The organism is Coprococcus sp. AM97-35 (assembly GCF_027697525.1).
Lineage (GTDB): Bacteria > Bacillota > Clostridia > Lachnospirales > Lachnospiraceae > Allocoprococcus > Allocoprococcus comes.
On record NZ_JAQESL010000003.1, the window covers coordinates 214,105 to 271,775 of the forward strand.

The 57,671-nt window shown below is 39.9% G+C and carries 51 protein-coding genes and 1 tRNA gene (2 of these 52 only partly in view); 4 read left to right on the top strand and 48 right to left on the bottom strand.

Annotated features, from left to right (window positions below):
- On the bottom strand, positions 1–1,250 hold the 5' portion of the coding sequence (locus tag PG840_RS04560) for a hypothetical protein (protein ID WP_270203897.1). Its footprint begins 1,012 nt before the window's first position; 1,250 of the gene's 2,262 nt are visible here — the first part of the coding sequence; the start codon lies at positions 1,248–1,250; the stop codon falls past the left edge of the window.
- A 197-nt stretch (positions 1,251–1,447) separates the two neighbouring features.
- On the opposite strand from PG840_RS04560, the gene PG840_RS04565 reads away from it, so the two are divergent.
- Complete coding sequence (locus tag PG840_RS04565) at positions 1,448–2,068, top strand: TetR/AcrR family transcriptional regulator (protein ID WP_118198916.1); 621 nt, start codon at positions 1,448–1,450, stop codon at positions 2,066–2,068.
- Positions 2,069–2,183: 115 nt separating this feature from the next.
- Here PG840_RS04565 and PG840_RS04570 read toward each other — a convergent pair whose 3' ends face one another.
- The 7 genes from PG840_RS04570 to PG840_RS04600 form a co-directional block, all read right to left on the bottom strand.
- Positions 2,184–2,657 (bottom strand): glycine/sarcosine/betaine reductase component B subunit, encoded by a 474-nt coding sequence (locus PG840_RS04570; protein WP_055158009.1) that lies wholly within the window; start codon positions 2,655–2,657, stop codon positions 2,184–2,186.
- Positions 2,658–2,668: 11 nt separating this feature from the next.
- Complete coding sequence (prdD, locus tag PG840_RS04575) at positions 2,669–3,433, bottom strand: proline reductase cluster protein PrdD (RefSeq protein WP_118198963.1); 765 nt, start codon at positions 3,431–3,433, stop codon at positions 2,669–2,671.
- Between the two features lie 177 nt (positions 3,434–3,610).
- A complete protein-coding gene (gene prdB / locus PG840_RS04580) occupies positions 3,611–4,336 on the bottom strand; it encodes a D-proline reductase (dithiol) protein PrdB (RefSeq protein ID WP_082421153.1) in 726 nt (241 codons plus the stop codon).
- 21 nt (positions 4,337–4,357) lie between these two features.
- Positions 4,358–4,639 carry a CBO2463/CBO2479 domain-containing protein gene (locus PG840_RS04585; RefSeq protein WP_022220196.1) on the bottom strand — a complete coding sequence of 94 codons (282 nt, stop codon included), beginning with the start codon at positions 4,637–4,639 and terminating at the stop codon, positions 4,358–4,360.
- Between the two features lie 11 nt (positions 4,640–4,650).
- Positions 4,651–6,522: a D-proline reductase (dithiol) proprotein PrdA gene (gene prdA / locus PG840_RS04590; RefSeq protein WP_008372497.1), complete on the bottom strand. Its 1,872-nt coding sequence runs from the start codon at positions 6,520–6,522 to the stop codon at positions 4,651–4,653.
- Between the two features lie 77 nt (positions 6,523–6,599).
- On the bottom strand, positions 6,600–7,928 hold the full coding sequence (prdC, locus tag PG840_RS04595) for a proline reductase-associated electron transfer protein PrdC (RefSeq protein ID WP_008372495.1): 1,329 nt from the start codon (positions 7,926–7,928) through the stop codon (positions 6,600–6,602).
- A 421-nt stretch (positions 7,929–8,349) separates the two neighbouring features.
- Positions 8,350–8,447: transfer RNA gene (locus PG840_RS04600), tRNA-Sec, on the bottom strand.
- A gap of 145 nt (positions 8,448–8,592) precedes the next feature.
- Between PG840_RS04600 and PG840_RS04605 the strand changes: the two genes are divergently transcribed.
- Positions 8,593–9,624 carry a proline racemase family protein gene (locus PG840_RS04605; RefSeq protein ID WP_117823717.1) on the top strand — a complete coding sequence of 344 codons (1,032 nt, stop codon included), beginning with the start codon at positions 8,593–8,595 and terminating at the stop codon, positions 9,622–9,624.
- A gap of 136 nt (positions 9,625–9,760) precedes the next feature.
- Complete coding sequence (locus PG840_RS04610; RefSeq protein ID WP_008372489.1) at positions 9,761–10,348, top strand: TetR/AcrR family transcriptional regulator; 588 nt, start codon at positions 9,761–9,763, stop codon at positions 10,346–10,348.
- 273 nt (positions 10,349–10,621) lie between these two features.
- Here PG840_RS04610 and PG840_RS04615 read toward each other — a convergent pair whose 3' ends face one another.
- The 14 genes from PG840_RS04615 to yedF all read right to left on the bottom strand — a co-directional run bounded on the left by PG840_RS04615 (position 10,622) and on the right by yedF (position 27,561).
- Positions 10,622–11,824, bottom strand: coding sequence for a Wadjet anti-phage system protein JetD domain-containing protein (locus tag PG840_RS04615; protein WP_195251608.1), 1,203 nt, complete (start codon positions 11,822–11,824; stop codon positions 10,622–10,624).
- Between the two features lie 6 nt (positions 11,825–11,830).
- Entirely contained in the window at positions 11,831–15,199 is a 3,369-nt protein-coding gene (locus PG840_RS04620; RefSeq protein ID WP_330674090.1) for an SbcC/MukB-like Walker B domain-containing protein, read from the bottom strand.
- On the bottom strand, positions 15,183–15,809 hold the full coding sequence (locus PG840_RS04625; RefSeq protein WP_173687094.1) for a DUF4194 domain-containing protein: 627 nt from the start codon (positions 15,807–15,809) through the stop codon (positions 15,183–15,185). The genes PG840_RS04620 and PG840_RS04625 overlap by 17 nt, the downstream gene beginning before the upstream one ends.
- 27 nt (positions 15,810–15,836) lie before the next feature.
- On the bottom strand, positions 15,837–17,195 hold the full coding sequence (locus PG840_RS04630) for a Wadjet anti-phage system protein JetA family protein (protein ID WP_270613382.1): 1,359 nt from the start codon (positions 17,193–17,195) through the stop codon (positions 15,837–15,839).
- A gap of 171 nt (positions 17,196–17,366) precedes the next feature.
- The gene (locus PG840_RS04635) at positions 17,367–17,603 is read right to left on the bottom strand and encodes a DUF3343 domain-containing protein (protein ID WP_008372464.1); all 237 of its coding nucleotides are present in this window, start codon (positions 17,601–17,603) and stop codon (positions 17,367–17,369) included.
- Entirely contained in the window at positions 17,603–17,806 is a 204-nt protein-coding gene (locus tag PG840_RS04640; protein WP_022220208.1) for a sulfurtransferase TusA family protein, read from the bottom strand. Before PG840_RS04640 ends, PG840_RS04635 begins: the two co-directional genes overlap by 1 nt.
- Positions 17,807–17,875: 69 nt before the next feature.
- Positions 17,876–18,973, bottom strand: coding sequence for a YedE family putative selenium transporter (gene yedE / locus PG840_RS04645; RefSeq protein WP_117823714.1), 1,098 nt, complete (start codon positions 18,971–18,973; stop codon positions 17,876–17,878).
- A gap of 181 nt (positions 18,974–19,154) precedes the next feature.
- Positions 19,155–20,294, bottom strand: a complete 1,140-nt coding sequence (locus tag PG840_RS04650; RefSeq protein ID WP_117834843.1) for an aminotransferase class V-fold PLP-dependent enzyme — start codon at positions 20,292–20,294, stop codon at positions 19,155–19,157.
- A 13-nt stretch (positions 20,295–20,307) separates the two neighbouring features.
- Positions 20,308–21,225, bottom strand: coding sequence for a selenium metabolism-associated LysR family transcriptional regulator (locus PG840_RS04655; protein WP_270205606.1), 918 nt, complete (start codon positions 21,223–21,225; stop codon positions 20,308–20,310).
- The gene (gene selB, locus PG840_RS04660; RefSeq protein WP_270205605.1) at positions 21,222–23,138 is read right to left on the bottom strand and encodes a selenocysteine-specific translation elongation factor; all 1,917 of its coding nucleotides are present in this window, start codon (positions 23,136–23,138) and stop codon (positions 21,222–21,224) included. The genes PG840_RS04655 and selB overlap by 4 nt, the downstream gene beginning before the upstream one ends.
- A complete protein-coding gene (gene selA, locus PG840_RS04665) occupies positions 23,135–24,529 on the bottom strand; it encodes an L-seryl-tRNA(Sec) selenium transferase (protein WP_270205604.1) in 1,395 nt (464 codons plus the stop codon). Before selA ends, selB begins: the two co-directional genes overlap by 4 nt.
- A 24-nt stretch (positions 24,530–24,553) precedes the next feature.
- Positions 24,554–25,597 (bottom strand): selenide, water dikinase SelD, encoded by a 1,044-nt coding sequence (gene selD / locus PG840_RS04670; RefSeq protein WP_117558478.1) that lies wholly within the window; start codon positions 25,595–25,597, stop codon positions 24,554–24,556.
- A gap of 86 nt (positions 25,598–25,683) precedes the next feature.
- Complete coding sequence (locus PG840_RS04675) at positions 25,684–26,604, bottom strand: selenium metabolism-associated LysR family transcriptional regulator (RefSeq protein ID WP_270205603.1); 921 nt, start codon at positions 26,602–26,604, stop codon at positions 25,684–25,686.
- A gap of 357 nt (positions 26,605–26,961) precedes the next feature.
- Entirely contained in the window at positions 26,962–27,561 is a 600-nt protein-coding gene (gene yedF / locus PG840_RS04680) for a sulfurtransferase-like selenium metabolism protein YedF (protein ID WP_117823709.1), read from the bottom strand.
- Between the two features lie 289 nt (positions 27,562–27,850).
- Here yedF and PG840_RS04685 point away from each other — a divergent pair, with 289 nt between their 5' ends.
- Positions 27,851–28,708 carry a class I SAM-dependent methyltransferase gene (locus PG840_RS04685; protein WP_270205602.1) on the top strand — a complete coding sequence of 286 codons (858 nt, stop codon included), beginning with the start codon at positions 27,851–27,853 and terminating at the stop codon, positions 28,706–28,708.
- 241 nt (positions 28,709–28,949) lie between these two features.
- On the opposite strand, the gene PG840_RS04690 is transcribed toward PG840_RS04685, so the two are convergent.
- The 26 genes from PG840_RS04690 to PG840_RS04815 all read right to left on the bottom strand — a co-directional run.
- On the bottom strand, positions 28,950–29,411 hold the full coding sequence (locus PG840_RS04690; RefSeq protein WP_270613383.1) for a low molecular weight protein-tyrosine-phosphatase: 462 nt from the start codon (positions 29,409–29,411) through the stop codon (positions 28,950–28,952).
- Positions 29,412–29,728: 317 nt separating this feature from the next.
- A complete protein-coding gene (locus PG840_RS04695; RefSeq protein WP_118262655.1) occupies positions 29,729–30,931 on the bottom strand; it encodes a site-specific integrase in 1,203 nt (400 codons plus the stop codon).
- Positions 30,932–31,013: 82 nt separating this feature from the next.
- Complete coding sequence (locus PG840_RS04700) at positions 31,014–31,220, bottom strand: excisionase (protein ID WP_111919586.1); 207 nt, start codon at positions 31,218–31,220, stop codon at positions 31,014–31,016.
- Positions 31,221–31,521: 301 nt separating this feature from the next.
- Positions 31,522–34,515 (bottom strand): DEAD/DEAH box helicase, encoded by a 2,994-nt coding sequence (locus PG840_RS04705; RefSeq protein WP_270613384.1) that lies wholly within the window; start codon positions 34,513–34,515, stop codon positions 31,522–31,524.
- Positions 34,515–35,489 (bottom strand): hypothetical protein, encoded by a 975-nt coding sequence (locus PG840_RS04710; RefSeq protein WP_151165068.1) that lies wholly within the window; start codon positions 35,487–35,489, stop codon positions 34,515–34,517. Before PG840_RS04710 ends, PG840_RS04705 begins: the two co-directional genes overlap by 1 nt.
- Positions 35,490–35,578: 89 nt before the next feature.
- Positions 35,579–37,045, bottom strand: a complete 1,467-nt coding sequence (locus tag PG840_RS04715; RefSeq protein ID WP_270613385.1) for a PcfJ domain-containing protein — start codon at positions 37,043–37,045, stop codon at positions 35,579–35,581.
- A 589-nt stretch (positions 37,046–37,634) separates the two neighbouring features.
- Complete coding sequence (locus PG840_RS04720) at positions 37,635–37,883, bottom strand: hypothetical protein (RefSeq protein ID WP_147344965.1); 249 nt, start codon at positions 37,881–37,883, stop codon at positions 37,635–37,637.
- Positions 37,884–37,972: 89 nt separating this feature from the next.
- The gene (locus PG840_RS04725; RefSeq protein WP_021740638.1) at positions 37,973–38,296 is read right to left on the bottom strand and encodes a hypothetical protein; all 324 of its coding nucleotides are present in this window, start codon (positions 38,294–38,296) and stop codon (positions 37,973–37,975) included.
- 28 nt (positions 38,297–38,324) lie between these two features.
- Positions 38,325–39,434, bottom strand: a complete 1,110-nt coding sequence (gene dnaN, locus PG840_RS04730) for a DNA polymerase III subunit beta (RefSeq protein ID WP_151165072.1) — start codon at positions 39,432–39,434, stop codon at positions 38,325–38,327.
- 284 nt (positions 39,435–39,718) lie between these two features.
- Entirely contained in the window at positions 39,719–40,432 is a 714-nt protein-coding gene (locus PG840_RS04735; RefSeq protein ID WP_117994567.1) for a hypothetical protein, read from the bottom strand.
- Positions 40,433–40,583: 151 nt separating this feature from the next.
- A complete protein-coding gene (locus PG840_RS04740; RefSeq protein WP_111919579.1) occupies positions 40,584–41,087 on the bottom strand; it encodes a hypothetical protein in 504 nt (167 codons plus the stop codon).
- Between the two features lie 15 nt (positions 41,088–41,102).
- Positions 41,103–43,142 (bottom strand): PcfJ domain-containing protein, encoded by a 2,040-nt coding sequence (locus PG840_RS04745; RefSeq protein ID WP_270613386.1) that lies wholly within the window; start codon positions 43,140–43,142, stop codon positions 41,103–41,105.
- 117 nt (positions 43,143–43,259) lie between these two features.
- Positions 43,260–43,799: a DUF7666 domain-containing protein gene (locus tag PG840_RS04750; RefSeq protein WP_118208516.1), complete on the bottom strand. Its 540-nt coding sequence runs from the start codon at positions 43,797–43,799 to the stop codon at positions 43,260–43,262.
- Positions 43,786–44,451, bottom strand: coding sequence for a Cas9 inhibitor AcrIIA9 family protein (locus tag PG840_RS04755; protein WP_118262640.1), 666 nt, complete (start codon positions 44,449–44,451; stop codon positions 43,786–43,788). Before PG840_RS04755 ends, PG840_RS04750 begins: the two co-directional genes overlap by 14 nt.
- A gap of 45 nt (positions 44,452–44,496) precedes the next feature.
- Positions 44,497–44,883, bottom strand: a complete 387-nt coding sequence (locus PG840_RS04760) for a hypothetical protein (RefSeq protein ID WP_044964833.1) — start codon at positions 44,881–44,883, stop codon at positions 44,497–44,499.
- An 18-nt stretch (positions 44,884–44,901) separates the two neighbouring features.
- Complete coding sequence (locus PG840_RS04765; protein WP_270613387.1) at positions 44,902–46,383, bottom strand: phosphoadenosine phosphosulfate reductase family protein; 1,482 nt, start codon at positions 46,381–46,383, stop codon at positions 44,902–44,904.
- 165 nt (positions 46,384–46,548) lie between these two features.
- Complete coding sequence (locus PG840_RS04770; RefSeq protein WP_118043784.1) at positions 46,549–46,914, bottom strand: hypothetical protein; 366 nt, start codon at positions 46,912–46,914, stop codon at positions 46,549–46,551.
- 4 nt (positions 46,915–46,918) lie between these two features.
- Positions 46,919–47,161 (bottom strand): hypothetical protein, encoded by a 243-nt coding sequence (locus PG840_RS04775; protein WP_021740626.1) that lies wholly within the window; start codon positions 47,159–47,161, stop codon positions 46,919–46,921.
- Positions 47,162–47,174: 13 nt separating this feature from the next.
- Complete coding sequence (locus PG840_RS04780; protein ID WP_151165596.1) at positions 47,175–48,221, bottom strand: DNA methyltransferase; 1,047 nt, start codon at positions 48,219–48,221, stop codon at positions 47,175–47,177.
- Between the two features lie 301 nt (positions 48,222–48,522).
- Entirely contained in the window at positions 48,523–49,125 is a 603-nt protein-coding gene (locus PG840_RS04785; RefSeq protein ID WP_173867476.1) for a hypothetical protein, read from the bottom strand.
- A 162-nt stretch (positions 49,126–49,287) separates the two neighbouring features.
- Positions 49,288–50,232 carry an Rpn family recombination-promoting nuclease/putative transposase gene (locus PG840_RS04790; protein ID WP_226972113.1) on the bottom strand — a complete coding sequence of 315 codons (945 nt, stop codon included), beginning with the start codon at positions 50,230–50,232 and terminating at the stop codon, positions 49,288–49,290.
- 85 nt (positions 50,233–50,317) lie between these two features.
- Positions 50,318–52,726, bottom strand: a complete 2,409-nt coding sequence (locus PG840_RS04795; RefSeq protein ID WP_173900199.1) for a hypothetical protein — start codon at positions 52,724–52,726, stop codon at positions 50,318–50,320.
- Positions 52,713–54,878, bottom strand: a complete 2,166-nt coding sequence (locus PG840_RS04800; RefSeq protein ID WP_151165570.1) for a hypothetical protein — start codon at positions 54,876–54,878, stop codon at positions 52,713–52,715. Before PG840_RS04800 ends, PG840_RS04795 begins: the two co-directional genes overlap by 14 nt.
- A 58-nt stretch (positions 54,879–54,936) precedes the next feature.
- Positions 54,937–56,190 carry a hypothetical protein gene (locus PG840_RS04805; protein WP_173867473.1) on the bottom strand — a complete coding sequence of 418 codons (1,254 nt, stop codon included), beginning with the start codon at positions 56,188–56,190 and terminating at the stop codon, positions 54,937–54,939.
- A gap of 12 nt (positions 56,191–56,202) precedes the next feature.
- Positions 56,203–56,619, bottom strand: coding sequence for a hypothetical protein (locus PG840_RS04810; RefSeq protein WP_021740616.1), 417 nt, complete (start codon positions 56,617–56,619; stop codon positions 56,203–56,205).
- 50 nt (positions 56,620–56,669) lie between these two features.
- A protein-coding gene (locus tag PG840_RS04815) for a VWA domain-containing protein (RefSeq protein WP_173867472.1) crosses the window boundary here: on the bottom strand, positions 56,670–57,671 show its end. It continues 1,083 nt past the right edge of the window; 1,002 of the gene's 2,085 nt are visible here — the last part of the coding sequence; the start codon falls outside the window, past its right edge; it ends in the stop codon at positions 56,670–56,672.

A 57,671-nucleotide genomic window follows, 5' to 3' on the forward strand; every position in this document is an offset into this window, starting at 1 on the left:
CCACCATTCAGTTGTTCTGCACCACTGCTCAAAGAATCCACACCTGCACCAACCTGGTTTTGCATTTGTGCAATTCCATTATTCAGATCTTTTGCTCCGCTTTCAAGTTTAGCTGCTCCCGCACTGGCATTTTGTGCTCCTGCCTCAACCTGTGCTGCCCCTGTTTTCAAACTTTCTGTACCATCTGCCAGTTGACTCGTTCCTTTTGCAAGACTCTTACTTCCATCGGCCAATGTGTTTGCCCCACTGACCAGACTTCCTGTTCCACTTGCCAGTTCCTTTCCGCCGCTTGCCAGCTGATCTACTCCGCTTACCAGTGTTCCTGATGAAGAAAGCAGTGTATCCAGTCCGTCTTTTAGTTCTCCGGAGCCGCTGACAAGTTTGTTCGATGCATCTTGAAGTTCTGTCATAGAATCCTTCAGTTCATCCAGGCTGTCAAATTTATCGGTACCTACTTCATTGAACACTTCGTTTGTTGCAACTGTAACGGCTTCTACTTTTTCGTAATCTGTCACATCTGCTTCTACTGTAAAGGAATCCGGGATATCCAGATCATCCACCTTGCTACTAACTGATGTAAGCTGTTCTTTCAACTGTGGAAGTCCCATTCCGATCACGATATCTCTGTCACCATCTGAGATTACTTTTCCATTATCAACGGTTACATTTGAAAACTTCTCTCCATCCATCAGAAGTCCGGTTGCCATCAAAAATGGTGTGTATTTCCCGCTGTCAGCACTTGTATTCTGATATTCATAATGAATCTTTAAGTGTCCACTCTTTCCTTCCAGATCATCTGCGCTGACTTTCTTTCCGTCAAGTTCATAAGTAACCTTCATTCCTACAGGAATCTTCTTTGTGGTTGTTCCCTGATAACAGATATCTTTCTTATCTCCCTGCCATACCAGTTTACCGTTATTTTCAGAAAAGGTTTCATCACCTTTTACATTCTTGATATCTTTCAGATCTGATACATCATCGATTGTTCCAAGACTCGAAATATTTTTCAGCTGATCCGATACCGTAACATCTTTCTGGTTTCCTGCGTCATCTACTTTTACATATACAGTCTCATCTTTTACAGGTGTTGCGCTGCTGCTTGTTTTTGTTTCGCTTGTTTTCTTTGTCTCTGTACTTTTATCTTTATTATCTGCCGCCTGTACATTTACAGATGTTCCTGCAATATTTCCAACTACAAGTGATGCCATAAGTGCAAGTGTAACTAATACTCTGTATTCCCTGTTCTTCATGTTTAAAAACCTCCTGTAAGCCTCTACTGACTTTCCTGTCGGTATGCCTTCTTCTTTTTTGACTACTGGTCATTTTCTAGCTCGCACTTACTATAACTCAAAAATGACCACAAGTCAATATTTTTCTACAAAAAAGTTGACGCTGAGTCATTTTGATTTTATAATAAAGATAATTCAAAGGAAAAGAGGAATGAATCATGGGAAAAGTAGATGAAAACAAGCATCAGAAAATGGATGCTCTCTTTCAAAGCGCATACGATTTATTTCTGAATCAGGGAATCGAGAAAACATCAATCAGCGATATAGCAAAAAAGGCCGGAGTTGCGAAAGGAACGTTCTATTTATATTTTGCAGACAAATACGAGATACGCGACCGGCTGATCGCACGGACAGCCAGCCGACTTTTCCATAGAGCACACAAAGCTCTGGAGACAGCCGACATCCCCGAATTCGAAGATAAGATTATTTTTATTGTAGATTACGTTTTAAATGCCATGCAGAAAAATAAACTGATTCTGAGATTTATCTCTAAGAATCTCAGCTGGGGCATTTTCAGACAGGCTATCACCAATAATACGCAGGATGATGAGGGTGAAATTCTTGCATATTTTAGTAATATCCTTCTGGATCATCCGACAATCAAACTTCGTGCGCCGGAAACTATGCTGTTTCTGATCATAGAACTTGCAAGTTCTACTTCATACAGCACGATCCTGGACAACGATCCGATGTCGTTTGAAGAATTGAAGCCATATCTTAACGAAAGTATCCGCGCGATCATCCGTAACCATATTATCGAAGATACCGCAGAAAATTAAACAACAAAAGTCCTGTCAGAATCCGAATATCGAATCCGGATTCTCAGCAGGACTTTTCTATATCTTCTTTCCCTGCCAGCTTTACTTTTGACAGTTTTCTTCAAATTTCAAAACCTTAACGCTTCTCATTTTTCCGCATTTTCAGCTTCAGCATTGCAGTAACCTTTTTCGCATCCAGCTCCGTCACATTATTTTCTCCGAGTACATCTGTCTCAATGCCCTCTTCACTTTTATTGATATCCAGAATTTCTCCCAGATGATCATTTTCTACCACAAACTGGCCAACTGTACCACTGAATTTCAGACCGGTTACCGGAATTCCTCTGATTTCCATCTGTTCAGCCGTATTTGCGAAATCTACGTCACTGTTTCCCCATCCATCGGACGACAGGATAACTCCGTCTGCCCGCATAGCTTCCGCCCATACTGCCGCACGGGTTCCAACAAGCAATTTATCTGTATTATCATCCGGCGTTCCAACAATTATGATTCCCATCAGATCCAGATCTTCATCCGATGATACCACATCAAGAAGAGGATCCCTGAAATGGTGTAGTGATGTTTCCTTTGTCGATGGTCCAATTCCCATAATCGCACCTCCTACTGCATAGAACGGATAATTCCGTCACGATATTCGTTTGGTGTAACGATCACCGGCATATTTCCCATATCAATGATCGAGCGACCGTTTTCAGTTCCCGAAGGCTCTTTTGCAAATAACGAAGTATCGTACATCGCACCCTGTCCGGCAACCTGTTTTACGATCAAAACACGTTTTTTCCCCGGGCGAACCACATCATGGTACTCATGTCTCTCTGTGCAGAGATCGCCCCTGAACTTCTTCATCTGTTCCCGGAAAATCTGGATAAACTCGTCACAGGCATGGTGGGCTGCAAGTACACCTTCTCTTTCCTGTCCCATTCCAGGTTTCAGAACAACATCAAATGACACAATATAATCATCATCCCCCGGAGTACCCGCACGGTTCAGATACAGCTTCTCTTTCAGATTACCTTCACTGGACCCAAATTCGTGTGCCTGTTTTCCGTTTTCATCTACACCGGTAAGGATTACATAAACGCCGGTGAGCGTATGCGTAATCCCGTCCCCAATCTTTCCAAGTACTTTGGTCGATATCGGAATGATATCCATCATCGTATTGGTATAACGGTCATGTTCTCCCGGTCTTATAATCTGTACATCTAATTTGGAAAGCTGTGGATATTTCGGTAAAATTTCATCCAGTATTTTCTTCTCGATCGTCATCTTTCCAGATGCTGTCACTTTATTTTCTCCGCCTTCTTCCACCTCAGTAATATGGAAAGCTTTGATCACAAGCCGGCGCAGATCTATTTCTTTCTCCATATAATCATCCTCAATTCTAAATTGAACCCAAATGCGCCCTGGCACATTTGAGGCACATAGCACCTTTTATCTAACAGGAAATTTTATCAAAATATCCAGTTAAATAAAAAGGACATCTCCGGCAAATCAGAGCTTTCGCCCCAATCCTGCCGGGGATGTCCCCTTTTTACTATTTGATTATACTTTCGCTACATATTCAAACGGCAGCGGAACAACTTTTCCTGGAGTATCCAGCTTCACGAGCTGTTCCAGAGTTGCTTTTACGATGCCTGTCTGCATCTCAACGTTGTGTGGTTCACCAGCGTTAGCTCCCATAGGAACACGCGGAGCAACCGCACGTGGGGTACCGGTCTGACGAACAACCGGCGGAAGCGCAGCAATAATAATTGTAGGAATTCCTGCGGCTTCAATCGCTCTCTGCACCAGAACTGCAGAGCGGTGGCAGGTACCTCAACCAGCGGTGAGGATAACTGCGTCTACGCCTTCCTCTACAAACATCTTTGCAATGGCAGGACCAGTTTCATGTTTGAATTTTTCCTGGTTTCCGCCACCACCCATGAATCCGGCATGTACCGGTGCACATGCTTTGATAAATCCTTCTTTAGCAAGCTCATGGATACGGTCAATCGGGAACATACAGTTGATGTCTTTGTTTACATCACTGTTGTCATATCCACCGTGAGATACCATTAATTCATCTGACGGCATTTTATCTGTTATTTTTCTCCAGGTAAAGTCACCGGCAAGGTTGAATCTCTTCTGATCCTTGTGGTGCACACCTGCTGCTGTGGCGAGGGCAATTGTCATATCCTTCAGTTCTTTTTTCACCGGAGCCCATACTGGCGGCGGAGTTACCGGAACAAAGATTTCTGACTGAAGTCCTTTAACAACGGTCAAACTCATGTCTATTTCCTCCTGATATAATTACACTTCATCATTCTTCTTATGAGACTTCATTTCTTCCTGACGTCTCTGATACGTCTGCAGGTTACTAACATATTTTTCATTGGCGTCCGGTCCAAGCTGTTCGACAAAACTCATATTCCATCCAACTTCCTGTCCTACCACTAATGGATAATCCGTAATCAGCATTCTCATCGGGATTTTCAGATAACCTAATCGTCCCTTCAAATCGATTCCAACACATCCATCATGGATCTCTACGATTACGCCTTCCATATAGATGATCTTATCGCCATATTTCATAGTCATTCACCTTAATCGTATTTTTCTTTTCTCTTCTGGCTCATCGGCAGTGACTGCTCGTTCTTAACCAATTCAATTGTTCTGTCCATAGTCTTTGAAATCAGTTCGATGTTATTTGCTTTTACATTCGGATTCCATTTTCTTTCTGCCTTCTTCACTTCTTCTCCAGCCATTCCAGCTTTCAGCATAGCAAGTGCACGGATTGCTTCTTCCTGGCAAAGTGTGTTGCAGGCAAGAACTTCGTTCTCGATTCCTGATTCAGATTTGTTGTTATCTACCATGTACTGCATGTATTTGTTTCCAACTACAAGTGCTCCCTGTACTGCGCAGAATGAAAGTCCAACAACCGGAATTCCTCTCATACCGATCTGTTCGATATGGCTTGCGAAATCGATGTGGTTGTTACCAAATCCTTCTGTTGTAACAAATGCGCCATCAACATCAAGAGCTTCTACCATCATACCAACACGTTTTGATACATAGAATTTCTCTGTATTGATCTGTGGGCTACCTACAAAGATAACACCGCAAAGGTCAACTTCTTCATCATGGAGAGTTTCAAGAACCAGTGGTTCTCTCCAGTAATGTCTTGACATTTCTTTTGATGCAGGTCCGATACAGGTAAGTGCATGGATACATCCGTCAAGTACTTCCAGTGGAGATGCCATAATCGGTACGTTTCCAAGGTCGACGTTTGGTCTTGCACCAAGTACTCCGACTGGTTCCATAGGAAGAATCAGGTTGTCATGCATAGCACCCTGTCCCATGATTTCTTTTACGATAACGACTTTCTTCTTACCAGGTCTTCTTACCTGATTGAATGTCTCTGTATCTACTACAAGGCTTTCGTCTTCTACTTTCTTCAGAGCTTCACGGATTTCCTGTGTGATCACATCTGTTGCAGAATGTGCAGCAAGCGGGCCAGGTCTTTCCATGTTGGTTCCTTCTTTGATGATAACTTCTGTCTTGATGAAGATTTCACCTTTATCAGGAGCTCCCGGACGTCCCCACATGATATTTTCATCCAGGTATCCTTCGGAAGAACCGAATTCACCAATCTGAACACCATTGTCGTCTGTTCCGGTAACCATCATGATAACGCCATCAAGTACTCTTGTTGTACCTGTACCGATTTCGTCTTCGCCCTCTTTTGTAGCGATCGGCTGTACGTCCATGATTGTATTAGAATAAGTATGGTACTGATCCGGTGTAATGATATCAATCTTTAACTGATGAACCAGTTCCTGTGAAGCAACTGCTTCTTCTTCAATTCCTTCTCGGATGTAAAGAGTTGTTCCTTCGATTTTTGTCTCCGGTCCACGCTTTACTTCTGTAATTTTATAATGCTTTCTGGTAACGCTTCTTACGACTTTCGGTTCCAGCTCTTTTGTCGGTGTTGCGCCTGAAACCACGCCTGCCGGTAATTCTACCTCTGCCGGTACTTCCGCTACTGCAACACCGTTATTAAAACCCATCGGCATTTCGATATCGATATCTTTGCCTTCTCCAATGTGGATTTTTAACACGCCGCCAACTTTCTGTACACTTGCTGTAGGATTTGCAGTAACTGCTGGTGCTTCTTCTTTCACTTCTTCTTTTGCTTCTTCAGCCGGTGCTTCCTCTGCTGCAGGTGCTTTTGCGCCTTCAACAAGATCAGCTGTAAGTGGTGTAAGAGAATCGCAGGTCTTAACAAGCTTTGCTCCAAGTACCTGTTCGATTGTAAGTGTTCCATCAAGTTTCAGAAGTCCTGAATCTACCAGATCATCAAAGATAGCCGGATCTTCAAGGTTTGCAGCCTGGATTGTAATGCCGCCTTCTGCTCTACAGCATAATACTGCAGGATCTTTTGCATGTTCTTTTGCGGTTTCCGCTGTAATTGACATAATAATTTCCTCCTTGTTAATTTAACAATAACTCAATTAACTATTTATACACTCACCGAAGTGAGGTATCAACTTATCTATTTACCTTCCGGTAACTGTTCTACCTGTTTTGAAACACGCAGATATCTGTAAAGTGGATGTCCGATTGTACGCATTACATGGTCTGTCTGGTGGAATACCTTAAGTCCCATCTTCGGTGCTGATCCCATTACTGTATTTGAACAGTCTGAGCAGTTACCAATAATAATGTACTCGCATCCATCCTTCTTGAACTGAATATTATTCTTAGCCTGTCCAGGACAGTTTCCAGGTCTTTCGCATTTAAGCGGAGCTCCCGGTTTGTTTTCAATTGCCTGTTTACATCTGGCTACTGATTTCACTACACCATTCATCTTCTGACAAATATCTCTCATACGTTCTTCGCTACCACCGCAGGCACATACCAAAAGACCTACACTTGCACCATGAAGATCCGGGAAATCAATTGTAACAATGATTCCACCAGTTGTCTTTGTGATCGGTGCATCCTCTGTAGTAGCATGTCCGGTAAATGGACCACCCATGATGATTTCCCCATATACACCATCAATACCACCGGCACGTTCGATCATTTCCCCAACGCTTGTGCCGACCGGTACATCCATAAATACATGTGGCTCATTACCTCCATTGATCTTACCGATAACAGTAAGGTTCTTAGAAAAGCATGGCTTTCTCTCTTCAATTGCTTCCGCAACTCTTGCAAGAGTTTCTACATTACAGACAATTGCATTCGCTGCTGACGGAAGCTGTGTTGTATTCAGTTCGATTCCAAGACATTCTCTTACAACCGCACGTTCTTCTCCCATCGGATAAATATCCGGAAGTAAGTGGATCGTGATCGCCTCTTCATCTTTTAATGCCTCGCGCAGTGCCTTTACTGCTTTTTCATTTTTCTTCTTAATTGCAAAAATAGCTTTTGATGCATTGGAAATCTCCATGCAGTGTTTTACTCCGCGGATAACTTTCGCACAGTCATCTTCCAGCTGCTGAATGTTATGACGAAGTCCAGGCTCACACTCCGCTGCATTTACAAGGATATATCCTCCCTGCAGATCTGTTCCGAGTTTTACACCTGTCGGGAATCCGGCGCCACCCATTCCGACAACACCTGCCGCTTTTACCATATCAAGCTTGCTGCCTTCCGGAATCTTTACATATTCATCCTTCTGTTCTTCATCCGGCTTGATGATGATACGGTCTTCCAGTACGTCTTCTACCACACCATATGCACTTGAAAAAATATTAGCTCCAAGGCCTGTCGGTGTTGCAATCAGAGTCCCTTTTTCTACTCTGTCTCCGGCTTTTACAACCGGTGCACAAGGAGCTCCTACATGCTGACGCAGCAAAATCTGTAAGTTTGCCATGTCTCTTCTCTTCCTTTCTCCTCTACGTCGAAATCTATATCTTATCTTGTCCTACGCGTATTTGACTATAGTTTAACAAATAGATATATTTTTTTCAATAGCATTTATAGATTTTCACTTTTCATGTTGGACTCAATACTAGAATCTAGTCTAGTGATTGATCTGTACTATAGTCTATATGATTTTACTTGAAAATTCAATATCTTTTTTATATATAATCTATTTATTTTTTTCATCGGTTCTGTCTGATTTTTACAGATTGTCTATTTTTTCTCATTTTACTTATCCGCATTATCTATAAGTATTCTGGTCAAGAGGATTTACGTCAAAAAAGAAAAGCCACCGTACTGTTTCCCCTAAAACAATACAGCAGCTTTTCTCTTTATCTTTTTAAGGCTTTTCGCCCAAAAACCTCTCTTTTTGGCGAGGGCATGTGGGAATCGAACCCACCCAGGACGCTCCTAACGCCCCACACTGGTTTTGAAGACCAGGAGACACACCAGTTATCCATCTACCCCCATATATTGATTATTCCAATCAAGCTTATTCATTATAGCAAATTACCATTGACTTTTCAAGTATTTTCGTACATAATATTTTTAAAGAAAACTGAACTGCATACTAGACTCTGGTCTGGTCTTTCAACTAAGGAGGAATATTAAAAATGGAAATCAATCCAAAACTGAATCTTGACGCATTTGAGGCATCTTTCCATGCGATTGACACACATACAGTTGGGGAATTTACAAGAATCATTACATCAGGTTTCCCGAAGCTTGAAGGGGATACCATGATCGAACGTAAGAACTTTCTTGCAAAGCATTACGACAAATACCGTCAGGCTCTGATGTTTGAGCCACGTGGACATCATGATATGTTTGGTGCGCTTCTGACAGATCCGATCCACCCGGAAGCTGATTTTGGTGTAATCTTCATGGACACTGGAGAATATCTGAATATGTGCGGTCACGGAACAATCGGTTCGGTTACAGCAATCATCGAAACAGGACTTGTTCCTGCCGTAGAACCTTATACAGAAGTTGTTCTGGATGCTCCTGCAGGAATTATCCGTACCAAAGCAGAAGTCAAAAATGGAAAGGTACTTAATGTAACACTTACTAATGTACCGGCTTTCCTTTACAAAGAAAACCTCACCACAGAAGTTGATGGCAGAGAAGTTCACTATGATATTTCTTTCGGCGGAAGCTTCTTCGCACTTGTTGATATCGAACAGTTCGGATGGCACGTAGATCCACAGTCAATCCCACAGCTTACCGATTTCGGTATGAAGCTGATTGAAAAGGTCAATGCTGAAGTAGAGATTCGGCATCCGGAACTTGATATCACAACTGTCGACCTTGCAGAGCTTTATTGCTCTACCGATACTCCTGGATGTGACAAACGTAATGTCGTTATCTTCGGAGATCATATGGCTGACCGTTCTCCTTGCGGAACCGGAACCAGCGCAAAGCTCGCCACCCTTTACAAAAAAGGTGAGATCAAAGTTGGACAGCCTTTCGTATATGAAAGCTTTATCGGCTCTCAGTTCAAAGGCGTAATCTTAGACACTACAAAGGTTGCCGACTATGATGCCGTTATTCCGCAGATTACCGGAAGTGCTTATCTGACAGGGGAATCTACTTATGTGATCGATCCAGATGATCCGTTAAAATATGGCTTCAAAGTAGGCCGTTAAGTCATAATCTTTCAGGAGACAGAGCTATGTATATGGCTTTGTCTTCTTTTTTTGTAAACAAATTACTTTCTTGTTATTTCATGTCCATTCTGCTATAATAAAAAAAGATTACTATTTTCAAAGGAGGGGAATTTTCATGCCAAAGAAAAGAAGTTCCACCAAAAGCCGTATCATAAAAGCCGCGTGGAATCTATTCTACAAGCATGGTTATGAACAGACCACTGTTGATGAGATCATCTCGGCTTCTAAGACCTCAAAAGGAACCTTTTACCACTATTTTAAGGGAAAAGAAGCTCTTCTCAACACACTTTCTTATCTGTTTGACGAAAAGTATGAAGAGCTTGCAGGAATCGTAGATCCGGATCTTTCCGCTTATGACAAGCTGTTATTTTTTAACCATGAACTATTTCATATGATTGAGACCAGTGTCGATGTCGGGCTTTTAGCCTCCCTCTACTCGTCCCAGCTGATCACCAAAGATAAGCGCTCCCTTCTTGAAAACGATCGTTACTATTTCGTGTGGCTCACTGAGACAATCAGCACTGCACTGAAAAATGGAGAATTCAACGGCACCAGTACTGCTGATGAACTTCTGAAGATTTATGCAATGTACGAACGTGCTGTTCTTTATGACTGGGCATTATGCAAAGGCAAGTATTCTCTCACCGCATACAGCGACAAGCTTCTTCCACATGTACTTGACCAGTTTGTAGAAGGATTTTAATTTTGTCATTTTTTCATTGACAGTATAGACACCCTTCTGCACATGGATCATCGCACTACAATCGAGTAGGCTGACTCCTACTCGATTCTTATACTTTGTACATCACCTCGCTTAACAGCTCGATGATGTACATTCGTCAAATGCAGATCCTTGTGCAAGCACAAATCTGCACTTGGCTCATCGTATACACAAAAAGACCAGAACCCGCCCCACTACCAGGGCATTCTGGTCTTTTTCTTTTCACTGCCGCACTTTTCCCTTATGCACTGTACTCTATTCTTCAATCAGGAAGCTTTCCTGTTCGATTCCCTTTCCGGTTTCAAGAAGCTTTTCTTTTAACTCCTCTAAAAGTGGAACATTTACCTTTTCCAGCTTTTCCATCGTCTCTTTCGAGATTGTTTTCGCATATTCTTCGTATTTCTCGTAGGTCTCCACATCCATCTGCAATGGCTTTATTCCCGGGAAAATATGCTTCTGGATATATTCAAAAATCCGGATTCCACCGTAATCCATATCTCCGCTGTGGAATACTTCCACGTCTTTCCCTTCGATCACTCTCTGCAGCTTCTTCAGAAATTCTCTTTCAAGTGGTGAAAAATATCCATGACTGTAGATATAAAGGATCTCCGGATCATATTCCATCGCAAGGTAATTCGTCTTATTCTCGATCGTCACGATTTTTTTCAGTGCCGGCTGCTCTACCTCAACCATTGCATGCTTGACTGTCTGGCTGTTCAGCACAACTCCATATGTAAAATCGGAAAGATCCACTCTTTTTGCTTCTGATCCTTTCCAGATCTTCAGTTTAAGCGGTCCTTTAACTGCCAGTTCCTGGGAATTTTCTTCGATCAGCAGCTGCTCCAGAACCGTCTGGATATCCATATCTGCCGTAATCTCCGGGCAATATCTCCTTGCAGCCGTCACCACATTTCGTTCCATCTCCCGCTCGAAGATCTTGCTGTCCTTCAGATAGCGTTTACTGAAAATCCGCTTCATCATCGGTTCTTCCAGAGAGTCCAGTCCCCGGTAACAGTCCAGATATTTTTCCAGCTTCTCTATATTTTTCGGCAGATCACCTTCTGTGATCCGCTCTTTCAGCTTTTCCAGATAATTCTCGATCCATTCTTTCTGAAAGCCTTCCGAAAGCTCCTGGTCAATCATACGTATATAATAATTTACCTTCGCCTGCTTCGGCCAGTATTCTTCTCCGCTTTCGCTGTCTGCAAGACGGTAAAAATCCGGAAGATGCTCCACCTGATATGCCACAAGCTCTACATCACTGTCCGGAACAACCCATTTTTTCACAGTCACAAGTCCTGCTCTTTCCAGGCGCTGCACCTCTTCGATCAGCTCTTCTTTCCCACAGGCATCATAATCCTCCTGTGTGATCCGAAGGGTCCTCCCTCCAGTCGCTCCTTCCCGCCAGTCACGGCTGCTGTTCTCACATCTTTCTATAATCCTGTCTACCAGATACATTTTCTATCACCCCTGTTCTTCCTCATCCGCAAGCTGTGCGAACTCGGTTTTTTCAAATTCCTGAATTGATATATGCCGTTTATTCGGGTTGGCATATACAAAGGTTTTATCAACATTTTCCAGATAATTCTGGATCTTATCATTTGTGGCACTGATGATCGCCTGGAAACCAAGTCCACGGATCAGCGCAATACAGCTTGCCACCTTCTCGGCATCCATTTTTGAAAATGCCTCATCCAGAACGACCAGTCTGAGTGTCGGATTCCTGTGGATTTTCGGGGAAAGATTGATCCTGTAAATCTGTGCAAAGCTTGCAAGAAGTGCAACATAAAGAGGATTTTGTCCTTCTCCTCCGGAATTCTTACGGATCATCTTGCCAAGACCGATTTTCATGTCTTCCTCACCCTGGACAATCTGCTGCATGTCGAAGGAAAGATAAGTACGGTAATCCGCGTACTTGTCCATATTTTTCTTCGCCTCTTCCAGTTCCTCATGGGTAGCATTTTCCGGTGGGATAAATATGCCGATCAGTTCATTCATCATATCACCGTAGTTTTCTTCATGCTCCATCGTGAACAGATTCATCTGGTTCTCAATAGAACCTGAAAGCTGTGCCGGATTGATCTGCAGGGTATCATCCATAAACATCTTATAGTACTTTCCGTCTGCACCCTTATTCTTCGTGATCACAAACTGGTACTTATCTTTTCCGAAATCCAGCCGACTGATGATCCGGTTCAGCTCATCTCTTCTCTGGTAGGCCTCGCGGATCGCACTGCGGATCTTGAAAACAAAGTCATCCTTGAAGTGCTCGACCGCTGCCTTTGCCTGTTCATTCGCTGCCTGCCGGTAGGTTTCCAGATTATCACACGACAGGCTTTCCAGAAGCTCCTGATAAACCTTATTATCTTCTTCTACCACTGAAAAATTACGCTGCGTATATTTTTTGGTATAAGCACTGCGGGCTGCCACCAACTCCTGATAGATCTCTTCTTTTTTCTTTCCAAGCTGCTGCAGCTGCCTTGCACTTGCCTCTTTTAAATAAATATAGTTTCTGCTTTTCTGTGCTTCCAGATACTCTTCAAACTGCTTTTCAAACCTTTCGTTTTCCTGAAATTCTTTCTGGATTCCAGAAAGTGCAAATTCCGACTCTGTAATACTGTTTCTGAATTTTTCGATTTCTTCCCCGTTTTTCCAGATTTCTTTCTCTGTCTTCGTGATCTCTTTCTGCTTTGCATCCCGTCTTTCCTGCACTTCTTTCATCTGTGCTTCCAGAGTATCGACTGATTCTGCACGCAGTTTCTGCAGCTTTTCAAGTAAATCTTTCTTACGGGTTTCTTTTCCCTTTATCGCCTTTGCATCCAGGATCTGGCTGATATAATCCTCTGTCGGAAGTGGCATTGCTTCCAGTTCCAGAAGTTTCTTTGCCTCTTCCACAAGTGCCGCAAGTGGAAGCCTCTTCTCCTGAAGCTCATCACAGTGCTTCTGAAGCTGCCGGATCCTCTGACGGAGACTAATCTCTCCGATATAAGCACGTCTCATATAATTTTCCGGATTAATATGCTGCAGACGATAGCTGTGATACAGCATACAGTCCGGTGTCACACCAATCCTGCACTCCCTGAGTTCCTCAATGTTCTCACATTTCATGACATTACCAAGAAAGAAATTGATGTAAGACTGCACGTATTTTTCTTTTGCTTTTACTTCTTCTGCAAGAGCGCCCTGCCGGACAATGTGCTCTTCTTCCATAACCTTTTCCGTATCCAGAATTGCAGCACGGAAGAATTTCTTCTTATCCATCTCCTGATAAATATCCATTGCCGCTTTTGCGTACTTCGGCTCTACGATCAGCAGAAGTTTATTATTTCCCATATAGCCTTCCACTGCATTGTGCCATCTTTCATCCCGGATTTCCAGAAGATCTGCGAGAATCTGCACGGAAACAAAATTTCCACAATTCTCCTGCAACCGGTTCTGCAATTCCAGCCTTGCTTCTTCCAGCTCTTTTGGATATGCTTTTCTTCCCTGTTTCAGCTCTTTTAGCTCTTCTTTAGCTTCCCGTTCTTCTTTCTTGATCTGACGAAGTGTACTGTCCGTATCCCGACGTTCTTCTTCGATCTCCGCACGCATCTGTGCGATATTTTCTTTCAGCCTTGTAAGTTCGCCCTCCGAAATCGTACCGGCTTCAAATTTATCAATATCCCAGATTGTCTGGTTGGACGTAATCTCCTGTTCTTTCCATGCTGCAAGTCTCTGTGCTGTCTTTGTGAGACTCGCCTTGCTTTTTCCCAGATGTTCCAGAGTCTCGTTAAGTCCTGCAAGTTCTGCTTCCAGTGCTTTATAACCACTGTTATTCAGACGAAGTAAAAGCTCCTCATGCTCCTTTTGCAGTTCTCCACTCTGGCGCATCAGCTCGGCTTTCGTATGCTCCTGTACCTTGATACCTTCTTCTCTGGTTTTAATCTTATCATGGAGTCCCTGGATGTCCGCCTGAAGCCGGAGCATTTCCAGACGGGTAAGACGGTAGTCACATTCCCTGCTTTTTTCTCGCTTATCATCAAAATCCTGATAGATTCCATCGATCTTCTTCAGTTCCTCAATCTCTTCCATCGTTGACTCAATTTTGCTGCGCATTCTGCCATACTGCATGATACTTTCTTTCAGATCCTCAATCTGGATATCCTGTTCCATACAGATATATTCTTTTACAAATTCTTCCAGCTTGATATTCATCCGAAACGGGATTGCCCGCTTAAAAAGACGTGGGAACTTTTCTTTATCCAATCCGCCCAGATACACATCATAAAGCTGACGGCGGAAACGCTCATTGCTCGGTCCACAGTAGAATGCCTCTTCACCAAAGGTACGCTGCAGATATTCTCTTATTTCCACAGTAGAAAGACATCTCTTTTCTCCCCGGTAAGCATTCGCAAGCAGACCGCTTCTGTGCCAGAAAAACAGGCGGTTGATCTCATTTGTTGCTGTCTCCACGTCAAATACAACGCCCACGCACTGTTTCTCATGGGTTCTCGTCTGTTCCAGCTCGATCACAATCGTACTGGAAAAATTCTTATTTCGCAGATACTGGGACTCATTATTTTCACTGATGTTTACCATTCCGCGCAAATACTCGATCAAGGTACGGTCGGAATCATCTGCTGCCGCTTTATTAAAAAATCCACGTCCGTCCGTGTTAGCATAGAGCACAATCTGAATTGCATCGATAACCGTTGATTTTCCACTTCCGGAATGCCCGGTGAAAAAATTGATCCCTTCACTCAAAGTCAGTATTTTTCTGTCTATATAATGCCAGTTGTTCAGGCAGATTTTTGAAATCGCCCAGAACGGCTGCCTGTTATCCAATGTCTCCAAGAGTCTCCTCCTCTTCTTCCCGGCTGCTTCCAAATGATTCCAGAACTTTTCTCACCGCATCTCCCTGCAATACTGCATGGATACACGGATAGATCAGAAGTCTTGTACTTTCATTTAACTCTTCCAGTACATCCAATGGCTCGATCAGCTGGTATTTTTTCAGCATGGCAATAGTTCTTTTCATCTCGGTCGGTGACGGGATACTGCGAAGCACGCGAAAATCTCCTGCTTTTCCGTTGAGTGCCCCCAAGGTTGTCACAATCTGGCTGCTCGACGAAACCGATGCCATCTGCTCATCATAGATCAGTTTCAGCAATAATATGTAAATAGTCGCAAGACGCGGAAGCTTTTCTCCCCAGACCATCTCATCCTGAATATAGATCAGACCCAGATGTACATTCTCGCATAACGTAATGCCGGCAATCTGGAAATACATTTTCAGAAAATCAATGTGCTTTTCGCAGATACGGTACTCTCTCTGATACTGGAGTCTGCCCGCACGCTTGTCAAACTTCCTCTCCAGAAGAAATGTCTGTCTATAGAGAAGCCTGATCACATCTGTCAGATCTTCCTGTTCTTCCTGTGTAAGCTGCTCAAAATATTCTATCATCCATTCTCTCCAATTTCCGTATACTTTTTATAAATGCCTTCTTACAAATTTCAGTGCTGGATAACGATATCCGTTCTTTTCAATCGTTTCCGCATCCTCTTCCAGCGCTTTGTATTTGCTGTTCTTACGGGTACTGAGGTCGTATGCAAGAATTAGCTTTTCAAAATCATCCTCTGATGTAAGGGAAAGCTTTTCCGTATCCAGCATATCTTTCTCCATATGCTCTTCGATAAATTCTTCAATCTGCTTTTTGCTGAATCTGAGCTTGATCCGGTTCAGGCGAAGCACATCTTCTCTGTCCAGATCGTCTACTTCCTCTTCTTGTGCCATCTTGCTGACAAAATCCTTCCGGCTTCTTCTTCGCTTATAAAGAGATTTTTCTGATAGGATTTCGACCAAAGACAGATTCATCTTCTCCCCCGTCTTTTGAATGACCTCTTCATAATCATCCTCTGACATCCGGTTCAGGAGCTGAATCACCAGTCCCTTCGTGTCACTCTCTCCGCTCAAAAGATAATTCAGCCTCGTCACCGTCGCACGCACATATTTGCTGTGCTCCTTATCCATATTGGAAATGCGGTGCTCGATATCATCAAAGCCTCTCTCGATCATATCCAGAAGTTCCAGCACATCTTCTCCCGTATCTCCGGTTGCACGGGCGCGCTCACGGATCTTCTCGATCCATTCCTCATCATCCCGCATCTGACGCAGACATTCTTTGATATCTGTCTTATAGATATAAAAATTATCCGAAGTCTTCAGTATATGGTATTTTTTCCGGACAATCTCTTCCACATATCCGTCCAGATGCTCCTTCAGAAGATCCCCGTAAAACTGCTGTTCCAGAAGCCTTGCAAAAAATTTATCCATGTTATGCAGCATATCCTGCAGTGCTTTGTTGAGCCGTCTGGTATTGATAAGTGCTGTCCGGAGCATATTCAGATTCACCCTCGGATCATTTTTAAACGAGAACAATGTCGCATAGACATTCTGGATATAGATCTCTGTCTCCTCCAGGTCCTCCGTAGAAAGCCGCTCAAAGGCATCCACAAATATTGCTGCATAATCCGGAATTACGATATTCGTCATCAATGTATTATAATCTTCAATTTTCTTCAGCCATCCTTTTCGGATCAGCCAGTTCAGAATCCTTGCCGACGGAGTCTCCAACATATCAAACTCAGTCTCATCTTCCTCCCGCTTAAGTTCGATCTGTTTCTTCATATACAGATCCCGAAGCACCTGAATACAGACTTCCCTGGTCAGGAAATAATTGCTGTATTGGTATTCTTCATTGATCGCCATCAAAGCCTCAATGTATGTCTCTCTGTTCACAGAACGAAACAGACTCCAGAAACTCTCCGGAATTTCAAAACGTAACTGCATGCCTTGCCTTTCTGTAAATTCATAAATTTTTCCATTATCTATAAGTATACCATATTCTAGTCTCTAAATGGAAAAAATTATTTTTCTTGTTCCACGAATATTCTCAGTAAACGGAAAAAGGAAACCGCAAAAATGATTCCTCATCTTGCGGTTTCCTCTTTTTACCTCTTCTTATACCATACACTCGTGAATCTCTTCTTCTTCAAGACCAATTCCCTGCATGACATTTTTCAGTTCTTCCCTGCATTCCAGCGGTGCGCACCAGGAAAGCCCGCATCCTGCTGAAATACTTCTCGGTACCGGGATCATACGTCCCTGTGCACCAACTTTTTTACATTCTTTTTCCATCGCCATCGCATCCGCTGTTGTGTGGAATGTGATGACCAGCTTTAACTCTTTTTTTCTCATTATTCAATCACAATTTCAAATTCAGAGCCCTTCTCGGTAGAAGTTGCCTTCTTTCCTTTGTCCTTCGCAAACTTCTCAATGTTCGTCTTCTGGTGAGGTTCGCTCACAAGAACCTTGATCGGTCCGTTTGCATTCTTCAGTGCCTCTGCGGTAAGCATCAGCGGTTCCGGACACGAAAGTCCTCTTGCATCTACTTCTTTCATATTTTTTACCTGCCTTCCTAGCATATCATATTCCTTATGGATTATCTATCCAAATTTTGTAACTTCTGATTATTTTGCCTGTTCTCTCTTGTTCGTAAATGCAATGATAAAGCATGCAATAATACAGATGATACAAGCAACTTTTCCATTCGGCGTTACGGCTCCTGCAACGAGTTCGCCTGTCTCTGCATTCATTGCGGTTCCGCTTGATGCAAGTCCGAAGTTATGGCAAAGTGCTGCTGCAAAGAACATGCCAAGTACAGTAACTGCTGAATCAGAAGAGCCCTGTCCTGCAAGGATCAGCTGGCGAAGCGGGCATCCGCCGGCAAGAACTGCCGCGAATCCTACTGCATACATGCCAAGGATATTCCACAGATGGTTGGAATGTGCAATGATTCCAGGTGTGTTAAATCCAAGTACGAATCTTCCTGTTGCCAGGTTGAAGATCAGCATTACTACAAAAAGACCTGCAATAATTGTAAGAAGATCAAAGTTCTTCATTAAGATCGCATCACGGATTCCGCCGGCGAAGCACATTCTTGATTTCTGAGCAAGTGCTCCGAAAATAAGTCCGCCGATCAGTGACATGATAATTGGTGCATGAAGACTTCCAGGACCTGCTTCACTTGCTTTGAGAAGTGTTGAGCAAGTTGCAAGAATCAGAATACCAAGCATCAATACCGGAAGCACTGCTCCACTTTCTTTATTCGTCTCATGCGCACGTCCAAGGCTGAATCCTTTTTTAAGGGCAAATGCTCCTGTTCCTACTCCAAGTACAAATCCAATCAGTGCTACCCATGCATTCAGGTCACCTGCTGACATACGGATTACCATACGGAGCGGGCATCCAAGAAAAATCAGGGAACCAATCATAATTACCATACCAAGGATAAAGCGGATCATCGGTGAAGATCCTGCTGTTGAACGGTACTCTTTTGTTGCCACTGAAATAATAAATGCTCCGATTACAAGACCGATGATCTCCGGTCTTGCATACTGTACAACTTCGGCCTGGTGAAATCCCAGTGCTCCTGCCGTATCACGGATAAAGCAGGCAATACAGAATGCCATGTTTGCCGGATTACCAAAGTAAGCCAGACATGCAGCTACAAGCCCACACAGAACCCCCGCAAGTGCAAGCTTCTTCTTTGAATCTGATAAATTCATTTTTCTTCCTCCTTCGTCTTTCTCTCATTCGTCATTTTGACTATTAAAGGCTTTTTTATTACCTTATAATTATACCTTTTGCACAACTTTTTGTCCAATTCATAATTAAAATAGACCGATATATATATTGATACTATCAATACTATACCGGTCTTCTATCAATCTCTGATCTTATAAAATTTTACTCTTCTTCTGCAAGCTCGCAGACTGCCCGGATTGCAGTATCCACTTCTTCCTCTGTGTTATAGTGGGAAAAACTGAATCTGACAGCCCCCTGCTCTACGGTTCCAAGCGCCTCATGCATCCGTGGTGCACAGTGTCCTCCTGAACGGGTAGAAATCCCATAATCTGTCAGAAGTGCATCGCTGACTTCTCCCGAATCATAATCTCTGATATTCAGGCTCACTACCGCACAGCGGTCCATGCTGCTGAAATCCCCATAAATTTTGACTCCCGGGATTTCCTTTACCCCTTCATAAAACCGTTTCATCAATGCCTGTTCCTTTGCACGGATCGTATCAATTCCTGTTTCTTCCAGATATCCGATCGCAGCATCCAGTCCGGCAATTCCGTGTCCGTTAAGTGTTCCTGCTTCCAGTGCTGTCGGCATCTCTTCCGGCTGTGTCTTACTATAGGTCTGCACACCGGTACCGCCTGAAAGAAGCGGCCGGACATGAACGCCTTTTCTCACGTACATTCCACCGGTCCCCTGCGGTCCCAGAAGTCCCTTATGGCCGGTAAAACACAGAATATCAATATGCATCTTCTGCACATCGATCGGAAATACACCGGCAGTCTGTGATGCATCTACCACAAACAACAGACCATGCTTCTGGGCAATCTCCCCGATCCGCTCCACATCCACTTTGTTTCCCGTCAGATTAGAACCATGGGTACAGACAATTGCTTTTGTATTCTCTTTGATTGCTTTTTCAAAATCTGCATAATCCAGAGTTCCTTTTTCATCACATCCAAGGAATGTCACTTCAACTCCCTTTTTCTCCATCTCATAAAGTGGTCGGAGAACAGAGTTATGTTCCAAAACCGTAGAGATCACATGGTCTCCCGGATTTAAGATCCCCTTGATCGCAATATTCAGACTCTCCGTTGAGTTCATGGTAAATACGATCTGTCTTGCATCTTCCGCCCCGAAAAAACCTGCAAGCTTCTCTCTTGTGTCATATACGGTTCTTGCTGCTCCGAGAGATGCCTCATTGACACCTCTTCCTGCATTCCCCATTGAGCACATTGCTGCGGTGATCGCATCAATTACTTCCTGTGGTTTGCGCATTGTGGTTGCTGCATTATCTAAATATATCATATTGATCCTCTTTTCATTTCCCCATATGTGCATCTGGATAAAAATCCTTTACAATCCGGATCAGATGCTCTGCTGCTGCAGGCAGCTGATAATTTTTATTGTATACAAGGTTCAGATAACGACTGCTTTCGTCCTTCTGTAACGAGAATTCCAGAACCTGTCCGGTCCGGATCTCCTCTTCTGCTGCAAGTTTTGATATGATCGTGATTCCAAGCCCACTCTTTACTGACCTTTTTATCGCTTCCGGATTCTCGATGCTTGCTACAATATTGAGAGTATCAGGCATAATTCCTGCTTTTCTCAATATTTTTTCTGTTTCCTTGCGGGTTCCCGATCCTTCTTCCCGCATAATGACCGGTTCATTCTTTATCCATGTTGCTGTCTTATAGCGCTTCTGTATTTCCTGATAAAACTCGGTATTCGGCATGATAACAACCAGTTCATCCTTATAAAAAGGCATATATCTGCAATACTTTTTTTCAAGTACCGTACCTGTGAATCCAATATCTACCATATGCCCTGCTACCTGTTCAACAACACCGCAGCTGTCATTTTCTGAAATCCGGAACTGCTCATCCGGATAAGTCTCTCTGAATTTCGCCAGAATCGCCGGAAGAACATACTGTGCCGGAATCGTAGAGGTCGCAATTGTAATACATTTTTCCTCTCGATGCGCATCCTTGGAAAATACCTGCTCGATTTCTTTTTCGAGTTCCACCATCTGGCGCGCATACTGATATAATTGCTTTCCTTCTTCCGACAATTTTACTTCCTTTGTATTTCTGACAAAAAGCCGTGAGTCCAGTTCTTTCTCCAGAGAAGAGATATGTGCACTGACCGTTGGCTGCGTCAGGAATAAAAGCTTTGCCGCTTTTGAAAAACTTCCCGACTCAGTTACCTTAACAAATGCCTCCAGCTGCTTTAAATTCATAAATATGCCACCCTCTCACTTTCTCCGCCTGTCTTCTTTGTCACCTTAATGCTGTCCATATATTCTAAAATCGGTTTCGCACTCTTTCTGCTTGTTGAGAACATATCTCTCACCTGTGCGATCGTGATCAGATTTTCTTCCTTCAGATGATTCTGAATTTTTTCCTTCGCTTCATCCATCAGGTGTTTCATTGTAAACATCTCTTCATTGATACGGATTACTTTTCCTTCGTCAATCATCATGAGAACCACATCTTCCGCTGTCTGGCGCGGAATTTTTCCAAAATCAATCTCTGAAAATCTCACAAAATCATATCCTGCTTTTTCAAATGTATCTTCGATCAGCTTCTCTGTCTGGAGATACATCGCGTCCTTCGGAACTTCATATCCCGGAAGCGAAAGATATTCTTCCCTTCTTCCATAGACGTTTTCTCCCGTCATTCTTTCGATATACGCATCAAATATGTTTGGTTTGATCTTTTTCAGGAATGTGTTGTGAATTTCGGCTTTCTTCATTCCATATCGGTATGGATGCTCACTGTGATATTTCTGCAATGTCTCCTCTATCTTCTGACGTACTGCAAATTCGCTGTCTCTGTGCCACAAATATGTGTCCTTCTTCATTGGGAATACAAAGATTGTGCCCGATTCTTCCAGTTCTTCAAGATACTCCTTCAGTTCATCTACGGAATGTGCCATCACCTTTGCAAGCTCAGCAAGTGTGATCATCGTGTCGCCGTGTTCTTTGATCTGAAGCTCCATAACATCGCCAAGTGAACCGGATTCTTTTTTCTTCAGTTCTTCGATTGTCTGTGCATCAAAACGTTTCTTACGCACCGGATTCGGTTCCAGAACGATCCCGCCTCCGATAGTCTCCATCGGCGAATAGAAACGTACTACAAAACGGTCGCCTCGTTTGACCGCAATCTCTTCTTCCAGTCTGAGCTGTACCAGTCCCTCTTCTCCCGGTCCGATCTGCTCCTTATCCAGCAGAACAGCACGGCAGAGGATCTCACTCGTACCCGTGTATAAATGCAATCTCTCATGATTTGTAAGGATACGCATGGAGTCTTCCAGAACTTTCAGCTTCACATCCAGAAGATCTGTATTTTTCATACTGTTCTTCGGCGCAAGCACACACCCTCTGCGAATCTCCTTTTTCTTCACATTTGACAGATTGATCGCCACTCTCTGTCCGGCATAGCATTTGTCCTGATTCTGCCCATGTACCTGAATATTACGAATCTTGCACTCTTTTCCGATCGGATACATTTCCAGAACGTCTTCCCTGGTGATCGTACCGGAGATAAGTGTCCCTGTGATAATTGTCCCAAAGCCTGACAGGGTAAATGCCCGGTCAATCGGAAGTCTTGGAATAGTCTGTGTATCCTTTGCAACCACCTCATCCGACATCAGTTGCTGTATCGTATCCGTCAGTTCATCAAGCCCCTGCCCGGTTGCAGCCGATACTTTAACAACCGGTGCACCTTCCAGAAAAGTACCTTCCAGTTCTTCCTGGATTTCTTCCTCAACGAGTTCCAGCCATTCTTCATCGACCAGATCACACTTGTTGATCACCAGAATGCTCTTCTTGATCCCAAGGAGTCCCAGAATGTCCATGTGTTCTCTTGTCTGCGGCATGATACCTTCATCCGCTGCCACAACCAAAAGTACCAGATCCATTCCGACAACTCCCGCAACCATGTTGTTGATAAATTTTTCATGTCCCGGAACATCAATGATCCCTACACGGTCTCCATTTTTCAGATCAAAATAAGTAAACCCGAGGTCAATGGTGATCCCTCTTCTCTGTTCTTCTTCCCACCGGTCCGTGTTACGTCCGGTAAGTGCTTTTATCAGTGTCGTTTTCCCATGGTCAATGTGACCTGCGGTTCCTACGATAATGTTTTTCATAATAATTCTCCCAGCATCTCTGCTATCTTCTTAAAGTAGCAGGATTCAATTGTCCGCACATCCAGATAAATCGTGTCGTTGGCTGTACGCGGAATGATTGGCATAGAAAGATGCCGCATCTCTTCTTCCAGCTTCGGTACACTGATATTCTCCGGCTTAATCGTAACTGCCATACTCGGAATGCGTTCAAGTGGAAGAGAGCCTCCACCGATCTGTGATTCACACGGTTCCATCCCGATCGTTGCAGCAAGCTGTGCATTCTGCAGAATCCGCTTCAGAGATCTTGCACGCTTTTCCACATCCGCTTTGGACTCTGTGATCATACGCAGTACCGGAAGATTCTGGATTGCCTTTTCTTCTGATAAATATTCCTGTAATACCAGTTCCAGTGCTGCTGCTGTAAATTTATCAATTCGCAGTGCACGTGTCAGCTGATTCTTCTTCATCTGGTCAATATATTTCTTCTTACCGATGATGATTCCAGCCTGCGGACCACCGAGCAGCTTGTCTCCGCTGAAGCATACAACGTCCGCTCCCTTGCGGATGGAATCCTGAACCGTCGGTTCATAGGTCAGTCCGTATTTACTCAGGTCGATCAGCACGCCACTTCCAAGATCTTCGATAATCGGGATATCGTGTTCCTGCGCAATCGGAATCAATTCATCGATCGTAACCGTCTCTGTAAATCCAACAATACGGTAATTGCTTGTATGAACTTTAAGGAGTGCTTTTGTCTCCTCTGTAATCGCTTCTTCATAATCAGAATAATGTGTCTTATTCGTCGTTCCGACTTCCACAAGTGAAGCTCCGCTCTGCTCCATTACATCCGGAATCCGGAATTTGCCACCGATCTCAACCAGCTCTCCGCGGGATACTACAACTTCCCCGCCTTTTGCCATTGAACTTAAGATCAGCATAACAGCCGCAGCATTGTTGTTAACCGCCATCGCAGCCTCTGCCCCGGTCAGTTTGCAAAGCAGTTTTTCAAAATGAGAGTATCTCTCTCCACGTGCTCCTGCTTCCAGATTATATTCCAGATTGGAGTAACCACTCACAATTCCTGCCAGTCTCTCAACATGCTCCTTACTGATCGGTGCACGGCCGAGATTGGTGTGGAGAACTGTTCCTGTTCCGTTGATCACCATTTTCATATTCGGCTCATGCAGCTTTCCGGCATGCCGTTTTATATTCTGCGTAAGCATCCCGATCTGCGCTTTCGCTTTCTCTTCTTCCTCGCACTTTCCGATAAATGTTCTGAGCGCATCCATCTCTTCACGGATCACATCCATCACAAATTCACGTCCATATACATCAATCAGATTCTGTATCTCCTGTTCTTCAAGCAGAATATCTACTTTCGGAATACTGCGAAATAATAAATTTTTATTCATTTTCTCCTCTACCTCTTTGGATTCCTAGTGCAGCCGAATCAGTTTATCGCTCTTTTCTGTTACGGTTCCGATCAGGGATACCTTGGTATCCAGCCTCTTCTTCTCGAATGCTTCCATCACGGCTTCCGCATACTGCGCTTCCACGCTGATGAGCAGTCCACCTGATGTCTGCGGATCATATAACAGATCGATAAAATGATCTTCTACATTTCTGAAATCTACTTTCTGATAAGAATATCCCTTGTTCTTGTAAGCCCCCGCCGGAACAAGGCCCATCTTTGCATAGCTGATTGCTTCATCAAGATATGCAATATCGTGAACATTCAGTTCAAATGTCACATTGCTTGCCTCTGCCATTTCAACACAGTGACCTAAAAGACCAAATCCTGTAATATCCGTACATGCATTTACAGGGAAATGATCCACAACTTCTTTTGCTTTTTTATTTAAAGAAGACATGACAATCTCAGCTTCCCTGATTGCGGCTGCAGATGCCATCTCTCCTTTGATTGCCGTATTAACAATTCCTGTTCCGACCTGTTTGGTAAGGATCAGCACATCCCCCGGTTTACATCCGTAATTCTTAAATATCTTCTTCGGATGTACAAATCCGGACACACAAAGTCCGTACTTCGGCTCATCATCCTGTACTGTGTGTCCACCAACCAGAACAGCTCCCGCCTCTTTTACCTTATCGGCTCCACCGGCAAGAATATCTCCTAAGATCTGTGGATCAAGACAGTTCGGAAATCCTACGATATTAAGTGCTACCTTCGGCTCTCCTCCCATTGCGTAAACATCACTGAGCGAGTTTGCTGCTGCAATCTGTCCAAACATATACGGATCATCCACGATCGGTGTAAAGAAATCTACCGTCTGAATCATCGCAATATCATCTGTAACCTTATAAATCGCAGCATCATCTGATGTCTCGATTCCGACGATCAAATTTTCATCTTCAAATTTTGGTAACTTACCCAGAACCTGGGCAAGGGTCTCCGGACCTACTTTAGCGGCTCATCCGGAAGTTTTTGCATACTGTGTCAGTCTTACTTTTTCTTTATTCATTGCTTATCCCCAACTTATACTTTGTATTTAACATGTTACCTACCGCAAAAAATGCGCACATAGACACATTCTATCATTGGTATTTTCTATTGTAAAGACTGCTTTTGCAATTCATACTTTTCTATGATCAATTCTCTCACATGTTCAGCCGCCGCCGGAAGTTTGTAGTTCTTATTGTATACAAGATTCAGGTTTCGACCGCTGCCAGCCTGTGAAAACGGGAATTCCAGAACTTCTCCTGACTGGATCTCATCTGCAGCCGCAAGTCTTGAAATGATCGTAATGCCAAGACCGCTTTTGACAGATCTCTTGACCGCTTCCGGATTCTCAATTGTCGCAACAATGTTCAAATCATCCAAAGAGATTCCCATCTTTTTTAATTGCTTTTCTGCTTCTTTTCTGGTACCGGATCCCTCCTCACGCATAATCAGAGGTTCTCCTTCCAGCCATTTTAAATCCTTCTGCTCTTTTACGATTTTCTGATATTCTTTCGTATTCGGCATAATAACAACCAGATCATCCTGGTAAAACGGTATGTATTTACAATTTGCTTTTTCGATTACTGTACCGGAAAATCCAATGTCAACCAGATGCGATGCTACCTGTTCAATGACAGTACTGCTGTCACTTTCTACGATTCTGAACTGTTCTTCCGGAAATCTCTCCCGGAATTTCACCAGAATATCCGGCAAAATATACTGCGCCGGCATCGTAGATGTTGCGATTGTAATACATCTTTCTTTCTGCTCTGCTGCTTTTGAAAACATTGACTGGATTTCCTGTTCCAGTTCGATCATCTGACGTGCATACTGATAAAGTGTCTTTCCATCCTCAGATAATTTGACAGTCTTGGTATTACGCACAAACAATCTCACTTTCAGTTCTTTTTCAAGTGTCTGTATATGTGCACTTACTGTTGGCTGTGTCAGATATAGTTCCTGTGCTGCTTTTGAAAAGCTCTTTGAATCGGATACTTTAATAAATGCTTCCAGCTGCTTTAAGTTCATAATTATTCCCTCTCTCTATTCGATCAAATTCGTATAAATACAACCTCTCTGGATTCCTTTATTTCCTTTGATCAAATCGCGCAGCCACATCCATCTTCTACTATCCGATATCAAATACCAGAGAGCAAAGTGCATCTGCCCGAACAGACAAATTCTTTCTGTCCAGGAGGTTACCATCTTCAGTTTTTAACAACTTGTCCAGAACCTGAACAAGGGTCCTTCGACCTGCTTTGATGCCTCAACATGATGTCCTTGTACACTGTGTCTCTCTGATATCTTTATTCATACTTAATTTCTCAACTTTTCTTAAATATTCTCTGTCCGTTATACGGACTTCTTTGTTATATAGTTCTCAAACTATGGTCTGATGATCTTTCCTGCTTCAGCCATAGATTCAACAATACTGTACATATTGGTTACACCACCAACAACAAGCTTGTCTTTTAAGTGATAGTAGTCAAGACATGTACCACATGTAAGAATCTCTACGCCCTGTGCCTCCAGAGACTTCAGATCTTCAATAGAATCTGATCCTTCTGTTGTAAGAGTAGCTCCTCCATTGTAGAAAAGCATCTTCTTCGGAAGTGTATCAAGCTGTGTAACTGCATAAATAAATCCCTTGATCAGGACTTTACCAAGTTCATCATTACCTGTTCCCATACGGTCAGAAGATACAACTACAATGAGGTCTCCCTTCTGATCCGGTGTACATACAACTTCTGCATCTGCTGCCGGTGCTCCCTGCATCTTGATCGTTACTTTGTATTCTTTTTCTCCAAGCTTTTCAGAGCTTACTTCTCCGCCCTGTTCTTTTGCCAGCTTTGTAACATTCTGTACAGCAATCTCATTATCTACTAGTACTTCAATTGTCTCCGGTCCTGTAAGAGCCTGCATTGCCTTTTTTGTTTTGATTACCGGAATCGGGCAGTTATCTCCCATTGCATTAACTGTTACCATAATATTCATTTCCACCTTTCTTTTACGTGAATCTTTTCACTTATAGATACATTCTATCACCCTTCTTCCCTTATGTAAACAGATAGTCCCGTTATTTTTACCAAAAACCAATTGTTATCGCGATAGCTTTTTGTATATTATTGCGATATTTTACATTCGCTTCTTGCAGTATCCTTTCTTCTATAATAAAATAGAAAAGTAAGACAGTATGTCTATAAATATGCATTGAACAAAACTATAGAAAACTGAGAATCTATCGAAAAACGCTTCAGAAAGGATTTAATAATATATGTGGTTAGCAGATGGTTGGAAAGATTATGAAGTAATTGACTCCTCAGACGGAGAAAAGTTGGAACGCTGGGGGCAGTACATCCTGGTTCGTCCAGATCCGCAGGTGATCTGGGATACACCTCGCACAGACAAACGCTGGAAGCATCCGAACGCACACTATCACCGCAGTAAAAAAGGCGGCGGTGAATGGGAATTCTTCGATCTCCCGGAACAGTGGCAAATCAGTTATAAGAATCTTACATTTAACTTAAAACCGTTTAATTTTAAACATACCGGACTTTTCCCGGAACAGGCAACCAACTGGGACTGGTTCTCTGAAAAGATCCGCAATGCCGGGCGCCCGGTAAAAGTACTAAACTTATTCGCCTATACCGGTGGCGCAACACTTGCAGCAGCTGCTGCCGGCGCACACGTAACTCATGTAGACGCTTCCAAGGGAATGGTTACATGGGCAAAAGAAAATGCTGTTTCTTCTGGACTCGGCGATGCACCGATCCGCTGGCTGGTTGATGACTGTGTCAAATTCGTAGAACGCGAAATCCGCCGTGGCAATCATTACGATGCGATCATCATGGATCCACCTTCCTACGGTCGTGGACCAAAGGGCGAGATCTGGAAGATTGAAGACGCAATTCATCCACTGGTAAAACTCTGTACGAAGATTTTATCCGATGATCCGCTGTTCTTCCTGATCAATTCTTATACGACAGGACTTGCCCCGGCAGTACTGACTTATATGATCGCGACTGAGCTTAAGAAATACGGTGGACATGTGGATTCACAGGAGATTGGACTTCCGGTATCTTCCAATGGACTGGTGCTTCCTTGTGGGGCAAGTGGAAGATGGGAGAAATAAGACTGGGAACCGAGTTGTTCATTCTTTCTTAGAATCGATTATTTTATGAATAGTATAAATTTGATTTATGCAATCATAAGAGTTCTAAAATAAAAGAGAAGTCATCTGATATGAAATGGATTTTCCTTGCCATAAAGCTTGTGCTTTAAAGTGAAATCCTTTTCTAAACTCAGATGACTTCTCTTTTTATTTTTCGTTTTCCTTTGGTTACATCTTTTCTTTGGATTACCCATCTGATGATTTATTGAGGATGCTCCATCAGATAGCCTAGAAATGCCTGGCATCCTTCCATCACATCATCGAATGTCTCATCAAAATTCCCCGTATACCATGGATCTGCAATGTCTCCCGGGCGATCCGTGTAGTCCAGAAGTCTCTGTACCTTGTGTTCCGGATCACTTCCGATAATTCTCATAATATTCTGTATATTGTATCGCTCCATACAGATAATGTAATCGAATGCGGCATATTCTTCTTTACGCATCTTGCGTGCACGGTGATTGCCACACGGGATGCCTTCCTCGCGGAGTTTCTTCTGCGTGCCGCGGTGGACCGGGTTTCCATGTTCTTCGTTGCTTGTACCGGCGGAATCGATGAAAAAATCGGATTCTATGCCGGATTGTTTAACTAAATGTTTCATAACGTATTCTGCCATGGTGGAGCGGCAGATATTGCCGTGGCAAACAAATAGTACTTTTATCATACTCTTCAAATCCCTTCATAACCCTGTAAAGCCCTATGTTTTCAAGACTTTACAGAGTTTATATTTTTGTTTGGTCCTTATACAAGTCTTTATAATCCTATGTAAATCTACATATTTTTTTCGCCAAATGATGTAAAATGTGATGTAAATCAATTTCTATTTTTGCATTTTACATCATCGCTTTTTGAACTTTTTTCTATACATATTTACTCAAATTTCTCATATTTATGGGCTTCTTGATAATTATACCATACATTTAATATTAATCCTCAAAAAATCTGATGCAAATTCAAATGATGTAAATTGTTCAAAATACATCAATTGAGCTTCGTAATTCTTTTTACTTCTGCTCTCGCATCCTCAAATTTTAAGTGAGTATATGTATTCAGAGTTACGGATATATCAGAATGTCCCATCAAATACTGTAACGTTTTTGGGTTCATTCCACTCTTAGCCATATTAGAGCAGTAAGTATGACGGCAAACATGCGGTGTAATAATAGGCATCTGTTCCTTATAAATGCGATTGTATTTTTCTCGGATATGTTGAAAATATTTCTCCCAGTGTAATGCAACCATCGGTTTATTATTTTTGTCTAAATATAAAAATCCAAGTTTACCATCTATAACGGGTTCTACCTTTACTTTTTTCCGCATTTCTACTATTTTTTTAAAGCATTCATATACATCGCCAGTCATAGGTATCGTTCTTTCACCCGCTGTAGTCTTTGTATTGATAACCTTATATACCATCTGGCTATTTCTTTGCAACTGATGATCTATAGTAATGGTTCTGTCTCTCAAGTTGATATCTGACAGCGTCAATCCTACAAATTCGCTGATTCTCATTCCTGTATGGAATAAAATATATATCCCTTCATAATAACGCGAAAAATGTTTATCATTCTTGATGAATTCTAAGAATTTTTTTTGCTGCTTTCTTGTTATGGCATCTCGGGTAACGCTATCATTAACTACTACCGTCGCCAACTGAAATTCAAAAGGGTTTTTTAATAAAATATCATCGTCTACTGCCATTTGAAAAGCAGGTCGAACAACTCCACGCACTGAATGTATCGTACTATATCCTCTTCCATCTACCTGCTGAAGCTTGATTAACCACGCTTTTGCATCTGACTTTTTTACCTCATTTATTTTCAGTTGTCCAAAAGGCTCCTTTTTTATGATATTTATTACAAAATTATAGTTATTTCTGGTATTATCTTTAACACCTGTTTTCTGTCCTATATATTTTTGTACTAGCTGTAGAACCGTCATATTCTGCCCTGTAATAATGAGCTCTTGTTCTAATTTTCGCTCAATTTCTTTTATTTTTTCTCTAAGTGAAACATCCTCTCTCTTTCCCGCTGGAACTTTATCTGTTGTTACCAATTTCCAGCTATAGATTACCTTTCTCTCCCCAAATGAATTCGTATACTGGTAAATGTATTGCCCATTTTTCTTTTGGCTTTCTCCTGTTTTCAGGATTCTTCCTTTATTATCTCTTCTCTTTTCGGACATATATTCTCCTTTCATAATCCAAAAAGAGCCTTGAAATGATATTCAAATATTATCATATCAAAGCCCCTTGTTTCAATGACTCTTATAAACTTTCTGCATGTTCTAAAAATTCTTCTAGCTTCTTACGTTTTATTAATCTTTTAGAACCTATCCAAAGAACATATTCACATCCATCTTCGTCTGTTAACTGCCTCAATTTGTTTATTCCTATATTAGTAAAAGCTGCCGCTTCTTCCAAAGTAAGGTTTGCTTTTTCCCAAATTGGAACATTTTGATGTTTCTGGTTCATACATCCTCCTTTCCTATAAATCTCTACTGACAAATCCTCAAAATACAAGAACCAGAAAAACAAGTATTTTTTATATCTGTCATTGCCACGCTAGGGAGACTTTGCGTACTATTGTGCTAAGTTCTACACTAAATATAAACAGACTTTTAAGCCTATTCTGTATTTTCTAATAAACTTTTCAATACTTTCTCAAAATATATATTGTTCTGCTATAAGCAGAGTAAAAGTATCGTAGTTTGAATTTCTTTGAGTAAAAATTCTGCCATAAATTATCATTACGTATGTTTCTTTTTCAAACACTCTAACTAATTTTTTGTTCGCCCCATTGAATCTGAAGTTTTCCTTCCTGATCCACACTGGTTGTCATCAAAAGGGAAAATATCTGGGGATTGATGCCGAATCTTTCATATAGTTCTCCGTTTTCTAGCAATTGATTTTTCATAAACAGGTTAAGTTTCTCCTTCGCCAGTATCATCTTTAGCAGGTTCACTTCAATGGAATTTTCATAAATTAAAAATACCACCTGCTTAAAATTTCTGGACGTATACCGGATAAACCGAAAATAATACTGTTCCATAGCCGCATGATTGTAATGAAGCTCTGGTAGGATAATTTTATCCACATCATCTATATTCATAGATTCTGACAAGCTTTGCTGCGTAGAAAGTAATATCCCATTTTCTGTCTTTCTTAGTTTTTCTACAATCCTCTGCCGCTGCTTGCATGGAACTTTATCCCCTGTGATATAAAAGATCTGCCTTTCTGGAAATGCCTGCTTTAAATATCGGTAATAGGAATCTGCCACTTCTATTCTGCGTACTCCAATCGCAACCTTCTCATACTTCCACATCTGCAAAAGACGGATTGCTTTTTTTACCTTCGTAGGTACTTCATTGCTATCGTATTCGTATGCAAGAGAAGGATCTGCACATATCTTCAGAAGGAGCAGCAGTTGCTGCAAAATCCGAAACATGGAATCCTTTCGTGCATTGCCGTAAGCTGCAAAATACTTCCTGCGGATTTTATCAAACTCTTTTACTGCTATTCGATACACTTCTTTTTCCCTTTCGCTAAAAGAACAGGTTCCCTGGTAAATCTTATAAATTTTCCTTCCTACCACTTCTTCAAAATTTTTTGTTATGACTGTTTTTTCTAATAATTCATCTAAAAATGATGCATTATAAATATCCTGATTTGCCTTCTCCAGACCAAACACTGTAATCTTCTTTGGTAAATAGGAATAAGAAAACAGTTCATACCCTCTTTTATAAGCTGGAAATGGCTGATTCAAAAAGAAGTTCCTATTTTTTCCCATCTGTCCGTTTTTGAATCGGTAGATCCATTCATTCTTTGCCAGATAATGAATAGAGTTGTTATAAAGCAGTTCTAATTGAGGTGCTGCTTCTACCACGTTATTTCTTGTCAGTGTTCCTGTTGCCAGCACTTTATATCTGCATTTTCGAAAAACAGAAAGCATTGCTTTTGTACGTTTTGAACTTCCGTTGGTAATTGCATCACTTTCATCAAAAATCAACATGACTTTCTGACAGCGGATACGTAACAGTTTTTTCATCTCCCTTTTTAATTCCGTAAGCAGATTGATAGTCAAGAGCACAATCTGTCCTCTCTGTACCCTTTTTATGTCCTCCCTCTTCCGAATACGGTAAAAATCAATCTGATAGTCTTCCAATATTTCTTCCCATGTATTATTGATTGCCAGGGCTGTGCCGACAATGAATATATTCCGGACAGGATTATATTTCATTCTGTACTGCGCCATTGCCAGTGTACAAAGGCTTTTTCCAGTTCCCATAGAAAACTGTAGGGCAACGTATCGTTTCTGCAGCAGTTTATTCACTTCTTTTTTCTGTACAGCATTCAGATATTTGACCTCCCCTGTCATTTGACTTGTTACATGCCAATTTTCCAGATATTCTGCAATTTTGTCATCCTGCTTCATTTTCTCAAAAGATGTTTCCTGCAATGCAAATTCTCGCCGTTTCTTCTTTAAGAACTGCTCAAATCCAGGAACTTCTCTTTTGGATAATACAAAAGAATTGATAGAACCCAAATTCATATCGGTCCCATTTTCCCGATAATCCTTTTCTTTAAATCCATAAGTTGTCTTTACAACCCGGATTTCATTCCTGTATGTCTTATTCGCAGAAGATAAAATCCCCTTTAATTTCCGTAAAACATCTTCCGGCTGTATTTTAATTTTTTCCCACTCCTGCCAGGAGAGTTCCTCCGGTTTCGTCTGCTTCAGGTATTTCTGCAAAATCGCTTCTGCCAGTCCAGCTTTATGAGCGATATTTCGATTTCTTTTGATATCAAACAAAAGTTTCACCGTTTTTTCCTGAAATACCTGTTTCTGCTTTGCCTCTAAATCTGTATTCTGACATTCAAAATAAATATTTGCAGCATTTTTTCTTCGTTCCTGAAGAACCGGTAACACATAAGTTTGATAAATTTCCTGTGGCCGCTTCAGAACTTCCAACTCTGTAGTGTATGGTCTTTCTGTTACATACTGACTCTTTTTCTGCAAAATCATTGCTTTTGTCCGAAAAGATGTCACACCATACTCTTTGAATGCATCTGCCGGCAAAGAAAATTGTACAATCAAATTAAACATGTGATTGATTTCTTCAATATCCCCTTTATTTGAAAAATCATCTGAAAGGAAACTTTCCGAGACCAGCAAAACCAAAAGACCCCCGTTTTTCAGTACCTGATATGCTTTTTTGCAGTAATACATCTGGGAAGATACCGGTGCTTCTTTTGTTCCCCATTCCAGATGAAAGGGCGGATTTCCAAACACAATATCCCCGCTTAAAACAGGGGAATACTGCCGGATATCGCCATATTGCAGGTTTGCCTTCGGGTAGAGGTACTGGGCAATCTTCACCGCTTTCATATCAATTTCTGTTCCATAGATATTACTTTCTGTAGGAAGATAATTAAAAAAATCTCCTTTACCATAAGTCAAATCATAAATTATATCCTTCGGTTCCGGTTTGACGCAGGCAACAAGAAATTCACATATTTCCGCTGGTGTAAAAAACTGTCCCTGCTCTATTTCTTTTTTCGCTTCTGTATAAGCATGAAAATTTTGAAAGTCTTTCCTGTCCAGTCCATGCAGCCCACCATTTCCCATATACACATTAAAAATATCCTCTGGTGTGATCCCATATAGTTCTGTTTCATGATTTTCCACTAGATACAAAATTTTCGCATTCAAGTTTTGTCTTTGCTCCATTGGTATTTGAAGTCCCTTATCTCTTTTGTATTTTCCCATTAGGCCGCCTCCTTATAGCCGAGATACTCTTTGGCAAAAGACAATGCATGTACACCACTGGCAAAAACAATATCCCATCTGCCATTTTTAAAATACTTAAATTTAACAACTTTCTTTCCAAGCGCAGGGTGTTCATCAAAAATCCCTTCTTTCTCCTTTTTCCCGCTATATGAAAAACTTACAAATCTTTCCAGCCAGCCATCATAAATAGAAACCTGTTCTTTACTGGAGTCAAAAAAAGTCAATGCCCGTAAAAGTGCTTTATATTTTTCACTATCCAGACAGATTTCGTATTCTCCCCAAAGATCTGTTTTGCTGCATAACAGGTTTTGAATGGACAGTTTTTTACTTTGCAATTTATATTTTGCATAGGTCACTCCTGCTTTTGCATCTGTTTTAATCTCCTGCTCCACTTTCTCCTGAAAACTAAAACCGCCCAGATAAGAAAAAATATCATCCAAAATCAACGGATACTCAATTCTGGCAAACAAAACTTCATGAAGATTTTCTTCTTTCTGTTTACAGCATTTCTTCCTTTCTTCCCGATAAATTTGCTTCTCTTCTTCTGTTAAAGAAGAAATCCGCTTATGTAATACGGGTTCTGCCAGAGTCTGCAGGGAAATATAGCGTTCATACGAATGTTTCTGTATGGCAAGACCATATTTCCGGTTAAAGAAGGAAATAATGGTTCTGATAAAATGATTATGTACCTTTTCCATCAGTTCTGTTTGTTTCTTTTTATCCATACAAATCAGGTTCTGTTGGTACACCCTGTCTGCATATTTCTGTACCTTTCCATAAAAGGTCAGTTCCTGCTGGTGCAGTGTTTCCATATCTACAAACATACTAAAAAAATGATTTCTGGTACTGTCATATAATTTTTGCTGTATCTGACAAAATTGCTGGTCTTCTTTGGACAGCCTGGTCTTATTTTGGATTTTGACACGTTGTAATTTTTCCAATACATCATTCATATCTCTGTTCCTTTCTCTTCATAAGAAAAGGCAGAAGAATGTTCTAATCCTTCTGCCTGTGTTTCTATTCTCTTAAAATTTTTATATTTCTATGCAGCCTTTTTTTCTTCTTCTCCTTTTAGAAGCCTTAATTTTTCTTCTGCATAATGAACAAATTCTACCATTTCCTGCGGATAACGAATCCGCCCTTTCCCCTGACATTGCACAATCTTCCCTCTTCTCCAGTCAACCGTAAAAAAAGGCTTATCTGGGTCGGTCTTTTTCCGGATAAAATACACATCACATTCCCGATTGGCAATATGAGGGATATAACTTCCTACACAATGTCCTAACGCCTGCCCTTCTTTTCGGATTTCCTGACAATTTCCAGGAACTTTTAAGATATAGTCCTGATTCTGAATTTGTTTCCCCAGTAGTTTTATATCTTTCTTCAAAAGTTGGTTCACAGTTCTTCTTTCTTTTGCCTGTTTTTTTCTTTCCATCTTATCTTGTTGTTTTTGATACTCCCGGAAAGTCTTGTCGTGAACATCTTTAAAATTTTTTGGAAACAGAACGTATCGGCTTTTCAGATCATATTCCAATTTTTCTGCCCACTCAATATAATCTTTCCAGCTTCTTATATACGTCTGATAACATTTCATTTCTGCATGACTGATACCAGATACATCACCGGACAACTTATATGCCTTTCCTTTTTCTTCTTTTTCAATCTGCTTTGCCAGATAACTCACAATTTTCCGAATAGATGCATACTGGTTTAATTCCAAGAAATCTCTATTACTCTCAAAAATTTTACAATATGCAAAAATTTCCTGTTCCGACAAATGGATTTTTAGTTTTTCCATTTTCTGTAAAACGCCCCATTCTCTTATCCCCATATTATACTTACTTAGGATAGAGCAATATCGTGAATTTATTCCTAAGAAATGTCTTGTATTCGTTTCCTTTGTTTCTTCCCATTCGTTTGGAAGCTGATATAGGCATTCCAAAGCGATATAAAACATATTCTGCTTCACGAACTGTTCAAGCAATGGGAATTTTAAATATGTCTTCAGATAATATACAACCGGCAGCTCTACAAAACGATTATTTTTGACAAAATAATCTAAGGAGCAATATTCAAATGGTGTTCCTTTAAAAACATTTTTCAAATTATATGGATACACCATTCCAGGCATTTGGGTTATCGTCTGATATGCTTTTATCGTATAATTCAAATGATATCTGTAGTGAAAATACGGATCTATATATTTCTCTTTCCATACATTCTTATGAGCCAAACAGCTATAAACCGGGTAATAAAAATGGAATTTTTCCTGAAATACAGCCCGATAGTCTTCATGATAAGATAATGTATATTCTCCCGTACCATGCGCAGCATAAGATTTTCTAACTTCAAAATGACGTAGTATGATTCTATCTGATGCTTTTTCAATTTTAACTGCTTCTGAATAATCAGAAAAATATCCTGATTTTCCTTTTGCTTTAAAAATTGATTTCCGCTTGCAAATGGGACACACATATTCTTTGTTATGCCTTGGTATAGATCTCTCCAATTGATATTCCGATTTACAATGACTACATGTGCAATCTATCATCTTTCTTCTGGAATACTGATAGAAAATATATTGACTTTCTTTTAACACCTCGTATTCCAGCCATTTTTCAAATCTCCCAGTCACTGGTTTCACACTGCGAAATAGAGACTCTATATCTTTTATCCTTCTTTTTTTTCTTTTTAACGACTTTTCTGCTTTTCTTTTCTGCTGTTCTATTTGTATCAGTTGTATACTGTCTACGGCATCATCTGTACAATGAAAAAACTGTTGAATACTCCTTTTTTCCTTATATGTTCGTATCGCAATCTGAGATATAAATTTCCCCTTTTCAGCTTCCAAGATATCCAAAGTTTTTATAGACCAACGGTTTTCTTTTATAAAATATGTAATAAAGTCTCTATTAGAAAAAAAGATGCGACAGAACGGCTGATATTGCTCCTTTATAATGTTTTCCGCGTCATAAAGATTTAGGATTAAAGTCCGTTTATGTGCTACCGTAGCCTTTTGTACCTTCATCAGATAGTTTTGTCTGCAAAGTTCCATATATTGTTTATCCCTAATACCGGCTTCCACAACAGGTATCTTTTTAAGTAGTGCTTTCTTCATTTTCCTTCTCTCCATTATTATGAAATATATCATCTTCCAAATCTTTTTTTACAGGAATTGCTTCTAAAAAACAGGCTGGTATCTTGAAATATTCTGCAATTTTCTGAAGTTCCCTTTTTAATTCTTCTTCTGCACAAGCCATCTGACATAAGTAAGCAGAAACTTCTGCATTTTTCCAGTATCTTTCAAACTCACAGGACTGAAAAATATCGATATCATCTAAGTTCAAAATTTCCTGTTCCGTCATGCTTTCCGGGCAAAACATCTCCGCATTACGTATATAAATGCTTTTTACCGTAATAATATAATTTTCTCTTTTCATCCTTTACTGTTCCTTCCTTTTTCTTCTACAAGTTCTGCTTTTTCTGCATCAAGAAACTTTTTCGCAGAATCGCGGATTGCCTCTTTTAGTGCCACATCATATTCCATATGATAATCCTCATAATATTTTTGGAATAAAGTGATGCTTCTTTCCTTGTAATCTTCATTTGCTTTCAATTTGCTATACATCTCTTTTGGAAGACAGTCTTCCATATTTTCCAGAACGCTTTCTTTTAAGTACAAATACTTCTGTTCTTCATACGCCTGAAATAATTCCCACTCTGTCAACAGAATTTTCTGCCCATTTCGAACAATTTCCATACCTTCTTATTCACCCTCTTCTCTCATTTTACGCTGCGGCACTAAGGTTGACCGGAAGAACCAGATATACATAACTGTCTTTTTCATCTCTTACAGTACATGGCGTTTTTGCACTCGTAAAATACATGAAGACTTCCTCATCATCAATCACCCGCAGCATCTCCAATAAGAATTTGGGATTAAACCCAATTCGTAATTTCTCTCCCTCTTTTACAACGAACATACTTTCATTCATAGAGCCCATGTTTGATACTGCTTCCAATGACAAAATATTTTCTTCAATATTTAGAATAATTGGCTTTTTTGCATCGTCCTTCAATAACAAACTTGCTCTGTCAATACATTCCTGTAATTCCTTTTTCTGAACTTTGATTTTTGTTCCATAATCTTTTGATAATAACTGCTCCACTTTTAAATATTCTCCCTCAATCAACCGGGAGATTGCCCTGGTATTTTCTATCTCAAACTGAATATGGTTCTCTGTAAAGTAAACTGCAATTTCCTTCTCCGGATCTCCGCCAATAATCTTGATGATTTCTGCCAGTGTTTTTCCTGGAACAATGACCTTTCGCGGTTCATATTCTTTTTTCAGTTTGATTTTTCTAAGTGAAATACGGTGTCCGTCCAACGCTACAATTTTCAGTTCTTTTCCATTAATTTCCCACAGTTCTCCTGTCATTGCCTTCTTTGAGGAAGTATCTGCTACTGAAAAAATCGTTTGCCGGATTGCCTCTTTTAAGTCAAACTCTGAAATCGTGACATGATTCTTCCGTTCCATATCGGGAATACAGGTGTACTCTTCTGCTGACTTTACAGAAAGATTATACTTCGTCTTCTTACAGCGTACAGTCGCCTGATCTTTTTCCCCTGTTTCCAGTACAACATCTCCCTCTGGAAGTTTTCTTACAATCTCCCCAAATACTTTTGCCTGGATTGCAATACTGCCTTCCTCTTCAATGTTTCCCGGCATTACTGTTTCAATCCCCAATTCCAGGTTATTCCCGGTAAGGGTAATCTCCTCTTTTTCTGCCCGGAGCAAAAGACACTCCAAAATAGAGGTGGTTGCTTTTGCAGGAACTGCCTTTGATACAGTCTGAACTGCCTTTGCTAAATCTGTCTTTTTACAAATAATTTTCATAAAATAGTTCTCCTTTCATACAACGATAATGTCTGCTTCTAAAAACTGAATTTGTCCTCCTTTCCATTTCTGCATACAAAAAAAGACACAAAAAACCATACGATTATTCATGTCTTTCTTTCTATTTCTCAGGATATTCCTTAAAATACTGCTTTTGGCTTCTGCCAAAATGAAATACTAACTACAAATTTTTCCATTTGTAAAAATATATTCAACAATATATTAACACAATATATAGTTTTTTGCAATCCATTTTTTCTATATATTGTATGCATAATATTCCCTTATAAAAACTCTTTTTGTCCCATGTTCCAAAGGAACTCTTTAATCGTATCCATCTCCTTTTCTTTACATAAAATGCTTTTATTCTGATATAGGTAAATCATCTGCCCAGTCACATCTATTATAAAATCCTGATTGACAAGATATTCTCCAGAAACGTTCAGAAAAGAGGTCTTTTTTCGTATTGTTTCCAATACTTTCTCTGTCAGTATATAACCCGATTTTTTCTCTCCTTTTTCTGTACAAATATCCCCGGTTTTTAAATCAATATAAACAACTTCGGATAAACACATAGCCCATGCAGAATCCATGCTTTGATCAAACAGGAAAATCGTTTTCTTTGGAAAATATTTTCTGAAAAAATGCTGGTAGATATTTAAACTTTCTACCTGTTCTTTTTCCGTCAAATAATGTGCTGCCTTATATTCATATCCATAAAAAGCCCGATTCGTAGACGTTCCGAAAAAGTAGAGAGAAGTTTTTTGTCCTGTTTCCCGGATATATTTGGCGGCTGTCAGTCCACAATTATCTATCGTATCTTCCAAAAACACGATATCCATAGGACTTTGTTCATTTGCTTTGCGCAAAGCCTCTATCGTAGAATATTCATAAATCGCATATATGTTATCTGGCTGACACGCTTCCTTTCGGATCTTCTTTCGTATATCATCCAAAAGCTTGCTTTCTTTCTGGTAAAATATCGCAATTTTCATCATTTGTATTCCCTCCCCTTTTTCTTTTAGAATAGCATGCTCCGGTAAAACCACAAGGTTCTTTGTTTAAATTGCCTTTTTTATTGCGTAATTGGCTGTTCATGGTATTTTTTAGGGGGCATGTCACCGACACACCCCCGCCATCATCAAATTTCTATGCTACAAATGTGAAAAATTTTTCTTCCACATTCACACGACAGACTCTGTCATTTTCCAGTTCACGATACAGTATGGAAAATACTTCCACTACTTCCTGAATGCTCAATCCTTGAATTTCTATGTTTCGAAAAAGCTCTCCCAAACATACATCGGAATCTCTATATGCTTGCCGTACAAGGTTACAGGCATCTTCTATCGTCTTCACTGTAATACAGATTTCTTCCACTATATGCTCACCCTTTCTTTTTACTGCCAGCTCTGTTTTAGGGCCTTTTAGTAAAATGCCCATTTTCAGCATATCCTGTTTCCAGTCCTGATAGAAAGGATATTCCTGTTTATTAACATATTTGCGAAACAGTCTGTATACCCCTCTTTCTGTATACATTCCTTCCAGGTTCTCCTCATAACAACCATACTGGTTTTTCTGCCGGATATGTTTTAATTTCTGCAAATTCTTATCCGGTATATTTTTTGTCACTATTTGATATTCTTTTTCCATATTTCTCCTTTTCTTCTAAGCAGCTGCTTCCTGTTCTGCTTTCAGCACATCTGACAGATACTGGCCCTGATATTTTCCACCTTTCATCACCACATGATCCTTATAAGCAGCAGAAAGCTCCGCAGTCCATAGTGTAACCTGCGTTTTTGTAGGATCTTTTTCCTGGTTCCTTATCTTTTTCAATACATTCTTTTTCCATTTCTTTAAAAATGGTTCTGCCTCTTCATACTCCTCTCCCGTTCTGTTATAGTCCTTACTTTTTTGTACAATGTTTCCATCTGGTTCAATTTCCATCGTATAAAATTCCTTTTCCAATTCTTCCTGTCTGCGTAAGAAAACAATATAAGAGGTTTTTCTGCTGATCCGGTCAAAATAGCATTCCTGAGTACCTACACAATGATGCAATGCTTTTCCTTCTTTTATAATATCTTCAATCTTTTGCGGAACCAGCACTGCATATTTTTCATCTTTCAGTGACTGATAGATGGGCGTGATTTCCCTACAAACCTTTTCCAGATTTGGAAATTTCTCCCGTAGTTCCTCTGCTCTCTGCTTTGTGTCTATTTCCTGCAGGGCTATTACCGCCTCATCATGCCTTCTTTCTAACTCCCGTGGTCTATAAACGATGAAGTCCTTTAGATTTTCTCCTATTTTTTTTGCCATGGACAGATAATCTCTCCATATCGTCAAAATCTTCTCTACGGGCAGCCCGCTTTCCTTTTCCATTCTTCTTAAATAATGGTAAATCTGCTGTGGCGACATTTGATTTTCAATAAAGGCAACATCTATTGTGGAAATATTATGTTTTTCAAAATAACGAAGTATATCCTCTGAAATCCACTTTTGTGTATTCTTCATCTTTTGCAGCCAGGATAAACCAGCTATTCCGCCGTCCATTTTCACCAACTGCTTTAGCAGGCAACTATTGATTCCCAAAATTTCTGTCAGTTTTCTGTGATTTGGAAGTCGGCTCTTTTTATGGATGCTTTGGATCACAAACTTTTTCAATCCCGCCTTTGCAGCTTTCTCAATAGCCGGACAATGATAACGGTATAATAAATACGTTTCCGGTTCTACCATTTTCATGTTCTTTTGAAGTTCGTATAACCCGGAAGTCTTCAAAATCCCCTGGTTCAAAGAAAATAAGGTTCTCTGATATAGCGTGCCTTTATTCCCTTCAAAATCATAATGGTACTCTGCATATAAAGACTCTCTCCACCGATAGGAGCCATCCTTATATTGTCCATAATAATATGCTGTCTGGGAAAAATCTTTTTCTACGATTACCCTTCTGGTTTCAAACCAGCTTATTTCCGGAACAAAGTCACGCTTTTGATGAAATTTTGCATAGACGTTAAACTTCCGAATCACCATTTGATTAGTTCCGAACTTCTGCAACAAATAGGTGCACTCTGCTTTGTGAATAATCCTTTTTTGCATTTTCTTGGATTTATATTGTATTCGCTGTCTACACTTCGGGCAGATACCATATTGATTATGTTTTGGTAAAATACCCTGCACTCTCGTGTTGCATCTGCTGCAATAGCCTTCTCCTTTTCTTTCCGGTTTGTAGAAAATATAGTGCTGCGTAATGGCCGATTTTCTGCACCACCTTTCCCAATCCTTTGGAAGTACCGGAATTTGGGACATTACCTGATCCCATTCATTGGTTTCTTGTCTGCGCCTTTCCTCTATCCTATCCCATAAAATATCCGTTTGAAACTCTTCTATAATACTTCTGATAGAACTAACTTTTAAAGGTGTCCATCTGCTACATTCTGTGTCAAAATATTTCCGGAATAATGCCCAATCTCTTTTGGTACAGTGATAAAAACTCCCATAAAAATAGCCCATAATCTTTATAATTGTGGCTGTTCTCCACTTTGCTTCTCTTGGAAGGTACGAAAGATAGGTACGCTCCTTTTTATTTAAGAATACAACTATCTCCGGCTGCACTTGTCCGGCAAGCATTTCTTTTATCCTGAAAAATGAAACTGCCAAAATCTCCCCTTTTTTACAAATCTTTACAGATACTTCATATTCAAACTTCCTCATTTTCATTTTCTTTTGTAATCTCTGTTTTCTGGATTTTTTTTCTTCCTTTTTGGAAAACTTTAACATCTTTTTTGTTGCCTCTAAACAGCCGATTTCCAATAATTCTGTTTTTCTCATTTATTCTTCTGCCTTTCTTCCATCAAAATCATAATAAACATTTGGAACATATTCTTTTCCGTCAATTATGATGACTGAAAAATTAACGATATTTCCCTTAATATCTTCCCTGATGAGAAGAAGGATTGTATCTTTCCTCCCTTTTCCGACGGGATGTTTCCCACGCACCACTGTAAATCCACCCATGGGACTTCCTTTTTCTATCTGTATGATTTTACTCAGCCTTCTGTGTGGATACTGGAGCATATATGCAACCCCTTCTATTAAAAGTTCCAATAACGTCAGTCTTCTGACAATCCGAAGCTGTGTGCAGGCAATTTTGCTGTCATCGCCCTCTTCCTGGCGTTCTCCGGCAACTTCAACCACACAATACTGCGCTAAATCCGGATTGCTATAGTAAATCAGACAGTCCAGCGGATTTTCTGCACAATGAAACCCCGTTTTCCTGCAGGCAGCCTTTTCTGTATAATTCCATTCTGTTTCTTTGTATTGAAACCCCAAACAACTCAAATTCTTCTGAAACGCTTTATACGCAATCATTTTTTTCCTCCGTTTTTTCTCTATCTTCCAGCATATCAAAAAGAGAAATCTGACTGTCTTTTTTGGTCTTGCTTTCCTTTACAGAAGTCTTCACGCCTTTTACAACAGTTTTTTCTTGTGCTTTTCTTTTTCTTTCCCGTTCTTCCTCTTTCTTTTTTCTTTCTTCCTCAGCATCATCTAACGCATAGTATTCTTCCAGCCAATGGTACACTTTTTGGGAACTGACTGCGACTCCTGCACCATTTTGCCCGTTTCGATTCTGTTGCAGGTAGTCTTTTGATTCTTCATATACTCTTTGCAGAATGAAATTAATTGCTTTTTCCAAAGATTTATGAGGTAGCAGAATCTGTTCCCCTAAGGTTTTCTCTTCACAGCGTTCCATAAGATACTGCCCTAAAGCCACTGCCAGCCCTGGTCCTTCAAACTGATACATTTCTTCCGCAATCTTTTCAGAAGCAGTAGAAAAATTTTTTTCTTCCAACGGCACTTCTGCCAGCCGCAGCCTTTTTCCCTGCAAAAAATCCTGCATATCCTTTTCCGGTATCAGCCATTCTTTACAAAGCTCCTGCAAACGTGAAATTTCGCCTCTTGCTCTTAAACGGTCTGCAACCATATTCAAATCTTTTGTATTTTCTATCATTTTTCCAAGCATTCCTATTTCCTCCTATAAAAGCAGGAAGGGGGATTCCCCTTCCCATCATGCCGCTTTTTCTAATTCTTCTCTTTTGGCTCTGATTTCCGTGTCTTCTTCCTCAATAATGCTGATCATTTGAATCAGGAACTGCTTGCACCACGCATTTCCTTCATATTTTTTGCCAATCTTACTGGCTTCTTCAATGATCTGTTCCCATTCGCTGTCCTCTCTCTGCCCTTTTCCTCTATGTTTCTTATAGAAATCATAAATCTCATGCATCGCCTTATGCATATCAATTTCTACCGTTGTTTCCAAATTAGAAATCAAGGTAATAATAAATTTATGGTTATGATATTTTTTTAGAAGTCCCTGGATTCCCAACATGGATTTTCCAAGATAAACCCCATAAAAATCGCCTACCATACTTGCAATCATTTTTTGATCTGTCACCCTGTTTCCTCCTTTCAATTAACGAATAAATTCTTCTAATATCATCTGATTTTTCCAACTGGATCTTTTCTTATTTCCGGCGCTTTCTACACCCTTATTTATTCTGGGAAGTTCTTTTATTTTTTGATAAACTTCCGCCAGCATTTTGTCCAGTTCGTCTTCCTTTGAAAAGATACGCATTCCAAGAATGTCTTTCCTCTTTACGCAAACCTCTAATTTCTGAATTTTTCCGACCAAAAGATCAACTTGAAGTTTTCTCCGGTCTGTTTCCCTGATTTGAGGGCGCTTCACAAGCACATATCGAAACTGCTGGCTCTGCTTATATTTCTTTACCAGCCTTTGAGCAGTTTCAAAAATTTCTACTTCTCCTGCCATATAATCATCTTTGACAGCCTGTGGAATTTTCTTTTTATACCTGTCACGAGCAGTTGTTCCAGAAAAATAATTCTCATAGACTTGCACCAGTTCCCTTCTGATTTGGTTTAATACTTCTCCGTCTGTGGTTAGGTTTTCTTCTGTTCCAAACTGGTATATCTTTTTCCAGTCATACAGTTTCTTTTGAAAAACATCTTCCCACTCTTTTGAAGGCTCTGGTTTCTTTTTCTCTATTTCTTTCACAATGTTTCCCAACTCCCTTTCGATGGATAATTCTATTTGTCCAGTAACCTGTATTTCTTTTGGGGGATTTCCATATAGCCACCACCTGTAAACATCTTCGGCATCTTTCCATGTAGCACTTCCATGTGTTCCTTCCTTATGGTAAGAAAGCATTCGGTCAAACGCCTTTAAATAAGCCTTTTTAAACACAGGATAGCGCGCCAGTTCTTTCTCCCGCTGCTTGGTGGAAGCCAGTGGACACCCAATACAGCCAATCCTTGTAAAGCCCTCATCATAAAGGCTGCAATAAGTTCGGATATGTGTATGGATAAACTGCCACACCTCATCATCTGTCCAATCCAAGATTGGATTTAACACCCGTTTTCCTTTTATCTGGCAATTTTCTATCTGCCTTCTTTTTTCGTCATTGTCGCTGTTTAAAATAACCTTTGGTTCAGACGGTCCTTGTATTTCTGCAAATCCTCTTTTTCTTCGTTTCCTGCTTTCTGCCCAACGCACACCAGTGACTACAAACCGTCCTTTTCCTCCTCTTTCTTTCAATTCAGAGCAGCAATAACGCATTCTTCGTGTGGGCGGATAATGCTTTTGGCTAATCAGTTCCCACATGGTTGTATCAGGCTGATTGATAATAACCGCAGGATACATTTTTCGGATAAAATAGACCAATTCCGGGGGATCTACGGTTGTAACATTATAATAAGCCTGAAACTTTACTTTTGCCTGTTTTGCCAGTTCATAAATTACCTGACTGTCTTTCCCACCGCTAAAACATAAATAGTATCCTTCCGGATGCATCTCTATGGCTTTTGCTTCAAACATTTTTAACAGGGTTATGGCGTTTTGGATTTTCTTTTCAATGCTAAAAAAACTTAACTGTTCCATTTTTTCTCCGTTCTTTACAAAAAGTTTGCTCTAAACGGAAAAGCCATGCTTGTAGGTGTGTCTTTTTACACTGCCTGACCTTCACTTTCGAAAAACAAGCCCGCAATGGCCGGTTTTCCTAAGCAGCAACCTGAATTTCTCAGGATAAGAAAAAGTGGAACACTTTTACGACCGGATATCCAGTATCCCATACGCAATTTTTTGAATTTCCAGAATTTGTACATTGGAAATTTTGCGGTAAGGTTTTCTGGCATTCTGTTCCGCAATCCAGTCCTTTAATAAAAGTTCTGCCTCAAAATCTACTTCGCTGTACTCTGCCAGGAAAGCATATTTTTTCGCCTGCCTGTAATTTCCCCTTACTGTCATATAAGAAAGAGAAATTTCATATAGTGGCAGCAGTATGTTCGACGAAAGCATCTGCATAGGATGCAGTCTTTTCAGCTTTTCACGATAATACTCTGTCTGGGGAAGGGTTCCTCCAACTGCCACCTCATGAAATGACAGAAGATCTGCCAGTTTATGAAGGTGCATATTCTCACGCTCCTTTCTTTTCTCTGTAAAAACATCCATTCTTTTCCAACTGATCCAGCCTTTCTAAAATTTCTTCCTCTGAAAGACATTCTCCTTGTTTTTGATGCTTTAATTTTCTATACATCATTCTTCTGCAGACTGGGTGAGCCGGTCCATAATCATAAAGATATCTTGCTTCTCTTGCATTCAGATTACAAAAGATTGCAATCAGCAGCTGATAATATCCTGCCATTGTTTCATCTTTCATACACACCTCTTTCCTATCGGTATTTTAGCCGAAACGTTCCTCTTGCTAAAGGCAGAAAACAATCGGCATGTTCATATAAAGTTGCCCGAATTCTCGCCTCATAATTTTTATTCTTTTTGGCTTTCGGGTGCTCTCTTAATTCCTGATATAGCTGCTTTAACGTTGCATGTCCATTTAACTGTTCCAGTGTCATCCGCAATAAATGAAACCACGTCAGTGCAATGGAGTCCTGTTCTTGTATCTGGAATATTCCTTCCCTTCTAATTGAAAATGGTACAAGAAGAATTTCTTCTTTTTGAAAAAGCACCAGTGTTTCCGTCACAATAGGAATAAAGGGTTTTCCGGAATACTGTGTCTTACTGGAAGTGCAGTGAAACTGCCCCTTAACAATCCAGGACTTCATATTTCCAATATGAAGCATATCTGCTGCAATAGAATGAAAGATGCCTTTCTGCCGGATATCTCCTACCAGAATTGCCAGATACCCATTCTGTCTTAGGCTGAAATACAGTTTTTTGATCACATAGTTCAGTTTTTCAATATAATCTTCATAATTTTCACATCTGCTCAAATCATCTTCATGCGGCCTGCCCCACATATTTCCGGAATACCGGATAATATCATGGTAAGGTGGGTGGAAAAAAATCAGGTCTGCACTATGCGCAACTTCATCCTTTAATGCATTCCAGTTTCCAATCCCCTTTGGCGGATGTGGGTTTAAATCGTATAAGACAGAGGGAATATGTAATTCCTCTGCCACATCTTGACTGGTCCCAGAACCACTCATGGGATCCAAAAATAGAAAATCCTTATTCTTTTCATATCGCCTGCATTTTTTTACAAACTGAATGAGTTTCGCTACAACCTGCGGGGAACAATTTCCTCTCCACTGATTGCTGCCTCCTTCTGCCCGTTCTGGAAATGCCATAAAAGAAGTCAGGTCTTGTCCTACGCAATGCGTAAGCTCTCTTGTTCCTAACGTCTGTACAATCTGTTTCCAGTCGGAACCAAATTCTGTGCGCAAAATTTTACTTGCACGCTGTAAATCACTTTCCTGCACATTGTCACACTCCTTTCTGCATATACAAAAAAACGATACAAAAATCCCTTCTGATTTTCATATCGTTCTCTCTGCTTTTTATTTTTCTTTCTTCTCCTTTCCAAAAGGCAATAAAAAAAGCACTCAAAGAATTTCTTCCTGAATGCTTTTGATATACGCGCTTTTTAATTAAGTATCAAAACTTCAAAACTTCATTCTAACCTTATGGTCAGAAAAAAATTACAATTCTTCTTTATGAAGAATAAAACTGAACTACAAGTTTATGGTAACACAATATAGTAGTCAAGTCAACAAAATAACACTATATCTTGTCTTGATCAATTTTATTTTGAGATGCAAGAGGGCAACAAATACATACATTTTCTTTTTTTCTTTCTTCAATATATGCAACAATTTGATTCATTATCCTATCTAATGCAATTATAGCAACAACTATCGAATAATTAGTTACAGAAAACATCATATTTATTTCACTTTCCGGATCCATTGCATGAAGTGTTTGAAAATATCCTTGAATTATGACAAAAATAAATATTGATGCATAAATGGATATTTTCTTTATCATTCTATTCCGTTTCTTGGATATACATGGTTTAACAAAAATATGTTCCATGTCCCAAGAGAAATAACACCAGAATACCCAAAAAATTCCTATCATACAAAAGGATATGTAAAATTCTAAATTATTCAAACCAAATTTATTTGCTACACCCTCCGAACTCATTAACCATATTAAAATAAAAAGCAACTGGATTGCTACTGAAAGAGGAAATTCGAACCTATCTCTCTTCTTATCTGAAACTTTAAATGCTTTTTCTGTAATCTTGCTTACTATCACAAGGAGGGCTTTTAATATCATAAAGACAACTAAAGCAACAATACCTATTAAAATTAACTTTTTCATTACTTCCCTTCTTTCTTAAATTGATATACAAATTATATTATTTTAACTATCAATGTGCAAGGCTTTTCTTATATACATTGTAAAAAGACACCAAAAATCCATTGTTTTTGATGCCTTTAAATGTACCACCATTCCTTTTACTTCACTTGGGGAAAACCGATATTATTTTTTATCCCTTATTTCTAATACCTCTTCTTCGGGGATATTCAAAAGTTTACAAATCTCAGAAATCGGATAATTATTCTGCAGCATGGTAAGAATAACTTCCTTTCTATTTTCCTTTATACCTTCTTCTCTTCCCACTTCAATGCCTTCCAATTTTCCTTCTTCTTTCAACTTTTCTAATGCCTCACACATACTGTTTACCTCCATATTTCTACTCATACGAATCAGTTCCTTTGATCCTGTCATCTGACCGACAACTGTTAATAGATCTGAACCCATCTCCTTGTTTCCATACTTCTCCTGAATTTTTTCAAAATGGCCGGCAAAGATTTCCCTGGTAATTTCAAAAACACTTTGAACATCTGTATTATTGAACACATATCGGTCTGAATCCCGTACTTCCAAGAGGTTCATTTTGTAATCTGAGAAAATAGCGGCAATTTCTTCCGGCATTTCTACAATCATATCTTTCAGACAATACGGTCCGTCCCACTGTTTTTCTCCATAATACACTGTCAATGTGATAACCGGATGAAGCCGGTCATCTTTTTTCATCTTTGATAAAAATTCATCTTCTGTCTTTTTCCCGGTATCTTTTTTATATTTGCGTGTAATTTCCTGATATTCCTTCAGGTAACTCATTGCATCATACACCATATGACGCAGCGGCATGGCATAATGAATATGCTGCTGGCTTTCAATTCCAAGAACAACAAATTCTACTCCATAAGCGGTCTTTTTAATGACATCTCTTGTTCTGGATAACGTTTCCTTATAATCTTTTAATTGAATGATACCGGAAACATCCGTATCCATTTCATGCAATGCCTCTGGCTTAATAACCTCTTTTCCTCCAAACACAACTACATTGAAAAGATCGGCAAACCGTTCATTATTCCGCCAAAAATCTTTAAATATAATATCTGCTTTTGTATGTTCCACGTAAATTCCTCTCTTTTCTACAACCAGTCACTCTCTTGTTACGATTATTATATCAAACTTCATAGGACCTGACAAATTGAATTTTCTATGATATTTCAGAGAATTCCTCTCCCTCCATTCTTTCATAATCACACTTTTCCGGGGATATTGGATGGTAGACCGATGCTTTCAGGTATTTTCCTTCAGAAGCAATTCCATGATTTCCACCTAGGGAGTCCAAATACTGCTCTTTTCCTTTGGTAGCCGAGATATAGATGTATCTACTCTCTTTTTGAAACCATCCACTTGGAATGTTCCCAAAGTAATCACGACTGATCAACAATGAGATGTTGAGTCTTCCTGCTTTTTCCTTTACCATACGAAAAAGAAGCTTAAACATCTCCTGTTCCAATCTGTCTGAAATCCCTTTTACATAGGCTTTTTCCAAAAACAGAACCAGTTGCTCTGGTTTCTCTTTCTTTCCCGTATCCTTTGTAAAATCTACAAATTGAAATTCTTTGTTCTCCCTTTCCATTTTTTCTTCAGATGCTTTTGTAAGCCGAAGGATTGCCCTAAGGACAATCTTACCTTGATAAGAAATATATATAATTTTCTTATTACTGTCAAAGCAGGATAGCAGACACTTTCGATACATTCCTGTCTTGTAACTCAAACAGGTTTTATCCGGCAGCTCCCCAATCTGCATCACCGGAAGAAAACGGTCTTCTTCCCAGATCTTCCATTCCTTTCTCTGAAGTTGCAGATTTTCTGCCCACAGTTTCATCTGTTTTTCTGAAATCGGAAAAGCAAGTTCCTTTTCCAGATCTGCATCATGGTATTTTAAGTCTTTAAATTTCCCCATAAGCTCTGCGACCAACAATCTACGCAACATTTCTGTCTGTCCGGTATCTCCTTTATAAAATTCATACAAAATTTCAGAACCGCCTTGTTCCAGAAATGTCTGGATATTTGCTTCATGCTCTCTGATAAACGAATCGGAGAAAGCAAAAGTGCTCTTCATCCATTCCCAGTGAGGATCATTTTTTAATAGTTCAGCATAGGCAGACTGAAAATTTGGGTATCCACTTAATTTTTCTTTATTTGCTATCAAATACCGCAGTTGGAAACCATTTTTCACTTCTGGAAGAAAACGTACAACTTCTTCCCAGGAAAGAAACAAATCTAGTATATCCATCCCTACTAGGCCGGAAATATTTCCCAATTCTTCTTTCACCCACTTAGATAATGGTTTGTGGGATAAAAAAGCCGCAACTCTTTCCAGCGTTTCTTCGCTGGTTACCTTGTCCAAGAGTCTCTTTTTCACCACTTCCTGCATAACTCTCAACCGATCGTCTACCCTTCTATAATTTAGTTTGTGGTACAAACGGATATACTCTCTGTCAGGACAGACAGCAAATAATTTTATTTCCGCAAAAGTATACTCTTTTTGTAGCATATCTGTCTTTTCTATAGCAGAACATTCCTTTATTTTTCTGCATTCCTTTAAATTTTGAAAATTTAATGTATTTAGATTGACATACTCCTCATAAAATGCTTTTTGAAATAAAATAGAATTCCATGGAAGTTCAAGAAACAGTTCTGTATTTTCTTCATACAACTTCAAAAAGTGTTTTTTCTGATGTTTGACTGCATAAAGAAGTACTGACTCCTGATAATATTTCAATCGGTCCACCGCTTTTATGGCATACCGGTAAACCTCCTGTATATACCCTGCTCTTGTATAGAAATTCCCTTGCGAAATCCATCCTTGTCTTACAAATCTGTTTAAATCAAACAATAACTGTTCATTCTCCAGCCACCTTGTCAAAAAACAAGATCGTATGCCTTTATGTAAACGAGGTATGATTTCTCTTAATAGAGGATAAAGTTCTTCTGCATTTTTTATAATCTGTCTGTATGCCTCTTTACTTAGCATCGGCAATTGAAACTTTGACAAATACTTCAAAAGTTCTAATACCTTCCCTTTCCCTAAATCCTGAAAGAAATTCTCCTCTGCAATCGCTATTCCTAAAAATTCTCCTGTAAAAATGGGTTCTTTTAAAACCATTCTTTCTGAAGGAGTTAAATTTTGTAGCTTTTTATCACAATATGTTTCGAGAAACTCCAGATTTCCATTTAATGTACTGCACTCTTTTTCGGACAAATGGCTGGAAAAATAATATTGGAGATATACAGCTACGTATCTGTCCGAAATTGCTTCTGTTTTCAAAGCTGCTTCCAATTCCTCATAGGAACGGTCAAATAGTTTTTCATCGGCACTGCCGATAAACATTTCTATTCTATAGGCTGAAATTCCTGCTTCCAGTAGACTTATAATCTTTGAAAGAATTTTCGGATAGGCAACCAATTTCTTTCCATACTCGATAGGAAGCTGTTTTAATATTCTTCTCTTTTCGTCTGTATCAATTTCTTTTGTAAAAGGAAGGAGCTGCTGATTTGAAAATCCTAAAATCTCCTGCCAGCCAAGTCCTTCCAACCCCTTAATAATTTCCATGTGTTCCTTCACCGTCGTAAGCATCTTCTACCTCCGTTTTTATCAACCACTCTTTTATAGTTGCAATCTCTATCCCTTCTTTTTTCCCTAAGTTTAATAGCAGTTTTAAATATTCCCAAATTGCTGCTTTTGGTAATTTCCACCCCACTTTTTCTAAATATTTTTTTAGGAACTGAACCGTTGCTTTTATATAGGCTTCTTTTTGATAAGAATAGAAAAGTGAATCGATTTTCCAAAAAATCTCTTCTGCTGTTTTCTCCTGCTGCAGTTTCCAAAAATGCTGGTATGCTTCTTTTGTCTGCTTTTCCAGTTCAGCCACTTTTTTCTGTTTTGCGGCTTCTTCCTGTTCTTTATAAAACTTCTCCCGTTCCTCTTTCTCCATGTATAGCATTCTAAATTTCTTACTTCCAGCTTCTTCTATCCCAAGCTCCATTAGTTTTTTCCAAAATTCCTGTGCCTGTTCTTTCGGAAGCCAAATAAGATTTTCCTCTTTTTCCAAGACTTTTAAAAGAAAAGCAAAATATTTTTGTGGCTGAAACCGATAAACAGATTCTTCTATCCAGAAAAACAACTGCAGGACCTGGTTTGGTTGCAAATGAAGTTTCAAAAAATTCATCTTATCATATTCTCGTCTGTAATAAAATTCCTGAATTCCGACACTCTTCCATAAGAAATTTCGTTTTTCTTCTTTTCTGATTTCTTCCATGGATCGGTTATCCAAAAGAAGTTTTGCAGTCTGAAATTTTAAATCCGTATCCAAATCTTCGATATAGGAAAGAATATAGCCATACTTCTTTTTTTCCGGTTCTTCCCATTCAGAAATCGCTTTTCCTTCTCCCTTTGTAAGCAATTCTTTTATAATCTGTCGGGGATCTAAGAAATTCTTTTCTGCAAATGTTTCAAAAATTTTATGATTTTGATAGTTCTCTTCTTGCAGCATCTGTTGAATATAATCTACATCTGTCAATTCCTGATAAATCTTCAGATACTCCTGAAGTTCCTGTTCCGTAAAAGACTGATTATATAAAGTCTCCCGTATTTTTTTATCAAAATCCTTTTTCCCCAACAGAGAAAAGATTTTCTTTGCCTGTGTTTTACATGATGGAATAAAAAACCAGCTAGGATTTGCCTGTCGCTCTCCTGCATAAGTATGAAGCAGTGCATATATCTTGGAATTTTTAACAGTTACCTGACATTTCATGGCGCCTAAAATCCCATCATATCCGCCGATTTTGATTTCATAAGAACGATGCTTTTGTATTAGTTCCCTGCAAAGCTGATAAAGCTCCTCCGAATATTCCTTTTCCTGGTTACATATAAAAATGCAAAAACTTTCTGAAGCACGCTCCCATGTTATCTGGCTTACTGTTTCTAACTTGTCTTCCTTTGCAGCCTGCAGCATCCGCAGGTTTAAATAAAAAATTTCTTCTTTTTGGTAACCTGCCTTTCGCATCTGTTGAAATAGCTCTGAACGTTCTTTTACGTGGGTATGCTGCATCTTCACCAAAAGTTTTAATCTCGAAAATATCTGTTTTCTTTCTTTTTTAATTTCCTTTTCATAAGTTCTGAAAAACCAGATATACATTTCAGCATTTTGGAAGATATTTACTGCTCTTTCATTTTCAAAGAAAGAGCATACATTTTCTTTTAGCATTTCCCAGATTTCTTTTTTCCCTTTGAATAAAAACAGGATACACATACATTCTGCAAGTTCTTTGTATGAATAACTTTTAATCCGTTCATAATAAAACTTTTGTTTCTTTTCAGACGGAGTTAAAAAACACATAGCTCCTGCCAGATAAATATCGGTTTTCGCTTCTCGTTCTATCCGTTTCAGAAAGTTTTCATATTGTGTTCCCACATACATTTGTGCTTCATGAAAATCAGACATAGTTACAAGGGCAAATGCCAGTGCCCTGCGGATTTGAACAGTATCCCCTATCTTTTCTTCATACCTCTCCAGCATCTCACCCGGATACTGAAAGGTATAAGCGTCTTCCTCCTTTTGTTCTTTCCCTATTGGAAGAAAACGTTTATCTGCCTCTTCTTTTTCAAAATACCGTATCTTATCATTCTTTGTTGAGGTAAGGAAAATGATATGCTTCATAGTCTGAAAACTGTTTGCATCTATTTTTTCTTTTAATATATCCATTTGTTCTCCTTTCTGGAAAGGGCTGTCTTGCACAGCCCTTTATTTCTTTCTTTTGTGGTTAATCTGTTATGTAATTACAGTCCCGAACAATTGGGATTTTACCTTTACGAATTCCATCAAAGGCTGCTCGATACCCACTTTTTTCGGGTTCTGTAAAATTCACTTCCCATTCTTTAATCACCTCTTCTAATGCGAGTTTTTTCGGGTTTAAAATCACAAGGCCATGCAAAATTCCAGATACAATCCTTTGATATTCTTCTGCATATTCCCTAGAATCCAAATCGGTATCTGCATACCAGCAATCCAACTTTCGGATCATTTGCAGACTTTTCCATGGTGGCAGCTGCATCGGATAGTAAAATCTTGATGTTTTGGAATCGCTCTCATATTCTTCTGAAAGCCAGATAACCGTTCCCTTTGAAAAGATGGGAGGCAGATAACCATTCTTGGAATATTCCTCCATTATTCCAAGAATATCCTCCCAAGTAACTTGACGGAAGGAATAAGGTTCCTGGGTATCTGCTAAATAATAATCGTCATCTGATAAAGAAATTTCTCCTCTTTTTATCCCAGAAATTCTTCCATCTCCATCTTTTAAAATCTCCGTTACAACATCATTTGGATAGAAAAAGTCCATACCTCTGGCAATCTTTTCTGCATCTTCTGTCCTTCCCTGTTCTGCCAGTCTGCTTTCATGTTCTTTTATTCCTTCAATGATCCTCCACCATTCCTCTTTGGAACTTTTCAAACCGTTTTCTTTGCTGCTGTCTTCTGGAATTTCTTCCGAATCGGCAGCTACCAGCTCACAATTCTCCTGATCGAGTACATCACTGTTTTCGATATAATTCATTTCTCCTAATGGAATTTCATCTAAATGGTCCTTCGCGTATTCCAGTGCCTCCGGGAAGGTTTTTATTGCTTCTGGCAGCAATAATTCTCCATGATAATAAGCATTACAGAGAATGGAGCAGGAAAGTTTTTGTGGGATATTCTTTTTATCCTTGCAAAATTCAATCGTCCAAATCAGGTTTTCAGGTATATGCTCCATTTCTGGCAAATACATACTGCATGTCTCCTCCTGAAATTCCCACTGAGTTGCTTTCCCAAAATCAATCCAGCTTCCTTTTCCATGATTTGCACAACTGATCTCATGCTCCGGCTGTCCGGATATGACAGAATAAAATCCATTACTTTGTACCACGTTAGGTATTCTCTTCTGTCCTAAAAATTTTTCCTGTCGGTGTGCTCTGATAATAAATTCTCTTTTCTCTTGTATAACCCGTTTTAATTGTGCTAAATTTTTAATTTCCATCCTGTTTCCTCCTTACGCTGCATTTTTCATCTGTTTTTTCTCTACCGGCAATAATTCCGGATAAGTCTGTCTGGATAGTCCCAAACGTTTTACATAAGTCTGCATTTCCTGCGAACTGGAAAAAAGTTTTGCCTTCCCAAGTTCCGGGACAAACTGCTTTCCATTCCAAAACAACTCCTGTTCTTCTTCACTTTCAATAGATACCAGTACCCAAGCACGGTAGCAAATCTGCGGATCCATCCCCGTATACCAAAGATGTTTTTGAGCAAATATCTCAGCTTCTCTTAAGCTTTGAAAGAAAGCGGCTTTCCAAATTTTTGCGGTTACAATACGTTTGTTTCTGATTTCCTGAAAATACTGGTCTTTTCCCAGACGGATTGCATACCCTGTACGCCAGAAATCCTCAATCCATTCTTTTTTCTGCTCCATAATTCCTCCAATCAAAAAAGAGACCTGAAAAAGTCCCTTGTCCTGTTTCTCTATCCCATGTATTCTAAAAGTTTCTTTACAATCTGATGCGGAAGCTGTTCCAGATTCTCCGCATTGATACAGGCATTCCCGTAAATATTTTGAATATCCTCCTGATCCCTTCCAATCGCTGCCACAAACAAAGTAATCTGTTTCTGCTTCAGCTGCCTTTGTACCTTCTGTAAATCTTCCTTTGCTACTTTTCCGCCATAGCCTTGTGCATTTGGAAGTCCATCACAGAAAAAAATCAGGATTTTCATCTTTTCCTTTCTTTTTACCATTTTTTCTGCCATGTAAAGAAGGGCCGCCCCATCTCTGTTGGCTCCGCCTGTCTCCATATCCAAAATCCGGTACTTGCCTTCCTCTTTCTCACCAAACTCTAAATAGGAATGCAAACACACAATTTCCTCTCGTTTCCTTCCTATATGCTCTCTCCCTGTGCAGTGTCCGTTCACACATACCGGTATCCCAAATACCTGTGCAAATTCCACCACACAAAGGGCTGTCAGCACAGAGGTTTCCCACCGTTTGCTGTCAATGGAACCAGACTGGTCCAATAAAAATCCAATCGCTGTATCCATGTTTTGAGAAGGGATTTTGGTCTGAAAAATTCTTTTTTCAGGATTCCAAAGATGTGCCATATCCAATCTTTTTCCTATATACTGGTAGCGCAAAATATGGGTTTTCTTCCTTTTTAAAACCGGTAGTAAATCCTGCTTCATTTTCATTAAAGTATGTTTTATCTGCGGTTGAAAAATTCTATATTTTTGATATGCGGTTTGTGAAATGACTTCTTTTCGGAAAACACGCTTTTTAATTTCCCGGTTCACAGGTGTAAACTCCGTATTTTCTAAAATCTCTTTCAAACGCTCCCGCATCCATTCCTCATATCCCTTTTCCCTTGCTTCTCTTTTTAATTCCAGACAAATATTGTGCAGTTCTCTTCCAATATCAATTGTCTTTACAGTTTCTTGCTCCAATTCAGAAAGCAAAGGCTCTGTCTTTCCTTCTGT

Coding starts and splice junctions, on each gene's coding strand:
- PG840_RS04585 (WP_022220196.1), bottom strand. CDS start 4,639: ATGAAATATGGCGATAAGATCATCTATATGGAAGGCGTAATCGTAGAG.
- PG840_RS04635 (WP_008372464.1), bottom strand. CDS start 17,603: ATGAGAAAAAAAGAGTTAAAGCTGGTCATCACATTCCACACAACAGCG.
- PG840_RS04785 (WP_173867476.1), bottom strand. CDS start 49,125: ATGAAAAAGTTAATTTTAATAGGTATTGTTGCTTTAGTTGTCTTTATG.
- PG840_RS04675 (WP_270205603.1), bottom strand. CDS start 26,604: ATGAACTTAAAGCAGCTGGAAGCATTTATTAAAGTATCCGATTCAAAG.
- PG840_RS04710 (WP_151165068.1), bottom strand. CDS start 35,489: ATGAATGATGTATTGGAAAAATTACAACGTGTCAAAATCCAAAATAAG.
- prdA (WP_008372497.1), bottom strand. CDS start 6,522: ATGTCAATTACAGCGGAAACCGCAAAAGAACATGCAAAAGATCCTGCA.
- PG840_RS04805 (WP_173867473.1), bottom strand. CDS start 56,190: ATGGAAATTAAAAATTTAGCACAATTAAAACGGGTTATACAAGAGAAA.
- PG840_RS04740 (WP_111919579.1), bottom strand. CDS start 41,087: ATGGAAAAAGAATATCAAATAGTGACAAAAAATATACCGGATAAGAAT.
- PG840_RS04690 (WP_270613383.1), bottom strand. CDS start 29,411: ATGATAAAAGTACTATTTGTTTGCCACGGCAATATCTGCCGCTCCACC.
- PG840_RS04615 (WP_195251608.1), bottom strand. CDS start 11,824: ATGTATCTGGTAGACAGGATTATAGAAAGATGTGAGAACAGCAGCCGT.
- PG840_RS04735 (WP_117994567.1), bottom strand. CDS start 40,432: ATGATGAAAATTGCGATATTTTACCAGAAAGAAAGCAAGCTTTTGGAT.
- PG840_RS04745 (WP_270613386.1), bottom strand. CDS start 43,142: ATGAGGAAGTTTGAATATGAAGTATCTGTAAAGATTTGTAAAAAAGGG.
- prdC (WP_008372495.1), bottom strand. CDS start 7,928: ATGGCAAACTTACAGATTTTGCTGCGTCAGCATGTAGGAGCTCCTTGT.
- yedF (WP_117823709.1), bottom strand. CDS start 27,561: ATGGTAACAGTTAATGCAATGGGAGATAACTGCCCGATTCCGGTAATC.
- PG840_RS04775 (WP_021740626.1), bottom strand. CDS start 47,161: ATGAAAGATGAAACAATGGCAGGATATTATCAGCTGCTGATTGCAATC.
- PG840_RS04795 (WP_173900199.1), bottom strand. CDS start 52,726: ATGGAAATTATTAAGGGGTTGGAAGGACTTGGCTGGCAGGAGATTTTA.
- dnaN (WP_151165072.1), bottom strand. CDS start 39,434: ATGAAAATTATTTGTAAAAAGACAGATTTAGCAAAGGCAGTTCAGACT.
- PG840_RS04750 (WP_118208516.1), bottom strand. CDS start 43,799: ATGATTGCGTATAAAGCGTTTCAGAAGAATTTGAGTTGTTTGGGGTTT.
- PG840_RS04610 (WP_008372489.1), top strand. CDS start 9,761: ATGCCAAAGAAAAGAAGTTCCACCAAAAGCCGTATCATAAAAGCCGCG.
- PG840_RS04625 (WP_173687094.1), bottom strand. CDS start 15,809: ATGATAGAATATTTTGAGCAGCTTACACAGGAAGAACAGGAAGATCTG.
- PG840_RS04640 (WP_022220208.1), bottom strand. CDS start 17,806: ATGAAAGAAGTAGATGCAAGAGGACTTTCGTGTCCGGAACCGCTGATG.
- PG840_RS04695 (WP_118262655.1), bottom strand. CDS start 30,931: ATGTCCGAAAAGAGAAGAGATAATAAAGGAAGAATCCTGAAAACAGGA.
- PG840_RS04655 (WP_270205606.1), bottom strand. CDS start 21,225: ATGAATTTAAAGCAGCTGGAGGCATTTGTTAAGGTAACTGAGTCGGGA.
- PG840_RS04650 (WP_117834843.1), bottom strand. CDS start 20,294: ATGATATATTTAGATAATGCAGCAACCACAATGCGCAAACCACAGGAA.
- PG840_RS04605 (WP_117823717.1), top strand. CDS start 8,593: ATGGAAATCAATCCAAAACTGAATCTTGACGCATTTGAGGCATCTTTC.
- PG840_RS04565 (WP_118198916.1), top strand. CDS start 1,448: ATGGGAAAAGTAGATGAAAACAAGCATCAGAAAATGGATGCTCTCTTT.
- prdD (WP_118198963.1), bottom strand. CDS start 3,433: ATGGAGAAAGAAATAGATCTGCGCCGGCTTGTGATCAAAGCTTTCCAT.
- PG840_RS04800 (WP_151165570.1), bottom strand. CDS start 54,878: ATGGATATATTAAAAGAAAAAATAGATGCAAACAGTTTTCAGACTATG.
- PG840_RS04570 (WP_055158009.1), bottom strand. CDS start 2,657: ATGGGAATTGGACCATCGACAAAGGAAACATCACTACACCATTTCAGG.
- PG840_RS04765 (WP_270613387.1), bottom strand. CDS start 46,383: ATGGAACAGTTAAGTTTTTTTAGCATTGAAAAGAAAATCCAAAACGCC.
- PG840_RS04630 (WP_270613382.1), bottom strand. CDS start 17,195: ATGCAGTTACGTTTTGAAATTCCGGAGAGTTTCTGGAGTCTGTTTCGT.
- yedE (WP_117823714.1), bottom strand. CDS start 18,973: ATGAATTTATCAGATTCAAAGAAGAAGCTTGCACTTGCGGGGGTTCTG.
- PG840_RS04810 (WP_021740616.1), bottom strand. CDS start 56,619: ATGGAGCAGAAAAAAGAATGGATTGAGGATTTCTGGCGTACAGGGTAT.
- PG840_RS04700 (WP_111919586.1), bottom strand. CDS start 31,220: ATGAACCAGAAACATCAAAATGTTCCAATTTGGGAAAAAGCAAACCTT.
- PG840_RS04725 (WP_021740638.1), bottom strand. CDS start 38,296: ATGGAAATTGTTCGAAATGGGCAGAAAATTCTGTTGACAGAGTGGGAA.
- PG840_RS04705 (WP_270613384.1), bottom strand. CDS start 34,515: ATGGGAAAATACAAAAGAGATAAGGGACTTCAAATACCAATGGAGCAA.
- selB (WP_270205605.1), bottom strand. CDS start 23,138: ATGAAAAACATTATCGTAGGAACCGCAGGTCACATTGACCATGGGAAA.
- selA (WP_270205604.1), bottom strand. CDS start 24,529: ATGAATAAAAATTTATTATTTCGCAGTATTCCGAAAGTAGATATTCTG.
- PG840_RS04755 (WP_118262640.1), bottom strand. CDS start 44,451: ATGCTTGGAAAAATGATAGAAAATACAAAAGATTTGAATATGGTTGCA.
- PG840_RS04685 (WP_270205602.1), top strand. CDS start 27,851: ATGTGGTTAGCAGATGGTTGGAAAGATTATGAAGTAATTGACTCCTCA.
- PG840_RS04770 (WP_118043784.1), bottom strand. CDS start 46,914: ATGCACCTTCATAAACTGGCAGATCTTCTGTCATTTCATGAGGTGGCA.